Annotated in this window: 65 protein-coding genes (2 of these 65 cut by a window edge); 57 read left to right on the forward strand and 8 right to left on the reverse strand. The window is 65.1% G+C overall.

What is annotated here, in order from left to right; translation table 11 throughout:
- The 42 genes from fusA to BQ7391_RS03240 form a co-directional block, all read left to right on the forward strand.
- Positions 1–355, forward strand: the final stretch of a protein-coding gene (gene fusA / locus BQ7391_RS03035; RefSeq protein WP_075279249.1) for an elongation factor G. 1,742 nt of this gene lie to the left of the window's left edge; the window shows 355 of its 2,097 coding nt (coding positions 1,743–2,097); the start codon falls outside the window, past its left edge; the stop codon is at positions 353–355.
- A gap of 39 nt (positions 356–394) precedes the next feature.
- Complete coding sequence (rpsJ, locus tag BQ7391_RS03040) at positions 395–703, forward strand: 30S ribosomal protein S10 (RefSeq protein ID WP_072374151.1); 309 nt, start codon at positions 395–397, stop codon at positions 701–703.
- 197 nt (positions 704–900) lie between these two features.
- Positions 901–1,500, forward strand: a complete 600-nt coding sequence (gene thrH / locus BQ7391_RS03045) for a bifunctional phosphoserine phosphatase/homoserine phosphotransferase ThrH (protein WP_075279250.1) — start codon at positions 901–903, stop codon at positions 1,498–1,500.
- A 1-nt stretch (position 1,501) separates the two neighbouring features.
- Positions 1,502–2,110, forward strand: a complete 609-nt coding sequence (locus BQ7391_RS03050; RefSeq protein ID WP_075279251.1) for a histidine phosphatase family protein — start codon at positions 1,502–1,504, stop codon at positions 2,108–2,110.
- 313 nt (positions 2,111–2,423) lie between these two features.
- Complete coding sequence (gene rplC, locus BQ7391_RS03055) at positions 2,424–3,044, forward strand: 50S ribosomal protein L3 (protein WP_075279252.1); 621 nt, start codon at positions 2,424–2,426, stop codon at positions 3,042–3,044.
- Positions 3,045–3,081: 37 nt separating this feature from the next.
- Entirely contained in the window at positions 3,082–3,708 is a 627-nt protein-coding gene (rplD, locus tag BQ7391_RS03060) for a 50S ribosomal protein L4 (protein ID WP_075279253.1), read from the forward strand.
- A complete protein-coding gene (rplW, locus tag BQ7391_RS03065) occupies positions 3,708–4,010 on the forward strand; it encodes a 50S ribosomal protein L23 (RefSeq protein ID WP_075279254.1) in 303 nt (100 codons plus the stop codon). Before rplD ends, rplW begins: the two co-directional genes overlap by 1 nt.
- 138 nt (positions 4,011–4,148) lie before the next feature.
- On the forward strand, positions 4,149–4,985 hold the full coding sequence (rplB, locus tag BQ7391_RS03070; RefSeq protein WP_075279255.1) for a 50S ribosomal protein L2: 837 nt from the start codon (positions 4,149–4,151) through the stop codon (positions 4,983–4,985).
- A gap of 30 nt (positions 4,986–5,015) precedes the next feature.
- A complete protein-coding gene (rpsS, locus tag BQ7391_RS03075; protein ID WP_072374173.1) occupies positions 5,016–5,276 on the forward strand; it encodes a 30S ribosomal protein S19 in 261 nt (86 codons plus the stop codon).
- A 16-nt stretch (positions 5,277–5,292) separates the two neighbouring features.
- On the forward strand, positions 5,293–5,655 hold the full coding sequence (gene rplV / locus BQ7391_RS03080) for a 50S ribosomal protein L22 (protein WP_075279256.1): 363 nt from the start codon (positions 5,293–5,295) through the stop codon (positions 5,653–5,655).
- A gap of 7 nt (positions 5,656–5,662) precedes the next feature.
- The gene (gene rpsC, locus BQ7391_RS03085; RefSeq protein WP_075279257.1) at positions 5,663–6,373 is read left to right on the forward strand and encodes a 30S ribosomal protein S3; all 711 of its coding nucleotides are present in this window, start codon (positions 5,663–5,665) and stop codon (positions 6,371–6,373) included.
- Positions 6,373–6,798 carry a 50S ribosomal protein L16 gene (gene rplP / locus BQ7391_RS03090; protein WP_075279258.1) on the forward strand — a complete coding sequence of 142 codons (426 nt, stop codon included), beginning with the start codon at positions 6,373–6,375 and terminating at the stop codon, positions 6,796–6,798. The genes rpsC and rplP overlap by 1 nt, the downstream gene beginning before the upstream one ends.
- Positions 6,799–6,801: 3 nt before the next feature.
- Positions 6,802–7,017: a 50S ribosomal protein L29 gene (gene rpmC, locus BQ7391_RS03095; protein ID WP_075279259.1), complete on the forward strand. Its 216-nt coding sequence runs from the start codon at positions 6,802–6,804 to the stop codon at positions 7,015–7,017.
- A 17-nt stretch (positions 7,018–7,034) separates the two neighbouring features.
- Positions 7,035–7,301 carry a 30S ribosomal protein S17 gene (gene rpsQ / locus BQ7391_RS03100; protein ID WP_075279260.1) on the forward strand — a complete coding sequence of 89 codons (267 nt, stop codon included), beginning with the start codon at positions 7,035–7,037 and terminating at the stop codon, positions 7,299–7,301.
- 79 nt (positions 7,302–7,380) lie between these two features.
- Positions 7,381–7,749: a 50S ribosomal protein L14 gene (gene rplN, locus BQ7391_RS03105; RefSeq protein ID WP_075279261.1), complete on the forward strand. Its 369-nt coding sequence runs from the start codon at positions 7,381–7,383 to the stop codon at positions 7,747–7,749.
- 13 nt (positions 7,750–7,762) lie between these two features.
- Positions 7,763–8,080: a 50S ribosomal protein L24 gene (gene rplX / locus BQ7391_RS03110; protein ID WP_075279262.1), complete on the forward strand. Its 318-nt coding sequence runs from the start codon at positions 7,763–7,765 to the stop codon at positions 8,078–8,080.
- A 715-nt stretch (positions 8,081–8,795) separates the two neighbouring features.
- On the forward strand, positions 8,796–9,353 hold the full coding sequence (gene rplE, locus BQ7391_RS03115; protein ID WP_075279263.1) for a 50S ribosomal protein L5: 558 nt from the start codon (positions 8,796–8,798) through the stop codon (positions 9,351–9,353).
- A gap of 64 nt (positions 9,354–9,417) precedes the next feature.
- Complete coding sequence (locus tag BQ7391_RS03120) at positions 9,418–9,603, forward strand: type Z 30S ribosomal protein S14 (RefSeq protein ID WP_075279264.1); 186 nt, start codon at positions 9,418–9,420, stop codon at positions 9,601–9,603.
- A gap of 89 nt (positions 9,604–9,692) precedes the next feature.
- Positions 9,693–10,091: a 30S ribosomal protein S8 gene (rpsH, locus tag BQ7391_RS03125; RefSeq protein WP_075279265.1), complete on the forward strand. Its 399-nt coding sequence runs from the start codon at positions 9,693–9,695 to the stop codon at positions 10,089–10,091.
- A 28-nt stretch (positions 10,092–10,119) separates the two neighbouring features.
- Entirely contained in the window at positions 10,120–10,656 is a 537-nt protein-coding gene (rplF, locus tag BQ7391_RS03130) for a 50S ribosomal protein L6 (RefSeq protein WP_075279266.1), read from the forward strand.
- A gap of 62 nt (positions 10,657–10,718) precedes the next feature.
- Positions 10,719–11,087 carry a 50S ribosomal protein L18 gene (rplR, locus tag BQ7391_RS03135; protein ID WP_075279267.1) on the forward strand — a complete coding sequence of 123 codons (369 nt, stop codon included), beginning with the start codon at positions 10,719–10,721 and terminating at the stop codon, positions 11,085–11,087.
- A gap of 9 nt (positions 11,088–11,096) precedes the next feature.
- The gene (rpsE, locus tag BQ7391_RS03140; protein ID WP_075279268.1) at positions 11,097–11,618 is read left to right on the forward strand and encodes a 30S ribosomal protein S5; all 522 of its coding nucleotides are present in this window, start codon (positions 11,097–11,099) and stop codon (positions 11,616–11,618) included.
- A 2-nt stretch (positions 11,619–11,620) separates the two neighbouring features.
- Positions 11,621–11,806 carry a 50S ribosomal protein L30 gene (gene rpmD / locus BQ7391_RS03145; protein WP_075279269.1) on the forward strand — a complete coding sequence of 62 codons (186 nt, stop codon included), beginning with the start codon at positions 11,621–11,623 and terminating at the stop codon, positions 11,804–11,806.
- A gap of 9 nt (positions 11,807–11,815) precedes the next feature.
- Positions 11,816–12,265, forward strand: coding sequence for a 50S ribosomal protein L15 (gene rplO, locus BQ7391_RS03150; RefSeq protein WP_075279270.1), 450 nt, complete (start codon positions 11,816–11,818; stop codon positions 12,263–12,265).
- The gene (secY, locus tag BQ7391_RS03155; protein WP_075279271.1) at positions 12,259–13,536 is read left to right on the forward strand and encodes a preprotein translocase subunit SecY; all 1,278 of its coding nucleotides are present in this window, start codon (positions 12,259–12,261) and stop codon (positions 13,534–13,536) included. The genes rplO and secY overlap by 7 nt, the downstream gene beginning before the upstream one ends.
- Before the next feature lie 47 nt (positions 13,537–13,583).
- Entirely contained in the window at positions 13,584–14,210 is a 627-nt protein-coding gene (locus BQ7391_RS03160) for an adenylate kinase (protein ID WP_075280850.1), read from the forward strand.
- Entirely contained in the window at positions 14,207–14,998 is a 792-nt protein-coding gene (gene map / locus BQ7391_RS03165; RefSeq protein ID WP_075279272.1) for a type I methionyl aminopeptidase, read from the forward strand. The genes BQ7391_RS03160 and map overlap by 4 nt, the downstream gene beginning before the upstream one ends.
- Before the next feature lie 116 nt (positions 14,999–15,114).
- Entirely contained in the window at positions 15,115–15,333 is a 219-nt protein-coding gene (gene infA, locus BQ7391_RS03170) for a translation initiation factor IF-1 (RefSeq protein ID WP_072374229.1), read from the forward strand.
- A gap of 86 nt (positions 15,334–15,419) precedes the next feature.
- Positions 15,420–15,533 carry a 50S ribosomal protein L36 gene (gene rpmJ / locus BQ7391_RS03175; RefSeq protein ID WP_013252436.1) on the forward strand — a complete coding sequence of 38 codons (114 nt, stop codon included), beginning with the start codon at positions 15,420–15,422 and terminating at the stop codon, positions 15,531–15,533.
- Between the two features lie 15 nt (positions 15,534–15,548).
- Positions 15,549–15,920: a 30S ribosomal protein S13 gene (gene rpsM / locus BQ7391_RS03180; RefSeq protein WP_075279273.1), complete on the forward strand. Its 372-nt coding sequence runs from the start codon at positions 15,549–15,551 to the stop codon at positions 15,918–15,920.
- A 10-nt stretch (positions 15,921–15,930) separates the two neighbouring features.
- Positions 15,931–16,332, forward strand: coding sequence for a 30S ribosomal protein S11 (gene rpsK, locus BQ7391_RS03185; protein ID WP_075279274.1), 402 nt, complete (start codon positions 15,931–15,933; stop codon positions 16,330–16,332).
- Between the two features lie 15 nt (positions 16,333–16,347).
- Positions 16,348–16,941 (forward strand): 30S ribosomal protein S4, encoded by a 594-nt coding sequence (rpsD, locus tag BQ7391_RS03190; RefSeq protein WP_075279275.1) that lies wholly within the window; start codon positions 16,348–16,350, stop codon positions 16,939–16,941.
- 24 nt (positions 16,942–16,965) lie between these two features.
- Positions 16,966–17,907 carry a DNA-directed RNA polymerase subunit alpha gene (locus BQ7391_RS03195; RefSeq protein WP_075279276.1) on the forward strand — a complete coding sequence of 314 codons (942 nt, stop codon included), beginning with the start codon at positions 16,966–16,968 and terminating at the stop codon, positions 17,905–17,907.
- Positions 17,908–17,934: 27 nt separating this feature from the next.
- Positions 17,935–18,408: a 50S ribosomal protein L17 gene (gene rplQ / locus BQ7391_RS03200; RefSeq protein WP_075279277.1), complete on the forward strand. Its 474-nt coding sequence runs from the start codon at positions 17,935–17,937 to the stop codon at positions 18,406–18,408.
- A 101-nt stretch (positions 18,409–18,509) separates the two neighbouring features.
- Complete coding sequence (locus BQ7391_RS03205; RefSeq protein WP_075279278.1) at positions 18,510–20,081, forward strand: ABC transporter ATP-binding protein; 1,572 nt, start codon at positions 18,510–18,512, stop codon at positions 20,079–20,081.
- Positions 20,074–20,832, forward strand: a complete 759-nt coding sequence (locus BQ7391_RS03210; protein WP_075279279.1) for an energy-coupling factor transporter transmembrane component T family protein — start codon at positions 20,074–20,076, stop codon at positions 20,830–20,832. The genes BQ7391_RS03205 and BQ7391_RS03210 overlap by 8 nt, the downstream gene beginning before the upstream one ends.
- A gap of 74 nt (positions 20,833–20,906) precedes the next feature.
- Positions 20,907–21,704, forward strand: a complete 798-nt coding sequence (gene truA / locus BQ7391_RS03215; protein ID WP_235858608.1) for a tRNA pseudouridine(38-40) synthase TruA — start codon at positions 20,907–20,909, stop codon at positions 21,702–21,704.
- A 34-nt stretch (positions 21,705–21,738) separates the two neighbouring features.
- Positions 21,739–22,644, forward strand: a complete 906-nt coding sequence (locus tag BQ7391_RS03220) for a putative manganese transporter (protein WP_216628539.1) — start codon at positions 21,739–21,741, stop codon at positions 22,642–22,644.
- 33 nt (positions 22,645–22,677) lie between these two features.
- Entirely contained in the window at positions 22,678–23,463 is a 786-nt protein-coding gene (locus tag BQ7391_RS03225; RefSeq protein WP_083662066.1) for a hypothetical protein, read from the forward strand.
- Positions 23,464–23,623: 160 nt separating this feature from the next.
- Positions 23,624–24,688 carry a glycosyltransferase family 2 protein gene (locus tag BQ7391_RS03230; RefSeq protein ID WP_075279282.1) on the forward strand — a complete coding sequence of 355 codons (1,065 nt, stop codon included), beginning with the start codon at positions 23,624–23,626 and terminating at the stop codon, positions 24,686–24,688.
- Positions 24,689–24,724: 36 nt separating this feature from the next.
- A complete protein-coding gene (locus BQ7391_RS03235; protein ID WP_075279283.1) occupies positions 24,725–27,061 on the forward strand; it encodes a formate C-acetyltransferase/glycerol dehydratase family glycyl radical enzyme in 2,337 nt (778 codons plus the stop codon).
- Between the two features lie 33 nt (positions 27,062–27,094).
- Complete coding sequence (locus BQ7391_RS03240) at positions 27,095–27,946, forward strand: glycyl-radical enzyme activating protein (protein WP_075279284.1); 852 nt, start codon at positions 27,095–27,097, stop codon at positions 27,944–27,946.
- 94 nt (positions 27,947–28,040) lie between these two features.
- Here BQ7391_RS03240 and BQ7391_RS03245 read toward each other — a convergent pair whose 3' ends face one another.
- Positions 28,041–29,159, reverse strand: a complete 1,119-nt coding sequence (locus BQ7391_RS03245; RefSeq protein WP_075279285.1) for a glycosyltransferase family 2 protein — start codon at positions 29,157–29,159, stop codon at positions 28,041–28,043.
- Positions 29,160–29,251: 92 nt separating this feature from the next.
- Here BQ7391_RS03245 and BQ7391_RS03250 point away from each other — a divergent pair, with 92 nt between their 5' ends.
- The 3 genes from BQ7391_RS03250 to ychF all read left to right on the forward strand — a co-directional run bounded on the left by BQ7391_RS03250 (position 29,252) and on the right by ychF (position 32,741).
- The gene (locus BQ7391_RS03250) at positions 29,252–30,244 is read left to right on the forward strand and encodes a glycosyltransferase (protein ID WP_075279286.1); all 993 of its coding nucleotides are present in this window, start codon (positions 29,252–29,254) and stop codon (positions 30,242–30,244) included.
- An 80-nt stretch (positions 30,245–30,324) separates the two neighbouring features.
- Positions 30,325–31,599, forward strand: a complete 1,275-nt coding sequence (locus BQ7391_RS03255; RefSeq protein ID WP_083662067.1) for a 4Fe-4S dicluster domain-containing protein — start codon at positions 30,325–30,327, stop codon at positions 31,597–31,599.
- 65 nt (positions 31,600–31,664) lie between these two features.
- A complete protein-coding gene (ychF, locus tag BQ7391_RS03260; protein ID WP_075279288.1) occupies positions 31,665–32,741 on the forward strand; it encodes a redox-regulated ATPase YchF in 1,077 nt (358 codons plus the stop codon).
- A 227-nt stretch (positions 32,742–32,968) separates the two neighbouring features.
- Here ychF and BQ7391_RS03265 read toward each other — a convergent pair whose 3' ends face one another.
- Positions 32,969–34,513, reverse strand: a complete 1,545-nt coding sequence (locus BQ7391_RS03265; RefSeq protein WP_129583899.1) for an LCP family protein — start codon at positions 34,511–34,513, stop codon at positions 32,969–32,971.
- Positions 34,514–34,707: 194 nt separating this feature from the next.
- On the opposite strand from BQ7391_RS03265, the gene guaA reads away from it, so the two are divergent.
- Positions 34,708–36,297, forward strand: coding sequence for a glutamine-hydrolyzing GMP synthase (guaA, locus tag BQ7391_RS03270; RefSeq protein ID WP_075279289.1), 1,590 nt, complete (start codon positions 34,708–34,710; stop codon positions 36,295–36,297).
- A gap of 617 nt (positions 36,298–36,914) precedes the next feature.
- Here the strand turns inward: guaA and BQ7391_RS03275 are convergent.
- A complete protein-coding gene (locus tag BQ7391_RS03275; protein WP_075279290.1) occupies positions 36,915–37,328 on the reverse strand; it encodes a helix-turn-helix domain-containing protein in 414 nt (137 codons plus the stop codon).
- A 140-nt stretch (positions 37,329–37,468) separates the two neighbouring features.
- Here BQ7391_RS03275 and BQ7391_RS03280 point away from each other — a divergent pair, with 140 nt between their 5' ends.
- Genes BQ7391_RS03280 through BQ7391_RS03290 form a run of 3 tightly spaced genes read left to right on the forward strand, consistent with a single transcriptional unit; the run spans position 37,469 to position 39,175 of the window.
- Entirely contained in the window at positions 37,469–37,672 is a 204-nt protein-coding gene (locus BQ7391_RS03280) for a hypothetical protein (protein ID WP_042433219.1), read from the forward strand.
- 1 nt (position 37,673) lies between these two features.
- Positions 37,674–38,744: a site-specific integrase gene (locus tag BQ7391_RS03285; protein WP_075279291.1), complete on the forward strand. Its 1,071-nt coding sequence runs from the start codon at positions 37,674–37,676 to the stop codon at positions 38,742–38,744.
- 5 nt (positions 38,745–38,749) lie between these two features.
- Positions 38,750–39,175 (forward strand): plasmid mobilization protein, encoded by a 426-nt coding sequence (locus BQ7391_RS03290; protein WP_075279292.1) that lies wholly within the window; start codon positions 38,750–38,752, stop codon positions 39,173–39,175.
- Between the two features lie 3 nt (positions 39,176–39,178).
- Here BQ7391_RS03290 and BQ7391_RS03295 read toward each other — a convergent pair whose 3' ends face one another.
- The 4 genes from BQ7391_RS03295 to BQ7391_RS03310 are packed head-to-tail and all read right to left on the reverse strand — an operon-like array spanning position 39,179 to position 45,836.
- Positions 39,179–40,900, reverse strand: coding sequence for a DUF262 domain-containing protein (locus tag BQ7391_RS03295; RefSeq protein WP_328586760.1), 1,722 nt, complete (start codon positions 40,898–40,900; stop codon positions 39,179–39,181).
- A gap of 29 nt (positions 40,901–40,929) precedes the next feature.
- Positions 40,930–42,045 (reverse strand): DUF4238 domain-containing protein, encoded by a 1,116-nt coding sequence (locus BQ7391_RS03300; protein WP_075279294.1) that lies wholly within the window; start codon positions 42,043–42,045, stop codon positions 40,930–40,932.
- A gap of 1 nt (position 42,046) precedes the next feature.
- A complete protein-coding gene (locus tag BQ7391_RS03305; protein WP_075279295.1) occupies positions 42,047–45,109 on the reverse strand; it encodes a restriction endonuclease in 3,063 nt (1,020 codons plus the stop codon).
- A gap of 1 nt (position 45,110) precedes the next feature.
- Complete coding sequence (locus BQ7391_RS03310) at positions 45,111–45,836, reverse strand: hypothetical protein (protein ID WP_200799569.1); 726 nt, start codon at positions 45,834–45,836, stop codon at positions 45,111–45,113.
- Between the two features lie 575 nt (positions 45,837–46,411).
- Here BQ7391_RS03310 and tet(W) point away from each other — a divergent pair.
- The 8 genes from tet(W) to BQ7391_RS03355 all read left to right on the forward strand — a co-directional run bounded on the left by tet(W) (position 46,412) and on the right by BQ7391_RS03355 (position 53,898).
- Entirely contained in the window at positions 46,412–48,331 is a 1,920-nt protein-coding gene (gene tet(W), locus BQ7391_RS03320; protein ID WP_075279296.1) for a tetracycline resistance ribosomal protection protein Tet(W), read from the forward strand.
- On the forward strand, positions 48,217–48,531 hold the full coding sequence (locus BQ7391_RS12815; protein ID WP_456243285.1) for a DUF4368 domain-containing protein: 315 nt from the start codon (positions 48,217–48,219) through the stop codon (positions 48,529–48,531). Before tet(W) ends, BQ7391_RS12815 begins: the two co-directional genes overlap by 115 nt.
- Positions 48,532–49,147: 616 nt before the next feature.
- Complete coding sequence (locus tag BQ7391_RS03330) at positions 49,148–49,519, forward strand: YraN family protein (protein WP_075279297.1); 372 nt, start codon at positions 49,148–49,150, stop codon at positions 49,517–49,519.
- A 204-nt stretch (positions 49,520–49,723) separates the two neighbouring features.
- A complete protein-coding gene (locus tag BQ7391_RS03335) occupies positions 49,724–50,488 on the forward strand; it encodes a ParA family protein (protein WP_075279298.1) in 765 nt (254 codons plus the stop codon).
- Positions 50,475–51,431 carry a ParB/RepB/Spo0J family partition protein gene (locus tag BQ7391_RS03340; protein WP_075279299.1) on the forward strand — a complete coding sequence of 319 codons (957 nt, stop codon included), beginning with the start codon at positions 50,475–50,477 and terminating at the stop codon, positions 51,429–51,431. The genes BQ7391_RS03335 and BQ7391_RS03340 overlap by 14 nt, the downstream gene beginning before the upstream one ends.
- 210 nt (positions 51,432–51,641) lie before the next feature.
- Positions 51,642–52,088 (forward strand): CopG family transcriptional regulator, encoded by a 447-nt coding sequence (locus tag BQ7391_RS03345; RefSeq protein ID WP_075279300.1) that lies wholly within the window; start codon positions 51,642–51,644, stop codon positions 52,086–52,088.
- Entirely contained in the window at positions 52,076–53,347 is a 1,272-nt protein-coding gene (locus tag BQ7391_RS03350; RefSeq protein WP_075279301.1) for a relaxase/mobilization nuclease domain-containing protein, read from the forward strand. Before BQ7391_RS03345 ends, BQ7391_RS03350 begins: the two co-directional genes overlap by 13 nt.
- Positions 53,344–53,898 (forward strand): hypothetical protein, encoded by a 555-nt coding sequence (locus BQ7391_RS03355; RefSeq protein WP_075279302.1) that lies wholly within the window; start codon positions 53,344–53,346, stop codon positions 53,896–53,898. Before BQ7391_RS03350 ends, BQ7391_RS03355 begins: the two co-directional genes overlap by 4 nt.
- Before the next feature lie 114 nt (positions 53,899–54,012).
- Here BQ7391_RS03355 and BQ7391_RS03360 read toward each other — a convergent pair whose 3' ends face one another.
- A protein-coding gene (locus BQ7391_RS03360; RefSeq protein ID WP_199408239.1) for a hypothetical protein crosses the window boundary here: on the reverse strand, positions 54,013–54,150 show its 3' portion. Its footprint extends 273 nt past the window's final position; 138 of the gene's 411 nt are visible here — the last part of the coding sequence; its start codon lies beyond the right edge, outside the window; it ends in the stop codon at positions 54,013–54,015.

Here is a 54,150-nt window from a genome sequence, read left to right on the forward strand (position 1 = left end):
GGCCGCCTTCAAGATCGCCGGCTCCATGGCCATCAAGGAGGCCCTGAAGAAGTCCAACCCCGTCCTCCTCGAACCCGTCGAGCAGGTCGAGGTCGAGACGCCCGAGCAGTACATGGGCGACGTCATGGGCAACCTCTCCAGCCGTCGTGGCAAGATCGAGGGCATGGAGGATCGTCGCGACACCAAGGTCATCCGTGCCAAGGTGCCCCTGGGCGAGATGTTCGGCTATGCCACGGACCTTCGCTCCCAGACGCAGGGCCGCGCGAGCTACACCATGCAGTTCGACTCGTACGAGCCCGTGCCGAAGGCCGTCCGTGACGAGATCGTCGCCAAGAACGGCGGCAACGCTTCCTAGTTAACGACCACCGAGCCCTAGCTCATTGGAGGTACCACAGTGTCAAGCCAGAAGATCAGGATTCGCCTCAAGGGCTACGACCACGAGGTCGTTGATCAGTCCGCGAAGCTCATCGTCGACACCGCCCAGAAGACCGGTGCGCGCGTGTCTGGCCCCATCCCCCTGCCCACCGAGCGCAACCTCTACACGGTCATCCGCTCGCCGCACAAGGACAAGGACTCCCGCGAGCAGTTCGAGATGCGCACCCACAAGCGCCTCATCGACATCCTCGACCCCTCGCCGTCCACGGTCGACTCGCTCATGCGCCTCGACCTTCCCGCTGGCGTCGACATCGAGATCAAGCTCTAAGGCCGTACACTCTTAGCAGCGATGAGGCCCCCGACCTTGCGCGCGGAAGTGCACTTCGTGGAACTTCCGCTTGGCAAGGTCGGGGGCCTCTGCCATCGAGACAACAGACCCAACCGACGGGTTGGGTCTGTTGTCAACCTGTAATGTGGGGAAGCTACTATGACGAGAAGGACGGTTGCTCTGAGAGGGGGCTTGCCATGAACATCGTTTGTCTCGACCTTGAGGGCGTGCTCGTGCCGGAGATCTGGATCGCGTTTGCGGAGGAGTCGGGCATCCCCGAGCTGCGCCGCACCACGCGTGACGAGCCGGACTACGACAGGCTCATGGCCTTTCGCATCGCCACGCTGCGCGAGCATGGCCTCGGCCTGCCTCAGATTCAGGACGTCATCTCACGCATCGACCCACTGCCAGGCGCCCGCGCCTTTCTTGACGCGCTGCGCGAGAGAACGCAGGCCGTGATTCTCTCCGACACGTTCGAAGAGTTCGCGCGTCCGCTCATGGCCAAGCTCGGCTGGCCCACGCTGCTCTGCAACTCGCTCGAGGTGTCTGCCGACGGCGAGATTCTCCGCCACCGCATGCGCTGTGAGAATTCAAAGCTCACTACCGTGCGCGCCCTCCAGTCCTGCGGCTACGAGACCATCGCCGCGGGGGACTCGTTCAACGACCTCGCTATGATCCGCGCGAGCAAGGCGGGCTTCCTCTTCCGCAGCACCCCGGCCATCCAGGAGGCCAATCCCGACCTGCCCGCGTTCACGGAGTACGCGGACCTGCTCAGCGGCATCACGGAGGCTCTGTAGCATGTCCGTCCTCTACATACTCCGGCACGGGCAGACCGAGTACAACCTCCAGCACAGAGTCCAGGGCCACTGCGACTCGCCGCTCACGCCGCTCGGCGTTGAGCAGGCACATGCCGCGGCCCGCTGGATCGCAGATCAGGGGGTGCGATTCGACCGCATGTGCACGTCGCCTCTCGGGCGCGCCGTGTCCACGCTCGAGGTGGTCCGCGAGGAGCTTATGGCGCGCGGCGAGAAGGACCTTCCCCCCGTCGAGCCGCTGGATGCCCTGATGGAGCGAAGCTACGGCCCCTTTGAGGGCGGCCCCGCCTCTGACGTGCCCGCGGAGCTGTGGGATCCCGGCGAGGCGCTCGTGCCCTTCGGCGGGGAGGGGAGCGTCGCGCTGCGCCGGCGCATCGTCAGGGCGATGACCGAGGTCGTGGACGCCCCGGGGGTCGAGACGGCGCTCGCCGTCTGCCATGGCTCGGCGACGCTACAGTTCAAGAAGGCATGGGAGAGCCTCGCCCGCTGCCCCCAGGACGTGCCGCTCGGCAACTGCTGCGTGCTCGTGTACGAGCATGAGCGCTCTTCCGGTCAGTTCTTCTGCGAGCGCATCGTGAACCAGCCCCTCTAGGGCCGTGCAAAGGGGACAGTCACTTTCGCACGGGCAGAAAGCCCGTGCGAAAGTGACTGTCCCCTTTGCACGGCCCCCTTTGCACGCCCAATGGATACGCCCGGGAGCGCGGAAACTCGCGCCGCAGGTCAGAAGCCACAAAACTTTTGCGGAGACATTGTGAATTTGCGTATGCCCATGTAGACTAGACAGGCTGCGCTAATGGGGAGAGGTGTGCCTCGAGCCAAGGTGCGGCAGATACAGGACGTGGTCCGCTGGGGAGGGGCAAAGGGTGCCCCACAGGTCCCATGACCACCGAAGGTTAGGAAAGAGCATGGTCAGCACGATCCTTGGCCGCAAGCTTGGGATGACGCAGATCTGGGACGAGAACGACAACGTCGTGCCCGTCACCGTCATCCAGGCTGGCCCCTGCACTGTCTCGCAGGTCAAGACGAAGGCGACCGACGGCTACGACGCCGTCCAGATCGGCTTCGGAGACATCTCCGCCAAGCACGTCAACAAGCCCATGGCCGGCCACTTCAAGGCCGCCGGCGTCGAGCCGATGCGCTACCTGCGCGAGGTCCGCGTCGAGAACGGCGAGGAGCACAAGACCGGCGACGTCGTCACCGTTGCTGACTTCGCCGAGGTCAAGGCCGTCGACGTCATCGGCACCTCCAAGGGCAAGGGCTTCCAGGGCACCATCAAGCGCTGGAACTTCTCGCGTGGCCCCATGACCCACGGCTCCCGCAACCAGCGTCGTCCGGGCTCCATCGGCCAGTGCGCCTACCCCGCGCGCGTTCGCAAGGGCCTGCACATGTACGGTCACATGGGCGACGAGCGCGTGACGGTCAAGAACCTCAAGCTCGTCCGCGTTGACGCCGAGCAGAACCTCATGCTCGTCAAGGGCGCTGTCCCCGGCGGCAAGAACGCTCTCGTCCAGATCCGCATGGCCTAAGTGCCAGGAAATCTCTTAGGCTAACAAGGAGGACAGAATGTCCAAGTACGCAATCAAGAACGCCGAGGGGGCCCAGGTCGCTGAGGCCGAGCTCGCCGACGGCGTCTTCGGCATCGAGCCGAACATCCCCGTCATCCACCAGGTCGTGGTGTGCCAGGACAGCTGCGCCCGCCAGGGCACCCACTCCGTGAAGAACCGCCACGAGGTCTCCGGCGGCGGCGCCAAGCCCTACCGCCAGAAGGGCACCGGCCGTGCTCGCCAGGGCTCCACGCGCGCCGCGCAGTGGACCGGCGGCGGCGTCGTCTTCGGCCCCACCCCGCGCACCCACAACAAGCGCATCAACAGCAAGATGGTCAAGCTTGCCATGCGCTCCGTGCTCTCTGGCAAGGTCTCCGACAGCGAGCTCGTCCTCGTTGACGCCCTCTCCTTTGAGAAGCCGTCCACGAAGCAGGCCAAGGCCCTTCTCGCCAGCCTCGGCATCGAGGGCAAGCGCGTGACCGTCGTCGTCTCCGACGATGACGTCAACACCTACCTCTCGTTCCGCAACCTCCAGCAGGTCAACGTCATCGGCATGTCCGAGGCCACGACCCGCAACCTCATCGACAACGGCGCCCTCGTCATGACCGCCGACATCGCGAAGCAGTTCGAGGAGGTGCTCGCATAATGAACTCCGCCTACGACGTGATCATCCGCCCGATCGTCTCCGAGCGTTCCTTTGACCTCATGGAGCAGGGCAAGTACACCTTCGAGGTGGCCAAGGCCGCTCCCAAGGAGGAGATCGCCGCCGCCATCGAGAAGCTCTTCGGCGTCCACGTGGTGAAGGTCAACACCATGAACGTCTCCGGCAAGAAGAAGCGCGTTCGCTATCAGACCCCTGGCACCACGCGCTCCTGGAAGAAGGCCGTCGTGACCCTCGCCGCCGGCGAGACGATCGAGATCTTCGGCAGCCAGCAGGCCGCCGAGTAGGCCAGCACCCCGCCCGAGCCCCTGAGGGGGGCCGGGCTTTTGTGCCCCGCGCGATGGATACGCGCGGAACCGTGGTAATCCGGTGTCGGCCGCCAATCCCTGAGCGGTCGGCCAACGGAAGAAGAAGGGAAAGAGTCAATGGCAGTCAAGCACCTCAAGCCCACGAGCGCGGGCCGTCGTTTCCAGACGGTCTCGGACTTCGCCGAGATCACCCGCAGCACGCCCGAGAAGTCGCTTCTCGAGCCCCTGCCCAAGAAGGCGGGCCGCAACAACAACGGCCGCATCACCACCCGTCACCAGGGCGGCGGCCACAAGCGTCAGTACCGCAAGATCGATTTCAAGCGCGTCAAGGACGACGTGCCGGCCAAGGTCGCCACGATCGAGTACGACCCCAACCGCTCCGCCCGCATCGCGCTGCTCCACTACGTCGACGGCGCCAAGGCCTACATCCTGTGCCCCGAGGGCCTGCACGTGGGCGACACCGTCCTGTCCGGCACCAAGGACGTGGACATCAAGCCCGGCAACTGCATGCCGCTCTCCGAGATCCCCGTCGGCACCCTCGTGCACGCCGTGGAGTTCCAGCCCGGCAAGGGCGCCGCTATGGCCCGCGCCGCCGGCACCTCCGTCCAGCTCATGGGCAAGGACAACGGCTATGCCGTCCTGCGCATGCCCTCCTCCGAGCTTCGTCGCGTCCTGCTCACCTGCCGCGCCACGATCGGTGAGGTCGGCAACGCCGAGCACTCCAACATCGTCGTCGGCAAGGCCGGCCGCAGCCGCTGGGCCGGCGTCCGCCCGACCGTCCGTGGTACCGTCATGAACCCGGTCGACCACCCGCACGGCGGCGGCGAGGGCAAGAACCACACCTCCGGCCGTCCGTCCGTGACGCCGTGGGGCAAGCCGACGAAGGGTTACAAGACGCGCGACCCGAAGAAGGCCTCCAACCGCCTGATCATCCGTCGCCGCAAGTCCAAGTAGTCGCAACACGAGTAGTAGGAGATAGAAAGCATGAGCAGAAGTCTCAAGAAGGGCCCGTTCGTGGAGACTCGCCTCCTCGCGCGTGTCGCCGCTCAGAACGAGGCCGGCACCAAGGAGGTCATCAAGACCTGGTCGCGCTCCTCGACCATCTTCCCCGAGATGGTCGGTCACACGATCGCCGTCCACGACGGCCGCAAGCACGTGCCCGTGTACGTCACCGAGTCCATGGTCGGGCACAAGCTGGGCGAGTTCGCCCCCACCCGCACGTTCCGTGGCCACAAGGAAAAGTAGGGGGTAGGGAAACAACATGCCTCAGAACACCAACACCAACGAGGTTCGCGCGACGGCCAAGTACGTCCGCGTCGCCCCTCGCAAGGCCCGCGCCGTCGTCTCGCTGATTCGCGACCTCCCCGTCGAGAAGGCCCTCGAGGTCCTGCAGTTCTCGACCCGCGCCGCTGCCGTGGACGTGGCCAAGGTCCTGCGCTCCGCGGTCGCCAACGCCGAGAACAACAACGGCCTGCGCGGCGACAACCTCTACGTGAAGCTCGCCTACGTTGACGAGGGCCCCACCCTCAAGCGCATCCGCCCGCGCGCCAAGGGTTCTGCCTCCCGCATCAACAAGCGCATGAGCCACATCACCGTCGTCGTCGCTCCTCGAAAGGAGGCGTAGGGAAAGCATGGGTCACAAGGTTCAGCCGACTGGCTTCCGTCTCGGCATCACCGAGGAGTGGCGTTCCCGCTGGTACGCCGATAAGAACTACGCCGAGAACCTCGGCAACGATCTCGCCATCCGCTCCTACCTCGAGAAGCGCCTCGCCAAGGCCGCCCTCTCCCGCGTCGACATCGAGCGCGCCGGCGACAAGGTCAAGGTCACGATCTACACCGGCCGCCCCGGCATCGTGATCGGCAAGAAGGGCGCCGACATCGACGTCCTGCGCTCCGACCTCGAGAAGGTCGCGGGCGTCGGCAAGGGCATGGTCGCCGTGGACGTCATCGAGGTCAAGCGCCCCGAGCTCGACGCCAACCTCGTTGCCCAGTCCATCGCCGAGCAGCTCGAGGGCCGCGTCGCCTTCCGTCGCGCCATGCGCAAGGCCGTCCAGTCCGCCCGCAAGGCCGGCGCCAAGGGCATTCGTATCCAGTGCTCCGGCCGCCTCAACGGCGCCGAGATGGGCCGCCGCGAGTGGTACCGCGAGGGTCGCGTGCCCCTGCACACCCTGCGTGCCGTGATCGACTACGGCCAGTCCACCGCTCGCACCACCATGGGCGCCTGCGGAATCAAGGTTTGGATCTACTTCGGCGAGAAGCTCCCCGGCCAGGCCACGCCTCGCCCGGCTCTCGAGGGCTCCAGCCGTCCTCGCCGCGGTCGCAATGAGAGGAGGGGCCGTTAATGCTCGCACCTAAGCGCGTTCTTCACCGCAAGGTCCAGCGTGGCTCCATGAAGGGTCACGCCAAGGGCAACACCCAGCTGCACTTTGGCTCCTATGGCATCCAGGCCCTCGAGGCCCACTGGATCACCAACCGTCAGATCGAGGCCTGCCGTGTCGCCATGACCCGCTACATGAAGCGTGGCGGCAAGGTCTGGATCACGATCTTCCCGGACAAGCCCATCACCAAGAAGCCCGCCGAGACCCGCATGGGCTCGGGCAAGGGCAACCCCGAGGAGTGGGTGGCCGTCGTCAAGCCGGGCCGCATCATGTTCGAGATTGATGGCGTGTCCGACGAGGTGGCTCGCGAGGCTCTCCGTCTGGCCCAGCACAAGCTGCCGATCAAGACCAAGATCGTCGCCCGCACCGACCAGGACGGGGAGGAATAGGCAATGAAGTACACCGACATCAAGGCCATGAGCGACGACGAGCTCGCCAAGAAGCTGGAGGAGGGCCGCGCTGAGCTCTTCAACCTCCGCTTCCAGATGGCCACGAGCCAGCTTGACAACACGGCCCGCGTCAAGACCGTGAAGAAGGACATCGCGCGCGTCCTCACCGAGCAGCGCGCCCGCCAGATCGCGGCTGAGAAGTCCGCCGCGCAGAACTAGATCGCAGGAGAATGACAATGGCTGAGACCGAGAAGAGGAACGCGCGCAAGGTCGTCACCGGGACGGTCGTCTCCATCTCTGGCGACAAGTCCATCACGGTGAAGATCGACTACCGCAAGCGTCACCCCAAGTACGGCAAGATGATGACCATCTCCAAGAAGCTTCACGCTCACGACGAGAAGAACGAGTGCGGCGTCGGCGACACCGTCACCGTCATGGAGACTCGTCCGCTTTCCAAGACCAAGCGTTGGCGTCTCGTGGAGATCGTCGAGCGCGCCAAGTAAGTATCAGTGACGAGCCCTGCCCACGTGCGTCGCACGTAAGGACGCACCTCTGGGCGGGCACACGTTCGGAGGAACACCAATGATTCAGATGGAGACCATGCTCAACGTCGCTGACAACAGCGGCGCTCGACGCGTGAAGTGCGTCAAGGTCCTCGGTGGCTCCAAGCGTCGCTACGCCGGCCTGGCCGACGTCATCATCGGCGCCGTGCAGGAGGCTACCCCGGGCGGTTCCGTGAAGAAGGGCGACATCGTCCGCTGCGTCATCGTGCGCACGGTCAAGGAGACCCGTCGCAAGGACGGCAGCTACATCCGCTTTGACCAGAACGCCTGTGTCCTGGTCAACAAGGATGGTGAGCCCAAGGGCACCCGTATCTTCGGGCCCGTCGCCCGCGAGCTGCGCGACCACAAGTACATGAAGATCGTCTCGCTCGCGCCTGAGACGCTCTAGGGAGTGAGGACGAATGGCTAAGATGCATGTGAAGAAGGGCGACAAGGTCGTCGTCCTCTCCGGTAAGGACAAGGGCAAGGAGGGCGAGATCCTCCGCGCCAAGCCCGCCGAGGGCAAGGTCATCGTTGAGGGCGTCGCCATGGTCAAGAAGGCCGTGCGCCCCAACGCGCAGAACCAGCAGGGCGGCATCGTCGAGCAGGAGGCCGCCATCGACGCCTCCAACGTCATGCTCGTCTGCCCGAGCTGCGGCAAGCCCACGCGCGTCGGTCACGACGTGAACGACGAGGGCAAGAAGGTCCGCGTGTGCAAGAAGTGCGGCGCCAAGTTCTAAGGGCCTGAGCCGCATATCATTCCGGGGAGCCCCCGGATTTCCTACGAGAGGTGCGCTTCGCGAAACCTCTCTTCGGAAATCCGGGGGCTCCTCGCATGCAGTTTCTGGCCCAGGCCCTTAGAACTTGGCGTCGCCCTGGTCTGTGCGCCGTCTGGGGGGCGCGTACTCAGATGCGGATTTGAGCGGTCAACCAGCGTGATGTTGATGCGGAAATACGCCTTCAAGCACGTCGCCCTTCAGCCTCTGGCACTCAGATGCGGAAATGAGCGCGGAGCGGTACTCAGATGCGGATCTGAGTGAGGGGTGATGCTCAGATCCGGAACTGAGCGACCGCCCGACGGAACGGTCCTGCGGAAACGTGTCATCGCGCGCGGCGAGCCACGGCCGCTGATGCTCAAATCCGGATTTGAGTAGGGGGTGATGCTCAGATGGGGAACTGAGCGAGGGAGATGCTCAGAAGCGCATTTGAGTGGCGAGAAGGACGGGCGAGAAGGACGTAGCGTCGAGCGAGTTAGCCGAGAGCGAATGTGCATAAACGGTGCGTCGTTCTTCTCGGTTTTCCTTTTGTGGAGAAAGGGCGTATTATGTTTCCTTGCGTCTCTGGGTAGGGTGTATTCTGCCCCGGGCGCGTGACAAGGCTCCCCGCCCCGCCAAGGCAGGGAGGTACGAGGTTGGAAACCCCGTGCTGAGAACCCCAAGAGTTTAAGGAGTGGACATGGCAGACAAGTACGTACCGCGTCTCAAGGAGCAGTACTTCGCCACCGTGCGTGACGAGCTCCAGAAGCAGTTCGGCTACAAGAACGTTCACCAGATTCCGAAGATCGAGAAGATCGTCGTGAACATGGGCGTCGGCGAGGCCGCGACGGACGCCAAGGCCATCGACGGCGCCGTCGCCGACCTGCGCGCCATCACCGGCCAGCAGCCCCTCGTGACCCACGCCCGCAAGTCCATCGCGACCTTCCACCTTCGCGCCGGCATGCCGATCGGCGCCAAGGTCACCCTGCGCGGCGACCGCATGTGGGAGTTCTTCGACCGCCTCATCTCCATCGCCATCCCGCGCATCCGCGACTTCCGCGGCATCTCCCCGAAGAGCTTCGACGGCCGCGGCAACTTCTCCATGGGCGTCACCGAGCAGCTCATCTTCCCGGAGATCGACTTCGACAAGATCGACCACACCCGCGGCATGGACATCACCATCGTGACCACCGCTCAGACTGACGAGGAGGGCAAGGCGCTTCTCAAGGCCTTCCACTTCCCGTTCAAGGCTGAGTAGGTCAAATACCGACAAAGGCGTCCCGGCAGGGCCGGGGCGCCCGGATTGCAATGAAGGAGGATTTGTGGCTAAGACATCGATGATCGTCAAGGCTCAGCGCGAGCCGAAGTTCTCGACGCGCAAGCAGAACCGCTGCCAGCGTTGTGGGCGTCCCCACTCCGTCTATCGCAAGTTCGGCCTCTGCCGCGTCTGCTTCCGCGAGCTTGCGAGCAAGGGCGAGCTTCCCGGCGTCCGCAAGGCGAGCTGGTAGGACCCTGGGGCTCTGGCGTCCAGGCGCTTGTGCCACGGGTGCGAGCGAACCGGACACGCAGGTTCATCATTATCGAAGGAGAATGATCCATGAAGATCACTGATCCCATTTCTGACATGCTGACGCGCATCCGCAACGCGAACGCCGCCAACAAGGCCGAGGTGTCCATGCCCTCGACCAAGGTGCTCGTCGAGATTGCCCGCGTCATCTGCGAGGAGGGATACATCGCCGGGTACGAGGTCGAGGACACGACCCCGCAGAAGACCCTCCACATCACGCTCAAGTACGGCGCCCGCCACGCGAAGGTCATCCGTGGCATTCGCCGCATCTCCAAGCCCGGCCTGCGCATCTACTCCACCGCGGAGAAGCTTCCGCGCGTGCTCGGCGGCCTCGGCACCGCCGTCATCTCTACCTCCAAGGGCATGATGTGCGACCGCGACGCCCGCAAGCAGGGCATCGGCGGCGAGGTCATCGCCTACATCTGGTAACTCACGGCAGGAATGAAAGGAGACAACCGTGTCTCGTATTGGTAAGCAGCCTGTCCAGGTTCCCGCCGGAGTCACTGTGACAGTCAACGGCAGCACCGTCACCATCAAGGGCGGCAAGGGCGAGCTCACCCGCACCTTCTCCGATCTCGTCGAGATCAAGGAGGAGGGCGAGGAGCTCCTCGTCGTCCGCGTGGACGAGTCCACCGCCTCCAACGCCCAGCAGGGCCTCACCCGCACCCTTCTCCACAACATGGTGGTTGGCGTCTCCGAGGGCTTTGAGAAGAAGCTCGAGCTCACCGGCGTCGGCTACCGTGCGGCGCTCAAGGGCAAGGACCTCGACCTCTCGCTCGGCTACTCTCACCCGGTGGTCTACCCGGCCCCCGAGAACATCACCTTCGAGGTGCCCGACAACACCCACATCAACGTGAAGGGCATCTCCAAGGAGCAGGTCGGCCAGGTGGCCGCCGAGATCCGCATGAAGCGCCCGCCCGAGCCGTACAAGGGCAAGGGCATCCACTACGTGGGCGAGCACATCCGCAGGAAGCTCGGCAAGGCCGCCAAGTAGTCTTCGGCCAGGCAGCGAAAGACCATCACCCCGTCAGGTGATGGCACGTCTAAGGAGAAGGAATGAACAAGCAGCAGGCGAAGAAGGCCGGTCTCAAGCGCCGCGAGCGCCGCGTCCGCGCCAAGATCTTCGGCACCGCTGAGCGTCCGCGCCTCAGCGTGCACCGCACCAACGCAAACATCTACGCTCAGGTCATCGACGACGCCGACGGCAAGACCATCTGCTCTGCCTCGACCCTCGACCCCGAGTTCCGCGCCACGGGCAAGATCGGCTCCAACAAGGAGGCCGCCGAGTTCGTTGGCGAGCTCGTGGGCAAGCGTGCCGTCGAGAAGGGCGTCACCACGGTCACCTTCGACCGCGGTGGTCGCATCTATCACGGCCGTGTCAAGGCTCTGGCAGACGGTGCCCGCAACGCGGGCCTGAAGTTCTAGGAGGATTCAATGGCACGAGATCGTAAGCGCCAGCAGGACACGGATCTTCAGGAGCGCGTCGTCTACATCCACCGCGTCTCCAAGACCGTCAAGGGCGGCCGTCGCATGTCCCTCGTCGCCCTCGTGGCCGTCGGTGACGGCAAGGGCAACGTCGGCCTCGGCATGGGCAAGTCCGCCGAGGTGCCCCTGGCCATCCAGAAGGGCATCGAGGACGCCAAGAAGAACATGTTCCACGTGCCCGTGACCGAGCACGGCACCATCCCGCACACCGTCGAGGGCCACTACGGCGCCGGCCGCGTTCTCATCAAGCCGGCCATCGAGGGTACCGGCGTCATCGCCGGCGGCCCCGTCCGTCCGCTCTTCGAGCTCGCTGGCATCACCAACGTGCTCTCCAAGTCCCTCGGCACCAGCAACGCGATGAACATCATCAAGGCCGCCGCCGAGGGCCTCAAGGAGCTCTCCAGCCCCGAGCAGGCCGCCGAGCGCCGCGGCATGACCGTGGGCGAGATGTTTGTCGGGAAGGAGAACTAGCGATGGCTCAGTCCCTCAAGATCAAGCTCGTGCGCAGCGCCGTTGCCTCCGTCAAGAAGGACCAGACGGCTACCTGCCGCGCCCTCGGCCTCCGCAAGATCGGCGACGTCGTCGAGCAGCCGGACAACCCGAGCATTCGTGGAATGATCTTCAAGGTCAAGCACCTTGTCACCGTGGAAGAGAACTAGGAGTCACTCATGCAGCTCAACGATCTGCGTCCCGCGGAGGGCTCGCGCAAGAACCGCAAGCGCATCGGCCGCGGCAACTCGTCCGGTCACGGCACCACGGCCGGTCGCGGCACCAAGGGCCAGCTCTCCCGTTCCGGCGGCGGCAAGGGCAAGGGCTTCGAGGGCGGTCAGCAGCCGCTCGCGATGCGTCTCCCCAAGCTCCCCGGTTTCACCAACCACAACCGCGTTGAGTACGCCCCGGTGAACGTCGCCCGCCTCGAGGCGCTGTTCGCCGACGGTGAGACCGTCGACGCCGATTCCTTGGTTGCCAAGGGCGTCATCAAGCACAACTATATTCCCGTGAAGGTCCTCGGCGACGGCGAGCTGACCAAGAAGCTCACCGTCAAGGTGGACAAGGTCTCCGCCTCTGCCCAGGCTAAGATCGAGGCGGCCGGAGGAAAGGTCGAGCAGGCGTGCTAAAGGGAATCGCCAATGCGTTTCGCATTCCGGAACTGAGGCAGAAGCTCCTGCTGACGGCAGGCATCCTTCTGCTGTATCGCTTCGGCGCCTATCTGCCCGTTCCGGGCGCGCCGTTCCAGGAGATGCTCGGCGCCTATCAGGCCGGGCTCTCCTCGAGCGGTGCCATGGCCGTGCTCAACCTCTTCTCAGGTGGCGCGCTTTCCCGCATGTCCGTGTTCAGCCTCGGCATCATGCCCTACATCACTGCTCAGATTATTCTGCAGCTGCTGCAGGCCGTGATTCCGTCCCTCGGCGAGCTTGCAAAGGAGGGCGAGGCCGGTCAGCGTAAGATCACGCAGTACACGCGCTATCTCACGATCGGCCTTGCCCTGCTCAACGCCATTGGCTACCTGTTCCTCTTCAGGAGCTATGGCGTGAGCTTCTCCAACATCGGGGTCCCCGAGCTTCTCCTTGACGTCATCGTCGTCTTCACCATGGTGGTCGGCGCGATGATCATCATGTGGCTTGGCGAGATCATCACCCAGCGCGGCGTTGGCAACGGCATGTCGCTCATCATCTTCGCGAACATCATGTCCGGCATCCCGACCGCCCTCATCACCTCGGTGACCGGTGTGGGCAACATCGTCCTCACCATCGTCACCCTCGTGGTGATCGTCGCGGTCATCCCGCTCATCGTTTACGTGGAGCGGGGACAGCGTCGCATTCCCATCCAGTACGCGAAGCGCGTCGTAGGGCGCAGGATGATGGGCGGGCAGTCCACCTACCTTCCGATCAAGGTGAACACCGCCGGCGTCGTGCCGATCATCTTCGCCTCGGCGATTCTCTACCTCCCGGCTCAGCTCGCGGTCTTCTTCCCCAACGTCGACTGGGTGCAGGCCTTCGCCAACGCGCTCTCTGCCGGCTGGATCAACTGGGTGCTGTCCGTCGTCCTGATTGTGGCCTTCGCCTACTTCTACTCCTCCATGGTGTTCAACCCCACGGAGACGGCTGACCAGCTGCGCAAGCAGGGCGGGTTCATTCCGGGCGTGCGCCCCGGCGCCGCGACGGCCGCCTACATCAAGAGCACGATCGATCACATCACGCTGCCCGGCGCCCTCTTCATGGCGGTCCTGGCCGTGGTGCCCACGATCATCTTCTCGTTCACCGGCAACTCGCTCATTCAGGCCTTCGGCGGGACCTCGGTCCTCATCATGGTCAGCGTTGCCATGGACACGCTCTCCTCCATTGAGAGCCAGCTCAAGATGCACAATTACGACGGCTTCTTCAAGTAGCGGTCGTGAAAGGGTAGAGCAAGGCAATCAGAAAGGTGGTCGGCATCATGAACATCGTTCTTCTCGGCGCTCCCGGCTCTGGCAAGGGCACCCAGGCCCAGAAGCTCGTGGCGGAGTACGGCTTTGCCCACATCTCCACCGGCGACCTTCTCAGAGCCGCCATCAAGGAGGGCTCCAAGCTCGGCAAGAAGGCGAAAGGTTACATGGATGCCGGCCAGCTCGTTCCCGATGCCCTGGTCGTCGACCTCGTCAAGGAGCGCCTTGAGGCCGATGACGCGCAGAAGGGCTTCATCCTCGACGGATTCCCGCGCAACACCTCGCAGGCCGTGACGCTTGACTCCGAGCTCGCCGCGATGGGCCGCACGCTCGATTCGGCGCTGCTCATCTCGGTTGAGCCCGGCGTCATCGTCGAGCGCCTGAGCTCGCGTCGCACCTGCCGCGCCTGCGGCTACACCGCATCGGCCGGCGTGGACGCCTGCCCCCGCTGCGGCGGCGAGATGTACCAGCGTGATGACGACAAGCCTGAGACGATTCAGCATCGCCTCGACGTCTACGAGTCTCAGACGTCCCCGCTGATCGAGTACTACAAGGGACATGCGATTCTCAAGGAGGTTGACGGAGACCGTCCCGTCGACGAGGTTTATGCCGACGTCAAGACGCTCCTCGCTCTATGATCAACATTAAGTCACCTGTCGAGATCGAGCAGATGAAGGCCGCCGGGGCTCTGTCCAAGGCGGCCCTTCGTCGTGCCGGGGCATGTGTGCGACCCGGCGTCACCACCAAGGAGCTCGATCAGGTCGTGGAGGGGTTCATCCGCCTTCACGGCGCAGTCCCCACCTTCAAGGGGTATGGCGGATTTCCGGGAAGCATCTGCTCGTCCGTGAACGAGCAGATCGTCCACGGCATCCCGTCGCCCGCCGTCGTGCTTCAGGAGGGCGACATCATCTCCATCGACACCGGAGCCACCTACCAGGGCTGGGTCGGTGACAACGCGTGGACCTTCTACGTGGGGGAGCCCTCCGAGGAGTGGCGCGCCCTCTGCGAGTGCACGCGCGACTGCCTCAAGGCCGCGATTGAGCAGGCCGTGCCCGGCAACCACCTTGGCGACATCGGCGCCGCGGTCCAGGAGCTCGCCGAGTCGAACGGCTACGGCGTGGTCCGCGACTACGTGGGCCATGGGGTCGGGCGTGTCATGCACGAGGACCCCGAGGTCAGGAACTATGGCAGGCGCGGGCGCGGCGTGCGCCTGCAGGCTGGCATGGTCATCGCCATCGAGCCCATGATCACGCTCGGCACGTACCAGTGCGAGACGCTCGCCAACGGCTGGACCGTCGTCACCCGTGACGGCAAGCCCGCGGCGCACTACGAGAACACCGTCGCCGTCACCGAGGACGGGCCCGTCATCCTCACGCAGGACGAGAAGGGCCCGTGGTGCTCGATGGAGGGCGGCATAGAGGAGTAGGCACCTCATCGTCCACGGTGCATTGACGCTGTTATGTGCGTCTGGTGCAGCGTGGACGAACATGTGAATTTTAGGTATGATTGATGGTCGCTGTAAGAGCGGGGAAGGGTGTGATTTTGAGCAAGCAGGACGCTATCGAGCTCGAGGGCAAGGTCGTCGAGCCACTGCCCAACGCGATGTTCAACGTTGAGCTTGAGAACGGCAAGACCATTCTCTGCACCATCTCGGGGAAGATCAGGATGAACTACATCCGCATCCTCCCCGGCGACCGGGTCGTCGTGGAGATCTCTCCCTACGACCTCACGAGGGGGCGCATCACCTACCGCTACAAGTAGGGTCCCCATATACAGCCTGGGATATTCACGCCAGCGGCTGGGCGAGGAGATAGGTTCGTATCAGCACTAACCGGAAGGAAAGTCTCATGAAGGTACGTCCTTCGGTCAAGAAGATGTGCGACAAGTGCAAGATCATTCGTCGCCACGGCAAGGTCTACGTCATCTGCGAGAACCCGCGCCACAAGCAGCGTCAGGGCTAAGGAAGGAGCTCCAAGTTGGCCCGTATTAACGGCGTCGACCTGCCGCGCGACAAGCGCGTCGAGGTCGGACTCACCTACGTCTACGGCATCGGCCAGACCCGCGCCACCAAGATTTGCGCGGAGACCGGTGTGAACCCCGACACCCGCGTCAAGGACCTCACCGAGGACGAGGTCACGAAGATTCGTGACTTCATCGACGCGAACTACACCACCGAGGGCGACCTTCGCCGCGAGGTGCGTCAGAACACCGCCCGCCTGATGGAGATTGGCTGCTACCGCGGCCTCCGTCACCGCAAGGGCCTCCCTGTCCACGGTCAGCGCACCCACACCAACGCTCGCACCCGCAAGGGCAAGAAGCGTCAGATCGGTGCCAAGAAGAGGGGCTAGGGAGTAGACAATGCCGCAGAAGAAGAACCAGCGCACCACGCGCGTGCGCCGCTCCGAGCGCAAGAACATCGCCGTGGGCCAGGCCCACATCAAGAGCACGTTCAACAACACGATCGTCTCGATCACCGACCCCCAGGGCAACGTGATCTCCTGGCAGTCCGGCGGCACCGTCGGCTTCAAGGGCTCCCGCAAGTCCACGCCGTTCGCCGCGCAGCTCGCCGCCGAGGCCGCCGCGAAGGCGGCCATGGAGCACGGCCTGCACAAGGTCGCCGTCTTCGTGAAGGGTCCCGGCTCCGGCCGCGAGACCGCCATCCGCTCCCTCCAGGCCGCCGGCCTCGAGGTTTCGGGCATCCAGGACAAGACCCCCATCGCGCACAACGGCTGCCGTCTGAGCAAGCGTCGTCGCGTGTAGCTAGGAGGAGTATCAATGGCTATCGATAGGACCCCGGTCCTCAAGAGGTGCCGCCAGCTCGGCATCGACCCCGTTGTGATGGGTATCAACAAGACCTCCAACCGCGAGCCCAAGCGTCGTCGCCGCCAGGAGAGCGAGTACGGCATCCAGCTCCGCGAGAAGCAGAAGGCCAAGTTCATCTACGGCGTTCTCGAGAAGCAGTTCCACGGCTACTACGAGAAGGCCCTCAAGCTCGAGGGCATCACCGGCGACAACCTGATGGCCCTTCTCGAGCGCCGTCTTGACAACGTCGTATTCCGCCTCGGCTTCGCTCGCACCCGCAAGGAGGCCCGTCAGACCGTCCGTCACGGCCACATCACTGTGAACGGCCGTCGCGTCGACATCCCCTCCTTCCATGTGAAGGCCGGCGACGTCGTCGCCGTGGCCGACAAGGCCAAGGACCTTCTCCCCATCAAGGAGGCCCTCATCTCCTCCGAGCACATGGCGGTTCCCGCCTGGCTCGAGGTTGACATCGAGAAGCTCAAGGGCACCGTCCTCCAGCTCCCCACGCGCGATCAGATCGACCTTGACATCGACGCGCAGCTGATCGTCGAGCTCTACTCCAAGTAAGCCCGGCCAGATTTGGAGGTAGCAATGTCCGAATTCATCCGACCGCAGGTGTCGGTAGAGGAGATCAGCGAGAACCTCGCCCGCGTGAGCGCCGAGCCGCTCGAGCGTGGCTATGGCGACACGCTTGGCAACTCCCTCCGTCGCGTCCTGCTCTCGTCGCTGTCTGGCGCGGCCGTGGAGGCCATCCAGATCGACGGCGTGCAGCATGAGTTCACGACCGTCGACGGCGTCTACGAGGACGTCACCGACATCGTGCTCAACGTCAAGGGCCTGGTCTTCCGCTCCATGGGGACTGGCGACGAGGCCGAGGCGTCCCTGTCCGTCGATGGCCCGATGACCGTCACGGGCGGCGACTTTGACATCCCGGCCGAGTTCGAGCTCGTCAACCCGGACCACGTCATCTGCACACTCGGCGCGGGCGCCCACCTCACCATGAAGATGCGCGTCGGCGTCGGCCGCGGCTACGTGTCCGGCGAGGACAACGAGCGCGAGAGCGACCCGATCGGCATCATTCACGTCGACTCGCTCTACTCGCCCGTCAAGCGTTGCGCCAAGGCCGTCGAGGCCTGCCGCGTCGGCCGCCACACCGACTACGACCGTCTCGTGCTCGAGGTGGAGACCAACGGCTCCATCTCCCCGCGTGATGCCGTCGTTGAGGCCGCCAACATCATCAACCAGCACATGACCGCGTTCATGAGCCTGACTGATGAGGACGAGCCGGTCGAGGATGCCTCCATCTTCGCCACGGGCACCGTCGAGGACAACGTCGAGCTCGACAAGCAGATTGAGGACCTGGACCTCTCCGTCCGCTCCTACAACTGCCTCAAGCGCGCCGGCATCCACTCCGTGCGCCAGCTCGTGGAGTTCTCCGAGAACGACCTTCTCAACATCAGAAACTTTGGCGTCAAGTCCATCGAGGAAGTCAAGGACAAGCTCGAGACCATGGGCCTGTCCCTCAAGGCCTAGGCGCGCCGGATTTAGGAGAAGCAAGAAATGCGACACAACAAGAAGAGGGGCATGAAGCTCGGCACCGACGCCAGCCACACCAAGGCAATGAAGAAGAGCCTCATCCGTGCCCTGTTTGAGAACGACCGCATCAAGACCCTCGACCAGCGCGCCAAGGCCGTCCGCGGCGACGTTGACAAGGTCATCACCTGGGCGAAGAAGGGCGACATCGCCAGCCGTCGTCTCGCGATCGCCAAGGTGGGCGACAAGGAGCTCGTCCGCGAGGTCTTCGAGAAGGCCGCCCAGGGCATGTGGGCCGACCGCAACGGCGGCTACACGCGCATCATGAAGCTCGGCCCCCGCAAGGGCGACGCCGCCGAGGTCGTTATTCTCGAGCTCGTGACCGAGCCCGTCACGCCCAAGGCCGCGCCCAAGGCCAAGGTCACCAAGGTCGAGGCCGCCCCGGTCGAGGAGCCCAAGGCCGAGGAGGCCGCTCCCGCCGAGGAGAAGGACGCCGAGTAGCGTTCCTGGCAAAGATGGTACCTTCGAGCCCCGGCCCTGCCGGGGCTCTTTGCATGCAGGGGCACGACGAGCCCTGAGGGGCGCAAGCGGGAGGTGGGCACGTGATCGAGCTACACGACGTGGGGTTCTCCTACGGCAACGCGGATGTTCTGCGCGGCGTCTCGCTCGTCGTGCGTCCCGGGGAGCGCGTCGTGCTCCTCGGGAGGAACGGGTCTGGCAAGTCGACCCTCTCCCGGCTCATGAACGGCTCGCTGTTGGCCTGCTCCGGCGAGGTGGTCGTTGATGGCATCACGTCTGCCCCCGAGACGAGAGGGGCAATCGCCGCGGCTGTCGGCTACGTGCGCCAGGACCCCAGGAATCAGATCGTGAGCCCCCTCGTGCGGGATGAGGTCGAGTTTGGCCCACGAAACCTCGGTCTGCCCTGCGAGGAGGTGCGGGCGCGCGCCGAGGGTGCGCTCGCGGCATGCGGGCTCGAGGCCCTACGCCTCCGCATGACCGACGAGCTCTCGGGGGGCCAGCAGCAGCTCCTCTCGCTAGCAGGCGTTCTTGCGATGAGCCCGCGCTACCTTGTGCTCGATGAGGTTGGGTCCCATCTTGACGAGGCGGCGCGCACCGCCATCGCCGGCCTCGTGCGCGGCCTCATGCGCGGGGGGACGGGCGTGCTCGAGGTGGCGCACGGGCCTGAGGCGCTCTTCGGCGCCTCGCGCGCCGTCGTGCTTGAGGGGGGCCGCATCGCCTGGGAGGGGCGCCCTGAGGACCTGCTGCGCTCAGAGCGCGCCCTTCGGGCGAGCGGGCTTTCCGATGACCCGCTCACGGCCCCTCTGGTCGAGCTCGTGACTCGCGGTGGCATGCTGGGGGAGAGCCCGGATCCCGCCGCGCTCGCCGACGTGCTGACGGTACGGGATGCCTCGCGCGAGGGGGTCGGACGCCCCGAGCGGCACCGGCTCAGCCTCGAGCGTGCAAGCGTCAGCTATGGCGGCCTCGCCGCGCTTGACGGCGTCACCTTTTCCTGCTCGGGCGTTACCCTCCTGCTCGGAGCGTCTGGGTCGGGCAAGACGACGGCGGCGCGAGTGCTCGCCGGCGTGCTCGCGCCCGATGAAGGAGAGGCGTCGCTTGACGGGGCGCCCGTGCGCGCGGGGGAGGTAGGCCTCTCCTTCCAGCGTCCCGAGGATCAGCTCTTTGCCGATACGGTCCTCGAGGACCTCTCCTTCGCCCCGCGCATGCTCGGCCTGCGCCACAGGGAGGCTGATGCGCGCGCCCGCGATGCGGCGGAGCGCCTGGGGGTGACGGAGGACCTGCTCGATCGCTCGCCCTTCGAGCTCTCGGGCGGCCAGATGCGACGCGTCGCCCTTGCCGGCGTCCTGGCGGCGCACCCGCGCGCCTGCGTCCTCGACGAGCCGTCGGCCGGCCTTGACGCCCCTGCCCGGCGCTCGCTGCGCGAGCTCGTCTCATCGCTCGCTCGTGAGGGGGTGGCGACGCTCGTGGTGACCCACGATGCGGCGGAGTGGCTTGACGTTGCGGATGACGTGGTCCTTCTCGCCGGCGGGCGCGTCGTCGCGCGGGTCGGGGCGGAGGAGGCCGCGCGCTCGCCCGAGCTCTTCCGCGCGGCGGGGATGGAGCCTCCGCTTCTGGTCCGCGCGCGAGCGATGGCGTGGGGGGAGCGCAATGCGTAGGACGTTCGCCCCGGGGGCGTATCGACCGGGCGCGACGCCCGTGCACGGGATCGATGTCCGGGTGAAGATCGTGTCGCTGCTCGTGGCGTCGGCGGCGGCCTTTGCCGCGCCCGCCCCGAGGGGGCTTGCCGTCGTGGCGGCAGGGCTTCTTGTGGCGCTCGCCGCAAGCGGGACCTCGCCGCGGCGCGTGCTCGAGGCGCTCCGGCCGGCGCTCGTCATCCTGGGGGTGTCGCTTCTGGCGAACGGCATCGTGCTCGTGGGGCAGCCCGGCATTTCGGCGGAGGGCCTCGTGCGCTCGGCCACGGCCATCGCGAGGATCGTGATCGTGGTGGGCCTTGCGCTCGTGTTCTCGTCAACCACGATGCCGCCCGCCATTGCCGACGGTATGGCGGCGCTCATGGCACCCCTCGCCCGGCTGGGCGTGCCCGTGGGCGGCCTGTCGATGGCCGTGTCGGTCGCCCTGCGCTTCATCCCGCTCGCCTCCGAGGAGGTCGAGCGGATCAGGTGCGCGCAGCGGGCGCGCGGCGCGAGGCTTGACGAGGGGGGCGTCATCAGGCGTCTCTCGGGCTGGGGGCAGGTGCTCGTTCCGCTCGTCGTGAGCCTCTTCCGACGCGCCGACGAGCTTGCCGCCGCGATGGAGGATCGCTGCTTCACGGGCGAGCAGACCTCGATGCGGGGCCGCCTTTCTTACGGCGACGTCGCGGTTCTTCTCGGCGTGGTGGCGTGGTCGGCGTGCGCGCTGCTTGCCTAGGGCGCACGGCGCCCCTGGTCGCAGCGGCGCCTTCGCGGCCATGCTACCCTTGCATGAGGGAGGAAAGGAGACCCATGTCAGACGGCGGCACCCTCGTCATACGGCTCGGCTACCGCGGCGCGGAGTTTGCCGGCTTCGCCGAGCAGCCCGGCGTCGTCAGGACCGTCGCGGGCGAGCTGCGGCGTGCGCTCGAGACCGCGCTTCGCCGTCCCTGCGAGCTCGTCTGCGCCGGCAGGACCGATGCTGGCGTCCATGCGCTCTCGCAGTACGTGAGCGTGCCCGTGACGGGCGAGGAGCTCGCGCTTCCGGGCGGGAGGCTCGTCCGCTCGCTCGTGGCGCTCACCCCGGACGACGTCTCCATCCGGGGCATCTACCGGGCCCCCGCGGGCTTCTCGGCTCGCTTTGACGCCGTGAGCCGCAGCTATCGGTATCGAATCGCCACAACGGAGGCGCGCCCCGTGCTCGCATGGGACCACGCATGGTGGTATCGGGGGTGGCTCGACGTCGATGCCATGGCGCTCGCGGCGCGGCCCCTGCTCGGCGAGCATGACTTCAGGAGCTTCTGCAAGGCCTCCTCGGCCGTTGACAAGCCGACTTGCCGCTACGTGTCCGCGCTCGACGTGTCGCGGGTCGAGGAGGCCGGCGAGGAGCTCGTCGCGATCGACGTGACCGGAAACGCCTTTCTTCACAACATGGTTCGCACCATCGCCGGGACGCTCGTCGAGGTGGGGCGGGGGCACCGCGACCCGTCCTGGGTCGAGGGCGTGCTCGCGGCGCGCGAGCGCACGGCGGCCGGCCCCTGCGCCCCCGCGAAAGGACTGACCTTCGTCGGGGTAGAATACCCCGAGCTAACTCTGACGCCCTGGGAATAGCATCCTTCGGGCGCATGCCTGTTTGGAGGATGTCGTGGAGCTTATCGTTCACGTGCTCGAGCACAGCTTCTGGGACACGCTCGAGCTGGTTCCCTTCCTGCTCGTCACCTACCTCGCGATGGAGGCGATAGAGCACTCGGCGGGGGCGCGCGTGCAGGCCGCCGTCGAGCGGTCCGGCAAGGCGGGCCCCGTCGTGGGGGCGGTCTTGGGGGCGCTCCCGCAGTGCGGGTTCTCCGCGATGGCGGCGACGCTCTACGCGGGGCGCGTGGTCACGGCGGGAACGCTCGTCGCGGTGATCCTTTCGACCTCGGACGAGATGGTGCCCGTGTTCCTGGCGCACCAGGAGCCCCTGACGCGCATGCTCTCGATTGTGGGGGCCAAGGTGGCCGCGGGCATCGTGGTGGGGCTGCTCGTGGACGTGGCGCTGCGCCTCAGGCACCGTGGGGGGAACGGGCGCCTGCACATCCACGAGCTCTGCGAGCGCGAGCACTGCCACTGCGACGACGGCGACCACGATCACGGCCATGGGCACGGCCATGGCAGGTGGGCCATCCTGCGCTCCGCGCTCGTCCACACGGTTCAGGTGACCTTCTTCATCTACGTGGTGACCTTCGCCTTTGGCCTGCTGATCGAGCTGGTGGGGCAAGACGCCCTCGGCGCGCTTCTTGCCAACCATCCCGTGCGGGCGACATTCCTCGCGGCGCTCGTGGGGCTCATCCCCAACTGCGGGGCGAGCGTGGCGATCACCGAGCTGTATCTCGACGGCGTTCTCAGCGCGGGGCCCATGCTCGCGGGGCTTCTCGCATCGGGCGGCGTTGGCCTGCTCGTGCTCTGGCGCACCAACGCCGACGTGCGTCAGAACGCGGCGATCACGGCCTTCGTGTACGTGGTCGCGGTGGTGATTGGCCTTGTGGCGGGGGCCTCGGGTATCCTGTTGTAGATTGGGGTCGCGCGAGAAGGGGAGACGAGGGCCATGCCGATGCGAAAGAGGGAGCGCTTCGAGAGGACCGACGTTCCTGAGGGAGGCCCGTACCGAAACGTGATCGGCGCCGTCGTGTGCGTGGTTGCGCTCGCTGCCGCCGCCCTGATAGTCCACTTCGTCTGGGAGCGCGTGACCCTCGAGAGCCGCCTTGGCGACGTCGGGCTCTCGGACTCCCTCTCCTCCCAGTCCGCCTCGGACGTCACCGAGGGGACCTCCTACGTCGCCTCGGCGGACGACCATGAGACCGTCCTTCTCCTCACGGCGGACGACCTTGAGGCCGGCGCGCTCTCGGCCGTCAGGATCCTCGACGTCAACCGCACCCAGGGTACTGCCGTGCTCGCCAACGTACCGGTGACGACGAGGGTGACCTCGGGCGAGACGGCCTCCTCCGTGGCTGACCTCTTTGCCGCTTCCGGGGGTTCCGCATGCGTCGCGCCGCTGTCCCAGGCGACGGGGGCCACTTTCGACCATGTGGTCGTGGCGACGGGCGACGTCGTGGAGGAGGCGGCGGCCATTGCGGGGACGGGCGCGTCCGATCTTGTGCGCTCGGCCTCCGACCTGCTCTCCAAGATGCGGACGGACATGGACGCGACGGATCTTCTCGCCCTCGCCGAGGCGCTCTCCTCCATCGGGACTGCCAACATTGCCGTGTCGGAGGCGCCGGTCGCGCCGGAGACCGTCACGGACGAGGCGGGCAACGCCGTCGAGACGGGGCTGCAGGTCGTCGACCGCGCGCAGCTCTGCGCCGCGCTCGGCCTCATCGTCCCGGCGGCGTAGGGCCAGGCCGCCGCGCGGCGGCCGGGCGCACGCGCGCGGCGCCATCACTGTGCTCATTTTGCCAAGGCTTTCTACGTGCGTTCAGCTGCGCGTCTGTGCCTGATACCCTAGGTTTTGTGGTCTGGCACGTTGCCCCGTGGCGGGGCAGAAGGACGCGGGCATGACGCATTACACGCCGACATCGCCGAAGGTCTCGGTGCTCATGGTGTCCCATGACGCCGAGAAGACCGTGCGACGTGCCGTGGAGAGCCTCCAGAACCAGACCTTTGGGAACTTCGAGCTCATCGTTGTGGATGCCGGGTCGACCGATGAGACGGCGCGCCTGCTCTCGGCGCTTGCGGACCGGGACATGCGCGTCTCGGTGGCGCAGGCGGGGGAGTGCGGGCGCCAGGATGCCCTCAACCTCGCGCTCGATCGCGCCCGCGGCGACTACCTGCTCGTCTTTGACGCTGACGGCTGGGCTGACCCGACGATGCTCGAGGAGCTCGCGGACCGGGCGGAGTCGGGCTCGCTTGAACTTGTCATCGGCGGGTTCTCGCTCTCGCTCTCCATCGGCGGAGGTCGCTCGGCGCGCGCCGAGGTCTCCTCGGAGGCGCGCACCTTTCCCACGCAGCATGACTTTCGCTCCTACGCCTGGAAGCTCCTCGCGGAGGGGCAGCTCCTCCCCGCAAGCGGCAAGCTCTTCTCGCGCGCGCTCGTCGAGCGAAGCGGCGCGCGCTTCTCGCAGGGGAGCGGGTCAGACCACTCCTTCGTGACGCGCTGCCTCGCCGAGGTCGAGCGGGTCGCCGTGGTCGCTGGCGCCCGCTACCACGTCTCCCGGGGCATCCCGCACGGCCCCCGGGACGTCGTGGACGGCTATCGGCGGCTCGAGGAGGAGCACGCCGCCCTTCTCGCCCTCTACGAGAGCTGGGGGCTCGACGGGGACGCCGCGAGCGTCGAGGCGATTCAGGACCGCTATATCGAGCAGCTCATGGACTGCGTCGAGCGCATCTGCGGGAGGGGGAGCCGCATGGGCTCCGCCGACCAGCGCCGCCTGGTGGCGCAGATGATCGACACCGACCGCGCCCAGGTGGCGGCGAGCGTTGCCCGCCCGCGGGGCAGCGCGGCTCGGGCCATGCTCGCCCCCATACGGGCGCGGAACATCCCCCTCGTGTGCGCGCAGACGCGCCTGATTTCCCTCATTCGACCCGGAATTGCGGACGTCACCCCTGATCTCTTTGTATAGAATGATTCCAGGTTACGTACGAAACTCGGAGGAATCATGCTCACGCCCCGCACGCAGCGCATAAAGGACGCCCTCTTCGCCCGCCCGCGCCGAATATCGCTCGAGCGGGCGCTCCTCTATCGGGAGAGCTACCTCGAGACCGAGGGCGAGCCGGTGGTCATGCGCCGAGCGCTGGCGTTCAGGCGCGTGCTCGAGCGTCACAGGATCGTCATCGACGGGGACGACCTGCTCGTGGGCAACCGGACGGAAGAGCCGCGCTCCGGCGTGGTCTCGCCCGAGATGTCCCCGTACTGGATCCTCGACGAGCTCGACGAGTTTCCCGTGCGTCCCCAGGACACGTTCGACGTGTCCGAGGAGGACAAGCGGACCTATCGGGAGGTGCTCTACCCCTTCTGGGCGGGTCGCTCGCTCAACGACTGGTACGTGGCTCACCGGCCGGACGAGGTGGGGGCCGCCGAGAAGGACCGGGTCTTCGCCGTGGCGCAGACGGACAAGGGGCAGGGGCACATCATCGCGGACATCGGAGAGGTGCTCGACCGCGGGCTCGGGGCCCTTCTCGCCGAGGTGGAGGAGCGCCGCGACGCCGCGCCCGAAAATGACTTCCTCCGGGCGGGCGCCCTGTGCGTGCGCGCCGTCATCGACTACGTTCGCCGGTATGAGCGCATCGTGCGCGAGGCGTCCGAGGGCCGCCCGGTCGCGGACCCAAACGCCTTCGTCGCGCCCGCCTCGACGCCGGGGCGTGCCCGCGAGCTTGCCCGGATGGCGGACGTGCTCGCCCACGTGGCGACGGAGCCCTGCCGAGACCTCTACGACGCCCTCCAGCTCGCCTGGCTTCTCTGCGTGGCGCTGCAGCACGAGTCAAACGCGAGCTCCATCTCCCTGGGGCGCATGGACCAGTACCTGCTGCCGTACTACCGCGCGAGCGTCGAGGCAGGAGCGGCCGAGGGGGAGATGCGCGAGCTCCTGCAGTGCTTCTACCTCAAGACCAACACGGTCGTCTTTGTGCGCTCCACGGACAGCGCGCGCTTCTTCGCGGGCTTCCCCACGGGCTACAACCTCGTCGTGGGCGGCGTGGACGCCGAGGGGCGCGACGCCGCGAACGAGCTCTCGCTCCTGCTGCTCGACCTCCAGCGGGACACGCGCCTGCCGCAGCCCAATCTGAGCGTGCGCCTGCACGCGGGCTCGCCCGACGCGCTGCTCCGCAAGGCGGCCGAGGTCATCCGCCTGGGCGACGGCCTGCCGCAGTGCTTCAACGACGAGGTGAACGTCGAGTCCTTCACCCGCCGCGGCGTGACGCTCGCCGACGCGCGCGACTACGCCGTCGTGGGCTGCGTGGAGCTCTCCATCCCCGGGCGCATGTACGGCCTGCACGACATCTGCATGTTCAACATGGTGCGCTGCATGGAGCTGGCCATGCGCTCCCACCCGGAGGGCTTCGAGGACTTCGAGGCGCTCGTGCGCGAGGTCGAGGCCACCATCGACCACTACGTGTCCCTCATGGTGCGCGGCTGCAACGTGTGCGACGAGGCACACCGCGCGACCTCGCCCACCCCGCTGCTCTCCGTGCTCGTGCACGACTCGCTCGAGCGCGGCGCCGACATCACGTCCGGCGGCGCCCGCTACAACCCCTCGGGCGTGCAGGGCGTGGGCACCGCAAACCTGGCCGACTCGCTCTACGTGGTCAAGCGGGCCATCTTCGAGGAGGGCGCGCTCACCTGGGCGCAGCTGCTCGAGATGCTTGAGCGTGACTGGCAGGGCGCGGGCGACGAGGTGTGGCGCCAGCGCTTCATAAACCGCTACGAGAAGTACGGGAACGACGTTGACGAGGTCGACCGGATCGGGCGGCGCGTTCTCACGCACTATGGCGAGGAGGTCGCCCGGTACGAGAACGCGCGCGGCGGGCGCTTCCAGCCGGGCAGCTACACGGTTTCCGCCCACATCCCGCTCGGTGCGGCCGTGGGGGCCACCCCCGACGGACGTCGCGCCGGCGAGCAGCTCGCGGACGGCGGCCTCTCGCCCATGGTGGGGCGCGACAAGAGCGGCCCCACGGCGAGCCTGCTGTCCGTCTCCAAGCTCGAGAACGTGCTCGACACCAACGGGTCGCTCCTCAACGTCAAGTTCTCGCCGTCCACGCTCGAGGGCGAGGCAGGCCTCGCGCGGCTCGTGGCATACCTGCGCGCCTTCTGCCGGCTCAAGATCCAGCACATCCAGTTCAACGTCGTCGACCGGGCCACGCTGCTTGACGCTCAGGCCCACCCCGAGAACCACCGTGACCTCGTGGTGCGCGTCGCGGGCTACTCAGCGATGTTCGTCGAGCTTGCCAGGGCGATCCAGGACGACATCATCAACCGCACCGAGCATGAGCTTTCCTGACAAAGGTTGACAAAGGTGACAGGGTCGATTGTCATGAAACCCATCGCGGCCACCATCACCAACGTGCAGCGCTTCTCGCTTCATGACGGGGGCGGCATCCGAACGGTGGTCTTCCTCAAGGGGTGCCCCTTCCGGTGCCCGTGGTGCTGCAACCCGGAGAACCTCTCGAGCGAGCCGGAGATCTCGTTCAAGGAGCGGCTCTGCATCCGCTGCTCGCCGCGCCCCGACGGTGGCCCCTGCCAGACGCGGCCCGAGGACTGCCCCACGGGGGCCAAGGAGCTCCTCGGCCGATCGCGCACCGTCGACGACCTGCTCGCGGAGGTCGTGCGCGACCGCTCATTCTACGAGGAGAGCGATGGCGGGGTGACGGTCTCGGGCGGGGAGTGCCTGCTCCGCCAGGACTTCCTCTGCGCCTTTCTGGAGGCGTGCCACGAGGAGGGCATATCGACGGCCGTCGAGACGACGCTCGCCGTGCCGTTGGCCGACGCGGGACGGCTCGTGGCGGCGTGCGACGCCTTCCTCGTGGACTTCAAGATCGCCGACCGGGCGCGCAGCCTCGAGGCGACGGGCATCGACCCCGAGGTGCGCGACGCCAACGTGCGCTCCGTCCTCAGCGCCGGCGGGCGCGTGGTCGCCCGGATGCCCATCATCCCCGGGTTCACTGACGATGCCGCCTGCGTGGACTCCAACGTGTCGCGCATCCGCGAGCTTGGGGTCACGCGCGTGGACGTGTTGCCGTTCCACCAGCTGGGCCAGGGAAAATACGACTCCCTCGGCCGCGCCTACGGCCTGCGCGACGTGCCGCAGCTCTCCGAGCGGGACGTGGCGGAGGTGGTCGCGCGCTGCGAGGCGGCCGGCCTCAGGACGGTGGTGCGCGGGGAGTAGGGGGCGCGAGGTCGCATAAGGCGACATTTCCGCGCGAAATTCCCTCAATTTGTCGGGTTATGCGACCGAGGCCTGGCCAGTCCGTCTGCCGCGGCTACACGCGGCCGCCCTCGCGGCGCCGGCGCAGCGTCTCGAGCACGAAGGCGGGCCCGTTCGCGCGCAGGCGATAGGCTGCCTCGCCGGCGAGGTGGGCGTAGTAGGGGACGTTTGCGGCGCGGGGCGCCTCAAGGCCGCGAACGCGCGAGAAGAGGCGCTTTCCGGCCGGGCTGATGCGGGGGCTGCGAAAGACCAGGCCGTCGTCGAGTCGCGCCATCGAGTTGGCGAGAAGGGCGTTGACCTCCTCGTTCTTATCGCCGACCGCGCCGACGGTGATGAGCGCGTAGTTGACGCCGCGGACGGCGAGCGCGTCAAGGATGCGCGGGTCGCTGACGTTGGCGAGCGCCGCCGCGTCCATCATGTCGTTCCATCGCGTGAGCGGGACGAGCGGGGAGCGAGCGGCGAAGGCCTCCGCCTCGTTGAGGTCGCGCTCTCGGTAGCGATAGCCGGGCCGATCCGTGTAGACGATGCGGTCCGTGCGGCAGAGGGTCTCAACGAGGAAGGGGTTGTCCGCCCAGCCCGCGCCGGGGACCTCGAGGAAACGGATGCCCCGCTCGACGAGGTAGCCGCGACGATAGAGGGCAGCCCAGATGGCGGGGTGGTGAAGCATGAGCTCGATGCCGTCCTCTACGGGGAAGGGCTGCGTCCTGGGCCGCACCCGGCCTGCGTAGGGACAAGTAACGCGCGCGGGCTCGCCGCCGTCGCGCGCGGGGAGCTCTCGCCAGTACGGCGCCTTCACCACGTCGACTCCGCTGGCGCCGCCGTACGCCTCGGCGCAGGCGACAAGATCCGAGAACCATGCGGGCTCGAGGGAGTCGTCGGGCTCCACGATGGCGACCCAGGTCCCGCGGGCGATGGCAATGCCGCGGTTGCAGGAGGCGCCGTAGCCCTCGTTGCGCTTGTCCACGACCACGATGCGGGAGTCGCGCGCGGCGTGCTCGTGCACGATGGCCGCAGAGCCGTCCGTGGGGCCGTCGTTCACGCAGATGATCTCAAGCTCGCGGTGCGTCTGCGCCTCGACGCTCGAGAGGCACTCGTCGAGCGTCCCCTCCACGTTGTAGATGGGAATGACCACCGAGACGAGGCTGCCCCCGCCGCGCGTCTGGAAATCGCTCATGTGCCTCCCTGCGATCCGTCAAGTAGACGTACCCTATACTATACGGACCAAGCCTGCCGGGCGACCGCCCGTGACGGAGTGAGAGGTGGGGGATGAGGCGTCCCGCAATCGTCATCGTGACCTTCAAGCGCCAGGGGCTCCTTGCGGGGCTCCTCGAGTCCATCCTGGGGCTCACCGTGGCGCCGTGGCGCGTGGTGGTGGTGGACAACGAGAACTCCCCCGAGACGGCCCGGATTGTGGGGGAGTTCTCCGGGCGCGCCCGCGCGCTCTGGGGCGACACCACGGACGACCTCGATGCCGAGGGCGGCGCGGATCGCGTGGTCTATGACCCCATGGGGGAGAACACCGGGGGCTCGGGCGGATTCTCCGAGGGGGTGCGCCGCGCCCACGAGCTCGGCGCCGAGTGGTTCTGGGTCATGGACGACGACGTTGCCGTGGAGCCGGACGGCCTTGAGACGCTCGCCCGCTGGAGCGAGGAGGCCCAGGCCGTGATGGGCCTGCGCCGGGACTTCGATGACGGGCACTTCTTCTGGCAGCACCGCTTCTGGCCGCGCCTCGCGATCTACAACCCCCTCTCGCGCGACGGCTGGCGTCCCGGGGAGCGCTACAAGCTGTGCAACGCGCTCTGCTTCGAGGGAGGGTTCTTCTCGCGTGAGGTGGTCGACCAGATCGGCCTGCCCGACGCCCGCTTCTTCATCTACCTGGACGATGCCCTCTACGGCTACCTGGCCAGCAAGGTGACGCCGGTCTACTACGTGCCCGACTACGTGCTCTCGCGCAGGCGCGAGGTGGCCAACCAGGCCGTGGGGTCCGTGCGCCAGCTCAACTCCACCTCCGACATGACGCGCTACTACATCACGCGCAACCGCGGGTATCTGGCGCGCTACTTCATGCTCCACGGCGACTACAGCGCCCCCGGCTTTGCCCTGGGGACGCTGCTTACCTTCGCGAAGGAGCTCTGTCGCATCCTGATTGTTGACCGCTCCCACCTGGTCTCGGGGATGCGTCGGCTCGTTGCGGGCCACTGTGAGGCGCGACGGATTCTCCATGACCCCACCTGGGAGCCGATGCCGCCGCTTCGGTAGGGAGTGGGCGGCCGCGGGGTCGGTATGGCGTACAATCAGTTGTTGCCCCTATGCGGCTGACCCAAGTGGAGAGGACTCACGTGGCCGAGAAGCGCGACTTCCTGGACGAGCTCATTGACCTGCAGAGCGACTGGCGCGCCCTGTCCGATCTGCCCAGTTCGATGGTGAGCTCAATCACGGGCGAGACCGAGCGCAAGGTCTTCAATCCCGCTGACTACAAGGAGAAGCCCTTCGCCAACTCCAACCGATGCCTGAGGGTGGCGTCGGGGCGCGAGGACGTGTGCTCCCGCTGCCTTGAGGCGTGCCCGGTCCACGCGGTCACGATCCACAACCAGTCCGTCCTTATCGGCGACGACTGCCGCAAGTGCGGCCTGTGCGCCGCGGTGTGCCCCACGGAGACGTTCTCAACGCGCCGTCATACCCCGCGCCAGGTCTATGACAAGATCGCCCGCGCCGCCTCTGCCTACGAGCAGTGCTACGTCACGTGCACGCGCGCGCTCAAGCGCGTTCCCAAGGAGAACGAGGTCGTGCTCGCGTGCGTGGGGGCCATCCCGCGCGATCTGTGGTTCTCCCTGCTCGCCGACTACGACAACATAAGCGTCTACCTGCCCGTGGGCATCTGCGACCGCTGTCGCACCACCACGGGCGAGGAGGTCTATACCGACGCCATCGGCACCGCCGAGGAGTGGGCGGACGCCGCGCTCGGCCTGGAGGTCGAGGGCACGGCGCTCACGCACGAGCTCACGCGCGCCTACAAGCGGAGCCAGTTCGTGAGCGGGGCCATCCACTCCGCCGAGCGACTCGTCACGCGGACGAACCCGGCGCTTGCCGGCGCCAAGGCGGTGGCCCAGAAGATCTCCGACCACTCCAAGCGGCTCGACCGCCTGCAGCGCGAGCTCGAGGCGGCCGTGGGCGCCAAGACGTCCACCAACCGCCAGCGCGTCCTCACTCAGAGCCGCAAGCTCATGATGGGTGCGCTCCAGCATGACGAGGGCCTCGCCGACCTGGTGAGGCTCGAGGTCCCGGTATGCGACTCGTCGCTCTGCACCATGTGCGGGGACTGCGCAAAGGCGTGCACCACCCGTGCAATCGACCTCGACAAGAAGGGCCACATCACGGTGCGCAGCCCCTACTGCGTGAGCTGCGGGGCGTGCGTCACCGTCTGCGAGGACGGCGCTCTCTCCATGGAGCCGATGGACGTGCACGAGCTCGTGGTGCCGGACAAGGTCGCCGAGGAGGTCGCGCGCAAGAAGGCCCAGGCGAAGGAGCAGGCGACAAAGTATTTGGACGAGGGCAAGAAGCAGCTTAACCGCGTGGCTGACGCGCTGGAGAAGCTCGACGATGATGAAGCGTGACACGGGGACGGAGGAACTGTCACCGCTCCGTCCCCGTGTCACGCCCGTGACGTAAGGAGAAGAACGTGTCGCTTTCCATCGGTATTGTGGGCCTGCCCAACGTGGGCAAGTCGACGCTGTTTACCGCGCTCACCAAGAAGGGCGGCCTTGCGGCCAACTACCCCTTCGCCACGATCGACCCCAACGTGGGCATCGTGGACGTTCCCGACGAGCGGCTGGGCAAGCTGGCGGACATCGTGCACCCCGGGCGCATCGTGCCGGCCACGGTCGAGTTCGTCGACATCGCCGGTCTGGTGAAGGGTGCCAACGAGGGCGAGGGCCTGGGCAACCAGTTCCTGGCCAACATCCGCGAGACCGACGCCATCTGCGAGGTGGTGCGCTACTTCTCCGACCCCAACGTCATGCGCGAGGTGGGCCGCGTGGGCGACTTCGTCGACCCTGCGGGCGACGCGGACACCATCATGACCGAGCTCATCCTCGCAGACATCCAGAGCCTGGAGAAGCAGCTCCCGCGCCTCGAGAAGGAGGCCAAGCGCGACAAGGAGCTCGCGCTGAAGGCCGGCGTCGCGGCTCGCCTGCTCGACTGGCTGAACGAGGGCAACCGCGCCGCCACGATGGAGATGACCGACGAGGAGCGCGCCGAGGCCAAGGGCCTCTTCCTGCTCACGATGAAGCCGATCCTCTACGTGGCCAACGTGGACGAGGACCAGCTCGGCGAGCAGCTCGCCCCCATTGACGGCGTGACGCCGATCCCCATCTGCGCCAAGGTGGAGGCCGAGCTCTCCGAGCTCGAGCCCGAGGAGGCCGCGGAGTATCTGGCGGACCTCGGGCTCGAGAAGAGCGGTCTCGAGGTGCTCGCGCAGGCCGCATACCGCCTGCTGGGCCTGCAGAGCTACTTCACCGCGGGCGAGATGGAGGTCAAGGCCTGGACCGTCCGCGTGGGCGCCAAGGCCCCCGAGGCGGCTGGCGTCATCCACTCGGACTTCGAGCGCGGCTTCATCAAGGCCGAGGTCGCCAGCTATGAGGACTACGTCGCGCTTGGAGGCGAGGCGGGCTGCAAGAACGCCGGCAAGCTCCGCATCGAGGGCAAGGACTACGTCGTCCAGGACGGCGACGTCATGCATTTCCGCTTTAACGTGTAGCGGCTCATGTGGTCTGGGGACGGGCCCCTGATGGCCCCGCCCGCAGAGGCACTTCGCGCATGCGCTTAGGGGCCTTTGCGAGAGGGTCGTCGGGGGCCTGCCGTTGATGCGGCTTTGCCGCCGGAATGGGGGCAGTCGGCCGCCCCTGTATATGAATGCGCCCCGCACGCTCTTCGGCGTGCGGGGCGCGAGTCGCTGTTCTTGTCGGCGGGCCCTCCCCGCCTGCGCTATCCGAGGTCTGACCCCAGGATGACGACGACGTCATACTCCGTTGAGTGGGTCCCGTCGTTCTCGTGGACCTGCGAGCTGCTCACCCCGAGGGTCTCGGCCACGCCCACGGCGGCGCTCTCGGAGCTGCCGTTGTAGTAGATTGCGGTGGTGGTGATGCCGCCCTCCGAGGCGTTGCCGGAGACCGCGTCGAAGCCCGCCACGGCAAGGTCCGTCGCCGTGCTGCCCGCGAGTCCGGCGATGCCGGTGCCGTTGAGGACGATGACGTCGCCGGAGTAGGTGGGCTCGACGGAGGGGGCGTCGCTGGAATCGGAGCCCGAGCTCGTGCCGCCCCCGTCCGAGATGTTTGTGCCGCTGCCGATGGAGCCCGCGACGCCGGCGGTGAAGTCCTGGCTGGCGTCGGAGTAGGGCGACTCTCCCGCCTTGACGCGATCCATCATCTCGTTCCAGGCGTCCTCGTCCACGATCTCGTACCAGAGGTTGTTGATGTACTCGGAGATGGTGGGAACCTGCCCGGAGTACATGTTGTTGTCGACGTCGAAGCTGCGGAACTGACCGACGAGGCCGACGATGTCGGTGACGCTGAAGTCGGTGGTCACGCTGTTGGCGAGCTCGGAGACCGTTGCGGCCATGGTGGTGAGGTCGCCGAGCTGCAGGACCTTCTTCACGATGGCGCCGATCACCATGCGCTGGTTTGCGGCACGGTAGAAGTCGCCGCCGCCGTACTCGTCGTAGGCGTGGCGCGCGCGGCAGAGGCCGAGCGCCTGCTCGCCGTTGAGGGTCTGGGTGCCCGCGGGAAGGTCGATGACGGCATAGTCGTCCTGGACGGCGACGGGCAGCGTGACCTCGATGCCGCCGATGGTGTCGACGATGGAGATGAGCTGCTCGAAGTCAATCTCGGCGTAGTGCGAGATGTCGACGCCCGCAAAGTCCGAGACCACGTCGACCATGTAGGCCGCGCCGCCGAAGGAATAGGCGGCGTTGATCTTCTGCTCGCCGTTGGCGCCCATGTCAACCATCGTGTCACGCGGGATGGAGACGAGCGTCACCTTCTGCCCGGGCGGGTCCACGCGTGCGAGGATGATGGTGTCCGCACGGAAGTTCGAGGCGTCCGCGCCCCACTCCTCCGAGCGGCCCTCGCTCTTGTCCACGCCCAGGAGCAGCATGTAGAAGGGCTCCTGGGGCTCAACGGCCACGAGCTGCTGGCGGAGCTCCGCGGAGACGCCCTCGTTGAGGCGGCTGTTGATGTCCGCGAGGTAGAGCCCGAGCGCGCTGCCCGCGCCGGCGAGAAGGACGAGGACGGTGATGAGGAAGACCTTGAGGACCCTGCCGCGGCCCTTGCGGCGCTGGCGGCGCTTGTAGGCGTCGACGCCGTCGGCGCGCGACGGCGCGCTTCTCGCCGCGTTGCCGGTGGGGGTGGAGCGGCGGCTTGTGCCGCGGGTCTGCACGACGGGCTCGAACTGCGATGCGCCCCCGTAGAGGCTGTCCGAGAGACGCGCCTGCTCCGCGCTGGTCATGCGCTTGTGCTTTTTCCTGTCGGGCACGAGGGACCCTTCTGTCGTTGGGGGGCCACAGAGCCCCGCGAGCGGCTTATATACAATCTAGGAATAATACGAGAGCCAAATGTAAGGCGCATGAAGGCCCATAAAATCGTGCGGATTCTTACGAAAATGCAATAATGGATAAGATTTGTGCACATTGCGTCTGAAAGACGCGTGGCGAGAAGACCGGAGGATGTATGAGCGAGGCTACCCCCAAGCAGTTTGTGGCGGTTCTGGACTTTGGCGCCCAGTACGGGCAGCTGATTGCGCGTCGCGTGCGCGACCTGCACGTGTACTCGGAGATCGTGCCCTGCGACATCCCCGCAGACGAGCTTGCGGCCATGAGGCCCTCCGCGCTCATTCTCTCCGGCGGCCCGGCGAGCGTCTACGCCGAGGACGCGCCGAGCGTCGACCCCGCGATCTTCTCGCTTGGTCTGCCGGTGCTGGGCTTCTGCTACGGGCACCAGATCATGGCCGTCACGCTGGGCGGCGAGGTCGCGCACTCCGAGGTGGGCGAGTACGGCCCGGCCACCATCGCTCGCGAGGGCGACTCCGCGCTCTTTGCCGGCACGCCCGACGAGCAGACCGTGTGGATGAGCCACCGCGACGCCGTGAGCCGCGTGCCCGAGGGATTCGTCGTCACGTCGAGCACGGACGTGTGCCCGGTGGCCTCCATGGAGTGCGCCGAGCGTCTCCTCTATTCGACGCAGTTCCACCCGGAGGTGCGCCACACCGAGCACGGCCGCAGGCTGCTGGAGAACTTCCTCTTTGGAATCTGCGGGCTCGATGCCACGTGGACCATGGACAACATCATTGACGAGAAGGTCGCGGAGATCCGCGCGCAGGTGGGGGGGCGCAAGGTCATCCTCGGCCTTTCTGGCGGCGTTGATTCCTCGGTGGTGGCCGCGCTCGTGCACCGCGCGATCGGCGACCAGCTGACCTGCGTCTTCGTGAACCACGGCATGCTGCGCAAGGGCGAGCCGGAGATGGTCGAGGAGGTCTTCCGCGACCAGTTCCAGGTGCCGCTCGTGCACGTGCACGCCGAGCAGCGCTACGAGCGCCTGCTTGCCGGCGTGACCGAGCCGGAGGAGAAGCGCCGTCGCATTGGCTCCGAGTTCTGGAAGGTCTTCTTTGACGAGGCGCAGCGCATCGGCGGCGTGGAGATGCTCGCGCAGGGAACCATCTACCCCGACATCATCGAGTCCGGCGCGCGCAAGACGGGCGGCAAGGCGTCCACGATCAAGAGCCACCACAACCTGATCCCGTTTCCCGAGGGCGTGCACTTTGACCTCATCGAGCCGCTCGACCACTTCTTCAAGGACGAGGTTCGCGAGCTGGGCGTGGCGCTCGGCCTGCCGGACCGCATGGTGTACCGCCAGCCGTTCCCGGGCCCGGGCCTTGCCATCCGCATCATCGGCGAGGTGACGACCGAGAAGCTCGAGGTCCTCAAGAACGCCGACGCCATCGTGCGCGAGGAGCTCGACGCCTACAACGAGCGCCTCTTCGAGGAGACGGGCGAGCGCAACTCCGAGCACAGCTGCTGGCAGTACTTTGCCGTGCTGCCGGACATCCGCTCGGTGGGCGTGATGGGCGATGAGCGTACGTATGCGCGCCCGGTGATCGTGCGCGCGGTGGAGAGCTCCGACGCGATGACCGCGGACTGGGCGAAGCTGCCGTATGACGTGCTGGGCCGCATCTCCAGCCGCATCGTCGCCGAGGTTCCCGGCGTGAACCGCGTGGTGTACGATGTCACGCCCAAGCCGCCGGCGACAATCGAGTGGGAGTAGTCTGACAGGGTTCTGACCTGTATTTTTGAGTGCCGCACTGTGCTGCTGAGTTTCGTTTTGTACGAGAGTCACGGCAAAGCCGCCAGCGACATTGGTGAGTAAATCCGATTATCGAGCCTCTGTTCCCGCGTCGGAACGGAGGCTTTTTCTTTGGCTATTTACTCCCTTTCACCTGCAATTTCGCGATTTACTCCCCGTGTTTCGAGACGGCAAGGCACGGGGCGGTATTCGGAGGAATGGGAGTAAGGATTTATCCCGAGTGAGTAGACGCGCGATTTTTGTCCCCGAGAACGAAAAGGGGCCGTTTTAGGTCCTTTGAAACTCAAATCGAACTCAATAGGCCTTTTGACGGTCTCTGTGCGGCGTTTTCCCAGGTCGTTAATGGGGAGTAAAGAATCTCACCGTCTCAAGGAAAGCGGGAGTAATCAGGGGAAATGCCGCGGGGTACCGCCGTGTGCCGCCATGTAAGCCACCGCGTCATTTACTCCCCAGGTGCGCCGAAAATGCCTTTGCATGCAATGGGGAGTAAAAACTCAACATACGCAGGCGTGAGCGGTGCTTACCGCCTAGCTTGGCGTCCTGATTCGGTTGCGTTGATTGAGAAATTCGGGAAGCCGCTACAGCGAGGCTTTCCAGTCCTCGTATTCGTCGGCGTCGATCTCGCCGTTCTCTAGCTGCGCGCGCTTCTCTGCCCACAGCTCGATCGCCATCGCCGCTTTGGGCGCGTGCGGCGCCTTGGGGTTCAGGGAGAGGCCCGAGCCGTCGGCCGAGGGAACGATGCCGAAGGAGTCCTCGAGCCGCACGAGCAGCGACATGAGGTCGCCCGCGGTCTCGACGCCGTAATCCTTGAGGGCGTTGACGGACACGCCGAGCGCCGCGGAGATGGACTCGAGCAGCTCGGGCTTCACGGCTCGGATGCCGCTCTCGTAGTGGCGCACGGCCCCCTCGGTCAGCCCGACGGCCTCGGCGAGCTGCGCCTGCGTGATGCCGCGCGACTTGCGGTACCGCCTTATGTTCTCGCCTACGGACATGAGCCCTCCTTCTGGAATTACGTACCCGCATATCTTACCAGCGTACGCAAATGTACGCAATTCTATTGACAGTACAGATATGTACGTTTACTCTGAATCTGTAAACCGTACGTATATGTACGCTATTGATTGGAGGAGCCGTGGACGAGAAGGTGGCGAAGACGCCGAGGCCGCACATGCTGGACGCCGACGAGGTCGCGGAGCTGCTGAGGATCAAGAAAGGCAGCGCCTACGAGGTGATCAGGAGGATAAACGCCGAGCAGGAGGCGCGCGGGCGCGTGGTTATTCGCGGGCGCGTTCGAAGCGACGTCTTCGACGCCCTGTACTTCCCAGAGGTGGACTGACATGCCCGTGTACAAGGATGGCAACAACGGCACGTTCTACGTGCAGTGCTACTACCGCGACGCCCGCGGCTCGAAGCGCCACAAGACGAAGCGCGGCTTCTCCTCTGAGGTGGAGGCCGCCGTGTGGGAAGGCCAGTTCAAGAGCCTGAACGGCGGGGCCATGGACATGACGTTCTCCGAGTTCGTCGAGGTGTACGCCTCCGAGGTGAAACCGCGCATACGCGAGCACACCTGGATCACCAAGGAGTACATCATCAACGACAAGCTCGTGCCGTTCTTCGGGGACATGCGCATGTGCGACGTGAGGCCGATCGACGTCATCAGGTGGCAAAACGAGCTCACCGAGCACCGGGGCGCCGACGGGAAGCCCTGGGCGCCGACGTACCTGCGCACGGTGAACAACCAGCTCAACGCCATCTTCAACCACGCCGAACGCTACTACGGCCTCACCGACAACCCGGTGCGCAGGGTCGACAAGATAGGCTCTAAGAAGGGCGGCGAGATGCAGTTCTGGACCAAGGACGAGTACCTGAGGTTCAGTGAGGCAGTCATGGACAAGCCGCTGTCGTTCCACGCCTTCGAGCTGCTGTACTGGACGGGCATACGCTGCGGCGAGCTTCTGGCGCTCACGCCGTCCGACTTCATGCTTGATAGCTCGCGGCTGCGCATCAACAAGTCGTACCAGAGCCTCCACGGCGTGGATACTGTGACCGACCCCAAGACGCCCAAGTCCGTGCGCACGATCGTCATGCCCGCCTTCCTTCGCGACGAGATGGCGGATTTCATCGAGATGCGCGACGACGTCGCCCCCGACGAGCGCCTGTTCGCCGTGACCAAGCACTTCCTGGCCCACGAGATGGAGCGCGGGTGCAAGGCGTCGGGCGTGAAGCGCATCCGCATACACGACATACGCCACAGCCATGTGAGCCTGCTGATAGAGATGGGCTTCTCTGCGCTGGCCATCGCCGAGCGCATGGGACACGAGGCGGTGGACATCACCTACCGATACGCGCACCTGTTCCCCACGAAGCAGGACGAGATGGCCGCCGCGCTCGACGGAGCGAGGGGGTAAGAAGGATGCCGTGCGAGAACAGCGCCCGCAAGCGCAGCAAGACGATGGCGTTCCGCTGCACGCCCGAAGAGCACAAGCTCATATGCGAGATGGCCGCCTGGAGCGGCATGCTCAGGCAGGACTATGTTATCGCCAAGCTCACCGATACCCAGGTCGAAATGAAGCCATCTGTGAGCGTTCAGAAGGCGCTGAAGGACTCGATGGCGGAGTTGGCCAGGGAGGTGCGCCTGGCGGCCTCCTACGGCGAGCTGAGCGAGTCCCTGCAGCAGAGAATCGAGCTCGTGATGAAGTTTTTCCTGGCGCTCGGTGAGGAGGTTGAGGCACCAGTGGCGGAAGCGCTGCCACAAACCTCGCCTTTGGAAGAGTCGACAACATCCGTCATGGATGCGGGCTCCGACGCCGCAAGCATCTTCGAGATGGGGCGCATGTAAGGTTTAACGCCAGACCTCCAACGCCTTGTCCGCAAGCCATTCGGCGCGCTCTGCGATGTCGCCCTCGTCCCACGACTCCTTCTCCAGGGCGCCGGCCATGGTCGCAAGGCCGGCGGCGCAGAGGGCAAGGCCGTCCTTGTATCCCTTTCCCTGCTTCTTGGTAATCCAATCGGCATCGCGGATGGAGGCGTTGAGCGAATGCGTGATGATGGCGAGGTTGCCGAGCGTGAGGAGCTTCCTGTCCCTTCGCGTGGCAGCCTCATCGTCGAGGGCTCCCCATTTGTTTCGCCACTTCTTGGGCATCATGTGCTCGAGGGTGTACTGGTTGAACCCGAGCAGGGCCGTGCTGCTCATGCCAGGGCGAATGGCGCTTTCCAACAGATAGAGGACGCCCTTGGACTGGAGGTTGTACAGACACGATTCCTCGAACGCCCTTCGAACCTCGGCATCGCCGGGCATGTACGTCGTCGCCTCTTCGTTGGCTTCAAGAGCCTTCCTCAGCGCCTCCGCGTCCTTCACCTCGTTCAGGATCAGCGAGGTGAACAGCCTGTTGTAGTTCTTCGTGGTCGCCTGGACAAGCGTTCGGCGGACGATGTAGGTCTCAAGCAGGGCGAAGACCTCGGATTCCTCGCCCGAAGACTCCGCGTTCTTGCGAACGTAGAGCACGTACGGGATGAGCGTCGAGTTCTTGAGGCCGAATATCAGCACGTTCAGGCGCTCGACGCCGGGAGCGGAGGGGATGTCCGCGTCGCAGCAGCTTGGGTCGAACGTGGACTCGAACACCTCGGCATACGCCTTCATGCTGTCGAGGATCTCGACCTTGTCTCCGTTGCAGTACCTGCCGATGAAGTCCTTGTAGGACTGGAAGAGGTTGGACGTGCGCGAATAGAAGAGCTTGTCCTCGGTCGTGACGCCGCGCTTCTTGTCCTGAACCAGGATCTGGAGGAACGCGTCGAAGAACAGGTCGACGAGCGTGCGCTTGATGCGCCCGGTAACGACCTCCTGCTCCCAATACTCCCTCTTCTCAGCCGTGGGCTCGAAGACGTCCTCCCAGCACTCCTTGAACGCCTGCTCGTTCTCGCGGTTGAAGAAGTAGTTCTTGAGGAGCTCCGCCGTCGTCAGGCGCACCCCGAGCGAGTTGATGGTGTCGAATATCTGCTGCTCGTCCTCGCCTTCGGTGAGGTCGATGCAGACGAACTGGACGTTCGACTTGATCGTATTTCTGTCGACCTTCTCCGGATCGATGTTCTTGAGGAAGTAGTTGTAGGCAAGGACGATGGACGAGGAGCCTTCGATGGGCTCGCAGCCCGTGGCGCTGACGACCTTCTCGAAATCCTGCCGGTCGTACTTGCCGTGTCTCAAGGCGACTTCGCCGGTCTCCAGGACGAAATCTCGTTCGAACAGTCTGTCGGCGTCGATTCTCGCGCAGAGTGCCTTGAAGAAGATGACCATGGTCGTGAGGCGCTGCTGGCCGTCGATGACGGTGCGAACCTCGGAAACCTCGGACCAGGTGTTGCCGGAGGAGGCCTGTTTCAGGATGATGGAGCCCAGGAAATAGGGTCGCTTAGAAGCCGTGACGAACTCCATGTCGCCAAGGAAGCGCTCCCATTGCTCTTCTCCCCAGACGTACGCCCTTTGGTAGAAGGGTATTTCGAGCAGGCGCGATCCGTTGAACACACCGCTTATCGTAGATTTTCCTGCATCCATTCTTAAAGACCTATCCATCCTTCGCAGTTATTACTGGCGAGGTCAATTTAATCTATACGCTGCTTGACTCTTGAATACTCCAGGCCCTTGTCGTCTTCTCCCAGAAGGTGCTCGAAGATGACGCACAGGTCCTCCTCATCGAGGCAGCCACGGTCGTTGGCGTCGGGTATCGTCTGCCCCTTCTCCTTCAAGCGGTCGTAGATCACGGCGTCGAGGGATAGCTCCCTACCGTCGCGTGTGAACTTCTCGCGCATGAATTTGGCGCTGGTCGCTTGGCTCCAATCGCGTACCGCGTGCTCGAGCGGGCCGCTTCCTCTCGATATGGCGACATCCCAATGCTTGCAGTTAAGCAGAAGGAGCCGGTTCATGCACTCGGTGCCAGAAAAATCGAGTCTTGCAAACGGCGGTAAGAGAAGTCTATCAGAAAAAACTGTAGCATACTCGCTGCTTAACGGCATATATGCGAGATGGAAATCATACGAGTCGTCCTCGGGTCCGATGATGAATATGGGCATCGACGTTGTGACGAATCCCGAACCGATAGGCGCTTCGAGAATGCAGAATCGCTTTTCAAGAAACGCTTCGTAGATGCGGTTGGCAGGAATGGAACCGTCTTCGGAAAAAAGCAGAGTTGCGGAGACCGAAAGCTCGGCAAGAGCCTTATGGTCGCTGTTCCAGCCAGACCAATCTAGCAGCGCTTTCTCTTCTTCTGTCAAAACGACGTCTTCCAGAAGCATGGAGGAACCTTCTCGCGCTCTGTTCCTATCGGCAAGCATCGTCGCAGGATGGCGCACTATGAGGTTTGAGGCCAATTTGCAGACTGCCTGCCGTCCCCGTCGAAAGGCATCGCCTTCGAGCGCCGCATCCTTGCAGCATTGCAAAAGACGTGAGTAGGAAACGGAAATCTGGCTTTCACTCTCAGACAGCTTTGTCTCGATAAGGTTCTGCGCGTAGTACTTATCGTCGCTATCGGCCTCTATATCGGAGTACTTGACTTCATACAGATCGCGTTTGCTGCATACGTCTTCGACCTTCGTACGGTAAAAAACACCGCTGTTTTTGTTGTAAGCATGAAGCTGCCCGGAGGAATCCGCGAAATGGCGCAGGTAGAACCGCGGCACCCAGTGCTGCTTTCGCGTCATTTTTCCGGGCAGCTTCGACATCCTAAGCCTTCACCGCCTCGTATTGGTAGGTCGTGCGCACGTTGTAGTGGAAGTCATCTCCAAGCTCCAACGCCTCGAAGTGCTTCTCGGCGCAGCCGATCTTGATCTTCTCCGCGTCGCGCAGGGCGGGCTCGCCGTTCTTGCCGCCCTTGGTCTCGGTCACGAAGTACACGCGGCGCTCGCCGTCTGCCTCCTCGACATACGCCCAGTCGGGGTTGTAGCTGCCGAGCGGCGTGTCGATCTTGAACGCCGAGGGCAGTTTCGCGAACACGAGAACCTCCTCCTGCTTGTCGAGAGCCTCGGCAAAGGAGCGCTCGACCCCCGCCGAGTCGTAGACCACGTAGTTGTACAGGCTTTTGCTCGTCACGTCCGGCTTCCACGCGTTCTGCCCAAGGTAGGCCGTGTAGTCGTCGAGCTCGAGGTCGCGCATGGTGTACCACTCGTCCTCGGGAAGGCGCACGTACTTGATGCCTTGGGCGATAAGATCGTTCTTCACGCGGTTGATCTTGTCACCGACCTGCGCGAGGAAGGTCGCGGGGTCGACCTCGAACTCGTCGAGGCGGCTGCAGCCCTCGAGGATCGCCTTGATGGTGCCGCGGGTGAGCCCGACGGCGTCCTGAAGCTCTGCGATCGGGTCGGGAAGGTCGTATTTCACCTTTCCCGAGATGGACACCACGGAGATGCCTGTGCCCTCGGCGCTCACGCCCGCGTCGTCGATGTCCAGCGATGCGCGCTCGCTCGTCACCTGGGGCGGGCGCACGGCGAGCATGCCATCGATCGCCTCGATGGCGCGTTCGATGAGCTTGCCGGAGTCGACCTCGACCTGGAAGCGCGTGCGCTGGCGGATGCGGTCCCACAGGGGCTGGAACGCAGGGTCGAGCGTGACGTCCTTCTGCAGCTCGACCGAGACCTCCTTGGCCTTGTCGCGGATCTGGACCCTCTGGGACTTGTGGATGATGATCGCCTCGACCTGTTCCTTCGCTGGCTCGAGCTCGGCGGGGAGTTCGACTTTGCCCTCCTCGGCGGCCGCTTTCAGCTCGGGCGTCACCGCGCCCTTGCCGTCGACCATGCCGGTCGCGACGAGGTGGTCGTAGACCTGCTTGGACTTCTTGTAGCCCAGGCGCTCCTCGACGCCATTATCGCCCTTGACCGTGACCTTCGTGAAGCTCTCCGGGGTGATGACGCCGAACTTGAAGTCCTCCGCCTCGAGCTCCTTCTGAAGCCCGTTGGCAAAGTCGTCGTAGCTCTCGTTCGCGATGACGGTGAGCACGTTCGCCTCGGGGTCGTACAGGCGCTCGCCGTCCTGGTTCACGCACAGGCGCAGACCGCGGCCGATTTTCTGGCGCTTGGTCAGGTTGTCCTTTGTCTCGACGAGCGTGCAGATCTGGAACACGTTGGGGTTGTCCCAGCCCTCCTTGAGCGCGGAGTGGCTGAAGACGAAAGAGACGTCCTTGTCCGCGTCCTTGCCGTCCGGGAAGGAGATGAGCGTCTCCTTCTTCTGCATGATGAGCTCGAAGGCCCCGGCGTCGTCGGCGGTGCCGGCGGCTCCCTTGGAGTCCTTGAACTTGCCCTTCTTGTCCTTGGCGAAGTATCCCTGGTGCACGGCGTGGGGGTCGCGCACCAGCGGGGCGCCGACGGCTTCGTAGCACTCGAGCCACGTGCCCTTGCCGATCCCCGCCGCCTTTGCGATGCGACGAGGCGCCTTCGAGTTCAGGGCACCTGCATACTCCTCCTCGAACATCTGGGCGTACAGGCCGCCGTGGACTTCGGGCTCGTAGACGCGGTATCGGTCGACGCGGTCGATGAAGAAGAGCGAGAGCACCTTCACGCCGCGCGGCCACAGCTCGAACTGGCGGGCCAGGTGGTCCTCGATGGTGCGGCGGATCTGCGCGCGCTTGACGACCTCCTCGTTGACGTCGCCCAGCGCCTCGCCGAGCTCGAGCACCTCACCGTTCTGGAACTCTATGAACTCTTCGCCCACTGCGGCGCCGATGTTGTTGACCACCCAGCCGCTCTCGTAGTCGCTGTTCTCGCCGCTCTTCTGGTAGAGGTCGTTGCCGGTCTTCACCGTGACGGCCTTGCGCTTCTGCGTGCCGTCGGCCTGGCGCACGTCGATGGACACCTTGGCGGAGAACGGGTCGGACTTGACGGACTCGAGCCTCACGTACGCGCCGTTGAGGTTCGCCTCGGCCTTGATCGAGTCCACGCAGATGCCCTTCACCAGGTGGCGCTCGAAGGCGTCGACCGGCGTGAGGCGGTAGATCATGTTGTAGGCCTGCTTGTGCGTGGCCGAGTAGCGCAGCACGAACAGCGGGTTCAGGCTCTTGATGGCGGCCTTGGCTTGCTTGGTGTTGTCGACGCTCTGGGGCTCGTCGATGATGACGACGGGCTTGCAGGCGCTCACGAGCTCGCGAGGGCTGAAGCCGCCGGTGAGCTTCTCGCTGGGACGGTGGAAGAGGTTGCCCTCCTTCGCGGTGCCATCCTTCTCGAGGCCCTTGTTGAACGCGTCGATGTTGATGACCATGACCTGGATGGAGCTCGACGTGGCGAAGTTACCCACCGGCCCCATGTCCTTCGAGTCGTACACGAAGTAGTCGAGCGGCGTGCGGTCGTAGAGCGTCTCGAAGTGCCTGCGGGTGGTCTGGAGGCTCTTGAGGACGCCCTCGCGGATGGCCACGCTCGGTACGACGATAACGAACTTGGTGATGCCGTAGCGGCGGTTCAGCTCGTAGATGGAGCGGATGTAGACGTAGGTCTTGCCGGTGCCGGTCTCCATCTCGACGGTGAAGTCTCGCAGGCGCCCATCGGTGAGGACGTCGGTTGCCGGGAGGCAGCCCTCCTCCTGCACGGCGTGCAGGTTGTCGAGGAGCTGGCCCGGCGCCACGCGAAGCTCGTTGCCGTGGCCGACCATGAGCTCGCCGATTGCCGTCTGGCCTTTGCGGCCGGAATCGGCGGAGAATACGCTGCCAATAAATTGTTGTCCGCGGAACAGGTCGCAGGTTGCTTCGATGGCCTCCAGCTGGTGCTGCTGGTCGGATGAGAACTTGAACTCGAGCGCCGCCATGCTAGACCGTCCTCAATTCGATCTCACAGCCCATGCGCTCGCCGGCGTGCTTGAAGATCTGCACGGCGTTGAGCTTGAGGGTGTCGTCGAGGACGGAATCGAGGATAAGAACGCGCCTGGGCTCCATGTCGGCGATGGCCTCGAGCGCCTCAATGGTGAGGCCTCGGGACATGCAGCAGACGAGCTCGTCGCAAGCGACAGACCAGATGGGATAGCCCGCGGCTTCAGACTTCTCGACGGGCAGCGTGAGCTCGAGGCCCCATTTGAGCATCATCTCGAAGACGATATCCATATCGGAGCGATCGGGCTTGACCACGTCGAAGAGGAGCTGACCGGGCTCGGGCTTCTCAATGCCGGACTCATCGAGCTCGAACACACGGAAGCCGATGTCGGGAAGCTGCTTGGGTCCCTCGCCAAGCTTGAGTTGACGGTTGGATTCCTCGAGCTCGGTTTTGATTTTGTCGCCTGCGCGGCGAATGCGTCCTTCGCCTATGTCGCAGAGAGTCTCATACCCGTCCTTGTAGGCGTCGCGTTTCGGGTCACAAGGCTCTGGAAGCTGGACAAGGATAAACTGATAGCGATCATCTTTTCCAAGCTCCTGCAGGAACATGGCATGGGCGGTCGATGCTGAGCCTGAGAAAAAATCAAGCACAATATCACCCGTGCTTAGATGCTCATGTACGGTAAGGAAGCAAGCAACCGAAAACAAGAGATAGACCGCCAGCACTACACTATTCCGAACCAAAGACCAAAAGATAAGCATTGTGGGAAAATCTAAACTTTTGGATTTTCCTACAATGCCAACTACGGCGGAATCCCTCCCACTCCTTATATCTTTCTGTATACATTGAATTTGTATTTAGTAAAATGCAGACAACACCACGGATCGGCTTTTGGTTGGACAATTCCAACCAAACACCACAGCAGACAGCAGAAAACATTCTGAACGCTAGGAAGCCGGTATGATTGTTACATATAAGGGGAAGAAAAATTTCTTTTAGGTACTTGCTTTCCTAAAACTGATGTGATACAATGATTTAAACCAGAAAAGGAGTAAAAAATATGCGGCAAGGTATTCTTAAATAAAATTTGATAATGGGCGCAAAAATGATTGCCCCTTGCAGGGGCTTAGTTTTTGTACCCAATTTAAGAATACTTTTGCCTTTTTAGTAAATATCGTGACGGACAGCGGCTCATGTAAGCCGTCATACTTCTGTTTGTCCGAAGTCATGATCCCCAGCGGTAAAAGTATTAGCCGCTGGGGATTTTTGCGCCCATTTGGGCCTTGTATGGAGGATAGACATGAACATTATCAATATCGGGATTCTTGCCCATGTAGACGCTGGAAAGACAACCTTGACGGAGAGCCTGCTATATGCCAGCGGAGCCATTTCAGAACCGGGGAGCGTCGAAAAAGGGACAACGAGGACGGACACCATGCTTTTGGAGCGGCAGCGTGGGATTACCATTCAAGCGGCAGTCACTTCCTTCCAGTGGCACAGATGTAAAGTCAACATTGTGGATACGCCCGGCCACATGGATTTTTTGGCGGAGGTGTACCGCTCTTTGGCTGTTTTAGATGGGGCCATCTTGGTGATCTCCGCTAAAGATGGTGTGCAGGCCCAGACCCGTATTCTGTTCCATGCCCTGCGGAAAATGGACATTCCCACCGTTATCTTTATCAATAAGATCGACCAGGCTGGCGTTGATTTGCAGGGCGTGTATCAGTCTGTTCGGGATAAGCTCTCCGCCGATATTATCATCAAGCAGACGGTGTCGCTGTCCCCGGAAATAGTCCTGGAGGAAAATACCGACATAGAAGCATGGGATGCGGTCATCGAAAATAACGATGAATTATTGGAAAAGTATATCGCAGGAGAACCAATCAGCCGGGAAGAACTTGCGCAGGAGGAACAGCGGCGGGTTCAAGACGCCTCCCTGTTCCCGGTCTATCATGGCAGCGCCAAAAAGGGCCTTGGCATTCAACCGTTGATGGATGCGGTGACAGGGCTGTTCCAACCGATTGGGGAACAGGGGAGCGACGCCCTATGCGGCAGCGTTTTCAAGGTGGAGTATACAGATTGTGGCCAGCGGCTCATCTATTTGCGGCTATACAGCGGAACGCTGCGCCTGCGGGATACGGTGGCTCTGGCCGGGAGAGAAAAGCTGAAAATCACAGAGATGCGTATTCCATCCAAAGGGGAAATTGTTCGGACAGACACCGCTTATCCGGGTGAAATTGTTATCCTTCCCAGCGACAGCGTGAGGTTAAACGATGTATTAGGGGACCCAACCCGGCTCCCTCGTAAAAGGTGGCGTGAGGACCCCCTCCCCATGCTGCGGACGTCGATTGCGCCGAAAACGGCAGCGCAAAGAGAACGGCTGCTGGACGCTCTTACGCAACTTGCGGATACTGACCCGCTTTTGCGCTGCGAGGTGGATTCCATCACCCATGAGATCATTCTTTCTTTTTTGGGCCGGGTGCAGTTGGAGGTTGTTTCCGCTTTGCTGTCGGAAAAATACAAGCTTGAAACAGTGGTAAAGGAACCCGCCGTCATTTATATGGAGCGGCCGCTCAAAGCAGCCAGCCACACCATCCATATCGAGGTGCCGCCCAACCCGTTTTGGGCATCCATCGGACTGTCTGTTACACCACTCCCGCTTGGCTCCGGTGTACAATACGAGAGCCGGGTTTCGCTGGGATACTTGAACCAGAGTTTTCAAAACGCTGTCAGGGATGGTATCCGTTACGGGCTGGAGCAGGGCTTGTTCGGCTGGAACGTAACGGACTGTAAGATTTGCTTTGAATACGGGCTTTATTACAGTCCGGTCAGCACGCCGGCGGACTTCCGCTCATTGGCCCCGATTGTATTGGAACAGGCATTGAAGGAATCAGGGACGCAACTGCTGGAACCTTATCTCTCCTTCACCCTCTATGCGCCCCGGGAATATCTTTCCAGGGCTTATCATGATGCACCGAAATACTGTGCCACCATCGAAACGGTCCAGGTAAAAAAGGATGAAGTTGTCTTTACTGGCGAGATTCCCGCCCGCTGTATACAGGCATACCGTACTGATCTGGCCTTTTACACCAACGGGCAGAGCGTATGCCTTACAGAACTGAAAGGGTATCAGGCCGCTGTCGGCAAGCCAGTCATCCAGCCCCGCCGTCCAAACAGCCGCCTGGACAAGGTGCGCCATATGTTTCAGAAGGTAATGTAAAGATACCTACCGTCAACGCCGAGAAATTTATGGGCATTGTCCGCAAGCACCTTGCCTTTGAAGAACTGCCCCCCACTCTCTTGCGGGAAATGATCGAGAAAATTGTGGTGCATGAGTGCAGCTATGATGAGAACGGCACCCGCAGGCAGGACATTGAGATTTATTACAGCTTTGTCGGCAAGATTGACTTGCCCGAATAACCGCCCGACCTATCCGACACAATGGCCAAGTGTCGGATAGGAACGGCAAAATTTTTTGCACTTCTATTGCTTCTTTATCACACATAAGCAAACGGACGTGTCGCGCAGCACCGTAGCCGTTCCGCGCAACGAAAAGCCTCACCGCCAGCGATCTCGTGCGCACATCGGCCGCAAGCGGCACGGGAGAGGCCGTCCCGATTAGGGTAGCGGCGCCGCGACTCGGAAACGCGCCTCCGTCCTCCACGCGACGTCCCGACGTAACCCTCGCGAGCGCCCCGGCAACCGCCGACGGGCCGCATCCCATGCCCGGAGGGTCTCGGCGCCCATGGCCGGTTCCATGCCGCACGCCTCCGCCCCTCCGACCCGAAACCCGCCCCGGCGCTCCTTGGACGCGCAGGGTCGCACGCCGGCAGGCGGCCCGCAAGGGCCGCGACACTTTTTCGGGTTCTTCGCCCCATGCGCTGCGCGCGCGAACAACGCGAAAAACTGACGTCGGGAGATTTCTACAACCACGTCCGACTTCGCTTCCTCCCTTGCCGGCACGCCCGCGCTGCATGCGACTCACGCGACGCAAGGCACGCCACAGGGGCGGGCCTCAGAGTCTAAGGAGCAAGACATGAACGACATGAAGGAAAAGGCGATGGGCGCGGTCAAGGCCTTCCTCGAGCGCAAGGGCTACGAGATCGTCGACGAGGCCTGGCAGGGGCCCGAGGGTATCGGCGGGATCGACCTCGTGGCGGTGGACGAGGACGGGACCCTGGTGTTCGTCGACGCCACGGCCCGGATCGGGACGGACGGCTTCCCCGAGGCCCACAGGGCGCGCGGGCTGCGCGAGGCGCTGGCGGCGACGTGGCTCGCCGGCAACGGCGACGACTACGCCGACACCCCGGTCCGCTTCGACGAGGTGGCGATGATGGTCGTCAAGGAGAACCGCGCGCTCCTGCGCCACCACGTCAACTGCTTCGGCGAGATGGAGCCGCTCTCCTAGGCGGCGCGCCCGGCCCCGGGCTCCCGGGGCCGGGTTTCCCCGAAACTCGGCCCCTGTACCACGAAAGCGTACATATCCGTACGTTTTCGTGGTACACTCCGCTTGTCGGACAAATCCGTACGATTTTGTCCCGACGCTCCGAGACTCGGGGCGCGCCGGACCGGATGCGGCGAGGCGCGCCCCACGCTAGAGAGGACGCGACCCATGCGCACGATAGCCATTTCCAACTACAAGGGCGGCGTCGGCAAGACGACGACCGCCGTGAACCTGGCGGCCATCTTCGCCGCCCGGGGCCTTCGGACCCTGCTCGTCGACCTCGACCCGCAGGCGTCGGCCACCGACTTCTTCGGCCTCTACGACCGGGCCGCCTCCGAGCGGCGCACATCGGTCGAGCTGCTCTACGGCGGCGCGCCCGTGGAGGAGATCGCCTACGCCGCCGGGGAGAACCTCGACGTGGTGGCCTCGACCATCGACCTCGTCGACCAGAACGAGATGCTCCTGCGCGAGCAGCGCCTCAAGTTCGCGCTCGACGACGCCTCGGGCTCCTACGACGTCTGCCTCATCGACTGCAGCCCCGTGATGCGCAGGCTCGCCTTCAACGCCTACCTCGCCGCCGCGGAGGGCGGCATGGTCGTCATCCCCGTGAAGCTCGACTCCACCGTGATGCGCGGCACGGCGCTCACCGTGGAGGCGACGCGCTCAATCGCGGACGCCCTGCGCATGCCCACGCCCAGATGGAAGATACTGCGCACCTGCGTGCCCGGCCGCATGACCAACGCCGAGACCACGGGCGCGGCCGTGCTCGACGGGTTCTTCCCAGACGAGCAGTTCGAGACGGTCATACACGCGAGCAGCAAGGTCTGCGAGGGCAGCTGGCAGTGGAAGCCGGTGGCCGCCTTCGAGCCGGGGAGCCGCCCCGCGCGCGACTACGAGGCCCTCGCCGACGAGGTGTACCGTGAGCTCGCCTAGCCAGGTGGCCGCGGGATTCACCATCACGGGGCTCCTCGACGGCGCGTCCCGCACCCGCGGGCGCTACCCGGTGTCCGAGATAGCGGTGGCCGACATCGCCGACCACCCGGCGAACGCCGCCTACTCCATGGACCCAACGGGGATAGCCGAGCTCGCCGAGTCCATACGCGAGGACGGCCTCACCGACCTGCCGCTCGTGCGCAAGGTCGGCGACGGCTCGTGGCAGATGGTCTCCGGGCACCGGCGCAAGGCCGCCTACGCGCTGCTCGCCAAGGACGACCCCGCCTACGAGAAGATGCCCTGCCGCGTGATAGAGGGCATCGACGACGAGCGGGCGGTGACGCTGCTCCACGCCGCGAACTACTTCACCCGCGCGCTCACCGTGACCGAGCGCGCCGCAGCGACCGAGGCGCTCAGGGGCGACGCCGTGCGCCTGCGCTCCGAGGACCCGTCGCTTTCCGGCATGCGCGTCGACGACGTGAAGGCCGCCATCATCGAGCGGCAGACGGGCCGCAAGGTCTCCGGCAAGACCATCGCGCGCGAGGAGAGGCTGGCCCGCAGGATCGCCGAGGACCTCTCGCCCGAGTGGGCCGCCGAGGCCGACCGCGGCAACCTCAGCGCCGAGGCGGTGCGCTCGCTCGCGGGCATGCCGAAGGAGCGCCAGGCGGAGATGCACGCCGCGATGGAGCCCTGGCGGCGCACCAAGCGGGAGCTCTCCGACTACGTGAGGAGCGAGGGGAAGGCGCAGGCCGGCCCCGACGGGCGCATCGCGAAGGCCGCTAGGCTCGTCGCCGACTTCCTGGAGAGCCCGCCCGAGAGCCCGAGCGCGGCCGACCTCACGCTGCTGCGGGAGATGGCGCTCATGACCGCCCCGTACGCGGATGCGGGCATCGATGTCCGAAAGCGTCGCAGAAGGGCCTCAGGCCCGAAATCCAGCAAGTAGCCTATGGCGTCCGACATCGCGTCGGGCGTCCATAGCACTTGGGGACCGGGCGGCCTCGGACCCGTCATGCCGCGGGCCGTTGGGGAGCCCGCTTGCGCGAGGCCCGGTCCCAGAGGCGGCGCCCGAGCCGGGCCGCCGCCTGCGGGGGATCCCCCGCGCCCCTAGAGAGACGCGCCCGCCGCGCGGCGGGCCCGAGGAAAGGAATCCGCAATGGAAGAGAGCACCGGCGGCGCCGGGGGCAAAGAGCGCCGCGTCACGTTCCGCATGGAGGGAGGCGACTACGACGCGCTCTGCGAGCGGTGCGAGCGCGCGGGCCTAAGCAAGTCGGAGTACCTGCGCTACCTCGTGCGCATACCGCTGTCGACGGAGGCCAACGCGGGAGACGAGCACCGCATACTCGTGGACCGCAGGGCCCTGTGGGCGATGTCGCGCGAGCTCACGAAGTGGGGCTACCACTACAACCAGGCGGTGCACGCGATGAACCTCATCAACTTCCACGCGCGCCACGGGCACGTCGACCGCGACCTCGTCGCGGATAGCATCCCGACGATCGAGCGCGAGCTCGCCGACGTGAACGCCGCGGCCCGCGAGATGGCGGCGGAGCTCGGTCGCATCGGCGCCGACTCGCTCGTGGAGGGCTCGCCATGCCGATCCTGAAGCCGATAAGCGGCCACGGCTCGACCGGAGGCATCCGCCGCTACCTCGAGAAGGGAGGCCGCGCCCTCGCGCGCGACCTGTTCAACCTGAGCTACGACGAGCGCGACGCCGGAGCGCTGGGAGACGGCGCCAAGGAGGCCTGCGCCTGGGACGCCGAGATGGACGCCACGCGCGCCGCGTTCGGCACGGACGCCCCCTGGAGGGGAAAGCCCGCGCGCACGTTCAAGCACTTCGTGCTCTCGCCGGACCCCGGCGACGACATCGACCTGGGAGCGCTGCGCGAGCTCGCGTGCTCGTGGGCGCTCAAGCACTTCGGCGACCACGAGATCGCCATCGTCTACCACGACGACAACGCCCGCGGCATACCGCACGCGCACATCGTCGTGAACAACGCGAACCTCCGCACCGGCTACCGCATGCAGACCCAGCATCCAGAGGACCTCAACCGCGACCTGCAGGACATGGCTCGCGAGCGCGGGCTGTCGGGTCTCTCCAACGACCGGGCGCCAGAATCGCCGTCGAAGGCGCGAGGGCGCGCCGGCGCGGGCGGGCCCAGGAGTCGCAGGAGCGTCTACCTGGGCCGTGCCGAGAAGGAGATCATGCGCTCTGGCGGCTACTCGTGGGTCGGCGACATCCGCGCCCGCGTCGCGCTCGCCAAGACCACGGCGCGCGACGAGGCGGAGTTCCTCGGCATCCTCGACGCCCTGGGCGTGCACGTCGCCGACAACTCGGCCAAGGCGAGGCGGGACGACTGGGTGTTCAGCCTGGCAGAGGAGCCGTCCAAGAAGGTCAGCGGCGAGCGCCTGGGGTTCGTCTACGGCAAGGAGATGCTCCGCCGGCGGTTCGAGCGCGAAGGCGCCTACCGCCCCACGGACGCGAGCACCGCGCGCATCCGCGAGGCCGCCGAGCGGGCCCTCGAGCTCAACGACCTCTCGGAGCTGAGCAGGCTCTCCTCGGCGCTCGAGACCTGCGCGAAGTTCGACGTCGAGTCGATCGAGGAGTTCGGTCTCAGGATGGCGACGCTCGAGCGCCGCGGCCAGGCGGGCGGCGAGGGGTACCGCCGCCTCGAGGCTGCGCGAGCCTACATAGCGGAGAACGGCCTCATGCCCCTCAAGACCCGCTACGGGAACGGCGACAAGCGCGGCGAAGCCGGCGACAACCAGCGCGGCAGCCGGCATGAGGACGAGCAGCAGCGCATCCTCGCCGCCGAGCGGCAGCGGGCCCAGCAGGACCAGCGCAGGGAGAGGGGCCGGAGATGATGGTGAGGATAGAGTACGAGGGCGGCAGGACGACGCTGTTCGACACGCTCTCGTTCACGGAGGGGTCGCCGTTCTCCGGCGCGAACATGCTCACGGAGTTCGAGCTCGAGATGCGTGAGGTGCCCGAGAAGGGGCTTTGGCTCACGGCGAACTGGCACCAGGTGCGCGACGACTGGCGCGCCGACGCGCCCGCGGACGGCATCCCGGCCGCACGCAGGTCCCGCGGATGGCGCTTCATGCTTGCCTCGGAGGCCGAGCTCGGGCGAGCCCGGCGCGTCCTGCTCGACGGCGACGAGGCGTTCGCCCGGGTGCGGGGATACCTGTGCGACGCGGCCGCGATCGGCGCCTGCTACCGCGAGCACGTGGGTCCTCCCTCAAAACCGCTGAAGTCGCAGATAAAGGAGCTGCAGCGCGCGCTGGGGAGGGCGGAGGTCCCGGGCGTGCCCGACGAGCTGGCGAGGCTGCTCGCGCAAGAGAAGGAAGAGGGCGCCGAGGATGGTGCCCGCAAGGTCAAGGAAGATTGGGGTGACGTCGATGAAGAGGCTTGGTAGGTTCCTCAAGGCGGCGCTTAAGGTCACGCTGGGCTTTTTCGTCTGGCTGTTCCGCGCCGTGTTCAAGTGGGTGATGTAGTAAGAGGCGGGCAATTGCCCGCCTCTTTGTCTTTCCTAATCTGTCTGATCGTCGATGAGCCAGCAGTCGGTCCCATCAGTGAGCAGCGTCCTGGCTGACCGGGATACCGCCGCGATGCGTTGGATTTTGCCTTTTCGATCTTCGGCCTCGGACCTCAGCTTCGACTCTCCGGA

It is taken from the genome of Thermophilibacter provencensis, assembly GCF_900128445.1.
Lineage (GTDB): Bacteria > Actinomycetota > Coriobacteriia > Coriobacteriales > Atopobiaceae > Thermophilibacter > Thermophilibacter provencensis.

What these genes read in the sequence shown, in the direction of transcription:
- BQ7391_RS03195 (WP_075279276.1), top strand. Translation starts at nt 16,966, where the DNA reads ATGTCCGAATTCATCCGACCGCAGGTGTCGGTAGAGGAGATCAGCGAG.
- rplN (WP_075279261.1), top strand. Translation starts at nt 7,381, where the DNA reads ATGATTCAGATGGAGACCATGCTCAACGTCGCTGACAACAGCGGCGCT.
- BQ7391_RS03235 (WP_075279283.1), top strand. Translation starts at nt 24,725, where the DNA reads ATGCTCACGCCCCGCACGCAGCGCATAAAGGACGCCCTCTTCGCCCGC.
- rpsC (WP_075279257.1), top strand. Translation starts at nt 5,663, where the DNA reads ATGGGTCACAAGGTTCAGCCGACTGGCTTCCGTCTCGGCATCACCGAG.
- map (WP_075279272.1), top strand. Translation starts at nt 14,207, where the DNA reads ATGATCAACATTAAGTCACCTGTCGAGATCGAGCAGATGAAGGCCGCC.
- BQ7391_RS03295 (WP_328586760.1), bottom strand. Translation starts at nt 40,900, where the DNA reads ATGGATAGGTCTTTAAGAATGGATGCAGGAAAATCTACGATAAGCGGT.
- rplP (WP_075279258.1), top strand. Translation starts at nt 6,373, where the DNA reads ATGCTCGCACCTAAGCGCGTTCTTCACCGCAAGGTCCAGCGTGGCTCC.
- rpmC (WP_075279259.1), top strand. Translation starts at nt 6,802, where the DNA reads ATGAAGTACACCGACATCAAGGCCATGAGCGACGACGAGCTCGCCAAG.
- rplD (WP_075279253.1), top strand. Translation starts at nt 3,082, where the DNA reads ATGTCCAAGTACGCAATCAAGAACGCCGAGGGGGCCCAGGTCGCTGAG.
- rpsQ (WP_075279260.1), top strand. Translation starts at nt 7,035, where the DNA reads ATGGCTGAGACCGAGAAGAGGAACGCGCGCAAGGTCGTCACCGGGACG.
- BQ7391_RS03350 (WP_075279301.1), top strand. Translation starts at nt 52,076, where the DNA reads ATGCCGATCCTGAAGCCGATAAGCGGCCACGGCTCGACCGGAGGCATC.
- BQ7391_RS03225 (WP_083662066.1), top strand. Translation starts at nt 22,678, where the DNA reads ATGCCGATGCGAAAGAGGGAGCGCTTCGAGAGGACCGACGTTCCTGAG.
- rpsS (WP_072374173.1), top strand. Translation starts at nt 5,016, where the DNA reads ATGAGCAGAAGTCTCAAGAAGGGCCCGTTCGTGGAGACTCGCCTCCTC.
- BQ7391_RS03245 (WP_075279285.1), bottom strand. Translation starts at nt 29,159, where the DNA reads ATGAGCGATTTCCAGACGCGCGGCGGGGGCAGCCTCGTCTCGGTGGTC.
- BQ7391_RS12815 (WP_456243285.1), top strand. Translation starts at nt 48,217, where the DNA reads ATGCCTTACAGAACTGAAAGGGTATCAGGCCGCTGTCGGCAAGCCAGT.
- rplO (WP_075279270.1), top strand. Translation starts at nt 11,816, where the DNA reads ATGCAGCTCAACGATCTGCGTCCCGCGGAGGGCTCGCGCAAGAACCGC.
- rpsE (WP_075279268.1), top strand. Translation starts at nt 11,097, where the DNA reads ATGGCACGAGATCGTAAGCGCCAGCAGGACACGGATCTTCAGGAGCGC.
- rpsH (WP_075279265.1), top strand. Translation starts at nt 9,693, where the DNA reads ATGAAGATCACTGATCCCATTTCTGACATGCTGACGCGCATCCGCAAC.
- rplW (WP_075279254.1), top strand. Translation starts at nt 3,708, where the DNA reads ATGAACTCCGCCTACGACGTGATCATCCGCCCGATCGTCTCCGAGCGT.
- BQ7391_RS03230 (WP_075279282.1), top strand. Translation starts at nt 23,624, where the DNA reads ATGACGCATTACACGCCGACATCGCCGAAGGTCTCGGTGCTCATGGTG.
- BQ7391_RS03290 (WP_075279292.1), top strand. Translation starts at nt 38,750, where the DNA reads ATGCCGTGCGAGAACAGCGCCCGCAAGCGCAGCAAGACGATGGCGTTC.
- BQ7391_RS03285 (WP_075279291.1), top strand. Translation starts at nt 37,674, where the DNA reads ATGCCCGTGTACAAGGATGGCAACAACGGCACGTTCTACGTGCAGTGC.
- rpmJ (WP_013252436.1), top strand. Translation starts at nt 15,420, where the DNA reads ATGAAGGTACGTCCTTCGGTCAAGAAGATGTGCGACAAGTGCAAGATC.
- BQ7391_RS03210 (WP_075279279.1), top strand. Translation starts at nt 20,074, where the DNA reads ATGCGTAGGACGTTCGCCCCGGGGGCGTATCGACCGGGCGCGACGCCC.
- rpsK (WP_075279274.1), top strand. Translation starts at nt 15,931, where the DNA reads ATGCCGCAGAAGAAGAACCAGCGCACCACGCGCGTGCGCCGCTCCGAG.
- BQ7391_RS03275 (WP_075279290.1), bottom strand. Translation starts at nt 37,328, where the DNA reads ATGTCCGTAGGCGAGAACATAAGGCGGTACCGCAAGTCGCGCGGCATC.
- BQ7391_RS03355 (WP_075279302.1), top strand. Translation starts at nt 53,344, where the DNA reads ATGATGGTGAGGATAGAGTACGAGGGCGGCAGGACGACGCTGTTCGAC.
- BQ7391_RS03305 (WP_075279295.1), bottom strand. Translation starts at nt 45,109, where the DNA reads ATGGCGGCGCTCGAGTTCAAGTTCTCATCCGACCAGCAGCACCAGCTG.
- guaA (WP_075279289.1), top strand. Translation starts at nt 34,708, where the DNA reads ATGAGCGAGGCTACCCCCAAGCAGTTTGTGGCGGTTCTGGACTTTGGC.
- rplE (WP_075279263.1), top strand. Translation starts at nt 8,796, where the DNA reads ATGGCAGACAAGTACGTACCGCGTCTCAAGGAGCAGTACTTCGCCACC.
- BQ7391_RS03335 (WP_075279298.1), top strand. Translation starts at nt 49,724, where the DNA reads ATGCGCACGATAGCCATTTCCAACTACAAGGGCGGCGTCGGCAAGACG.
- BQ7391_RS03160 (WP_075280850.1), top strand. Translation starts at nt 13,584, where the DNA reads ATGAACATCGTTCTTCTCGGCGCTCCCGGCTCTGGCAAGGGCACCCAG.
- rpmD (WP_075279269.1), top strand. Translation starts at nt 11,621, where the DNA reads ATGGCTCAGTCCCTCAAGATCAAGCTCGTGCGCAGCGCCGTTGCCTCC.
- BQ7391_RS03345 (WP_075279300.1), top strand. Translation starts at nt 51,642, where the DNA reads ATGGAAGAGAGCACCGGCGGCGCCGGGGGCAAAGAGCGCCGCGTCACG.
- rplQ (WP_075279277.1), top strand. Translation starts at nt 17,935, where the DNA reads ATGCGACACAACAAGAAGAGGGGCATGAAGCTCGGCACCGACGCCAGC.
- rplC (WP_075279252.1), top strand. Translation starts at nt 2,424, where the DNA reads ATGGTCAGCACGATCCTTGGCCGCAAGCTTGGGATGACGCAGATCTGG.
- truA (WP_235858608.1), top strand. Translation starts at nt 20,907, where the DNA reads ATGTCAGACGGCGGCACCCTCGTCATACGGCTCGGCTACCGCGGCGCG.
- rplR (WP_075279267.1), top strand. Translation starts at nt 10,719, where the DNA reads ATGAACAAGCAGCAGGCGAAGAAGGCCGGTCTCAAGCGCCGCGAGCGC.
- rplB (WP_075279255.1), top strand. Translation starts at nt 4,149, where the DNA reads ATGGCAGTCAAGCACCTCAAGCCCACGAGCGCGGGCCGTCGTTTCCAG.
- BQ7391_RS03300 (WP_075279294.1), bottom strand. Translation starts at nt 42,045, where the DNA reads ATGTCGAAGCTGCCCGGAAAAATGACGCGAAAGCAGCACTGGGTGCCG.
- rpsD (WP_075279275.1), top strand. Translation starts at nt 16,348, where the DNA reads ATGGCTATCGATAGGACCCCGGTCCTCAAGAGGTGCCGCCAGCTCGGC.
- BQ7391_RS03050 (WP_075279251.1), top strand. Translation starts at nt 1,502, where the DNA reads ATGTCCGTCCTCTACATACTCCGGCACGGGCAGACCGAGTACAACCTC.
- BQ7391_RS03250 (WP_075279286.1), top strand. Translation starts at nt 29,252, where the DNA reads ATGAGGCGTCCCGCAATCGTCATCGTGACCTTCAAGCGCCAGGGGCTC.
- rplX (WP_075279262.1), top strand. Translation starts at nt 7,763, where the DNA reads ATGGCTAAGATGCATGTGAAGAAGGGCGACAAGGTCGTCGTCCTCTCC.
- BQ7391_RS03240 (WP_075279284.1), top strand. Translation starts at nt 27,095, where the DNA reads ATGAAACCCATCGCGGCCACCATCACCAACGTGCAGCGCTTCTCGCTT.
- rplV (WP_075279256.1), top strand. Translation starts at nt 5,293, where the DNA reads ATGCCTCAGAACACCAACACCAACGAGGTTCGCGCGACGGCCAAGTAC.
- BQ7391_RS03330 (WP_075279297.1), top strand. Translation starts at nt 49,148, where the DNA reads ATGAACGACATGAAGGAAAAGGCGATGGGCGCGGTCAAGGCCTTCCTC.
- thrH (WP_075279250.1), top strand. Translation starts at nt 901, where the DNA reads ATGAACATCGTTTGTCTCGACCTTGAGGGCGTGCTCGTGCCGGAGATC.